We start from the raw sequence: 54,901 nt of genomic DNA, 5'->3' as shown, positions 1-54,901 counted from the left end.
GGTCACCACGCTGATGCAGAGGATGGCGAACGGCACGCTGGTTGCCATGAACGCCAGACTCACGCCTACGGCGAAGGCGTCGATGCTGCACGCCACGGCGAGCGGCAGCATGTGCTTCCAGTCGAATTGCGCGGTCTCCTTGGCGTTCTCCGCGTCCTCCTCGTATGCCTCATGCACCATGTTGCCGCCGATGAACGCCAGCAAACCGAAGATGATCCAATGATCGAATGCGGTTACATACGCGCTGAATGCGGAGGCCGCGTAATGCCCCAGTATGAGGAAGAGGGCCTGGGAGCCGCCGAACCAGAGCGCCGATCTGACGGCATCCCCGGGTCTTACGCGGGAGACGGTGAGCCCCTTGCCGATGGAGACGGCGAACGCATCCATGGCGACGGAGACGGAAATGAGCAGGGTCTGAACGATTATCGCAATCATGATGTGATGGAAGGTTCATCGCCCGAACTCCAGACGATGGGCCTCGACCAGCGTTCCCACACGCCGCCTACGCCTAGCTGAAAAATACATCAGCACTATATCACGCGATGCACGTCGAATCAAAAAGGCGGGAGGCCTCCGGAGAGGTCTCCCGCCGACGATTGGAATCGAATCACTTGCCTTCGTTGGCGAGGCGTTCGCGTGCCGCGATGATTTCCTTTTCGGCGGCGTCAGCACCAGTCCAGTAGTCGCCCGGCAGGACTTCCTTGCCCGGCTCCAGAGCCTTGTACTGTTCGAAGAAGTGCTTGATTTCGGCCTTGTGGTACTCGTTGACGTCGTCGATGTCCTTGATGTCATCGAAACGAACGTCGGCGGGCACGCACAGCACCTTGTCGTCGCCGCCGGCCTCGTCGACCATGTGGTACAGGCCCACGGCGCGGCACTCGACCACGCAGCCCGGGAACACGGAGTTCGGAATCATCACGAGAGCGTCCAGCGGATCGCCGTCCTCGCCCAGGGTGCCGTCGATGTAGCCGTAGTCATCCGGGTAACCCATTGCGGTGAACAGGGTACGGTCCAGGAAGACGCGACCGGTCTCGTGATCGACTTCGTACTTGTTCTTGGAGCCGCGCGGAATTTCCACAACGACGTTGAAGGTTTCTGCCATATCAGTTCTCCTTGAAAATCGACAGTTACGTTATCGTCTCACCACAATACCCTGTTTGCGCCTGCAAAACAGGTGCGGGACTCAAGAAACCGTGCTGAGATTATGCCGACACTATGTCTAAACAGACGAAATCCTCCCGTTGAGGGGAGGATTTCTAGCGGTTTACGCGCACGATATACCCGTGCGCGTAAACCGCATCACTGTTGCATTACCGTTGCAGTACCGCATCACTGCACGGACAGGATGTGAGCCACATCCGCCCAAGGCGCCAGAGACACGTAGTTGTCCCAACCCCACTGGAATTCGCGGCCGGTCAGCTCGTCGCGCACGTTGAGCGGGCGGTCGGTGGGCAGACCTAGCTCGCCGAGTTCCAGGTGAATCATCGACTGGTGTGCGTTGTGTCCATCGAGGTTCACGACCACAATCAGCGTGTCCGCTTGGCCGGTACCGGTCAGTTCGGCCGGCGTGTGGCGTGCGAAAGCCAGAATATTCGGGTCGGACGTAGGCAGCACGGTGAGGTTGTGGTAGCTCAACGCGGCCGGGTGGGCGCGACGAATCTTGTTGAGCGCGGTGAGCATCTCGGCCACGCCGTACTGCTTGGCCTTGCTCCAATCGCGAACCTTGACCTCGTACTTCTCGTTGTCGATCTGCTCTTCGAAGCCGGGGCGCTGCTTGTTCTCGATGAGTTCGTAACCGTTGTAGATACCCCAGGACGGCGAGCCCATGGCTGCCAGCACCGCACGCACGCAGTGGCCGGCTACGCCGTTGTCTCGCATGTAAGCGGTGAGAATATCCGGCGTGGTGGGCCAGAAGGTGTTGTGCTGGTAGTAGCCGTCGTCGCCATTGGTGACCGGCAGATACTCTTCCAGTTCGTCCTTGGTGTTGCGCCACGGGAAGTAGCAGTGGGACTGGGTGAAGCCCACGTAGCTCAGGGCGCGCATCATGCCTGGGCGGGTGAATGCCTCGGCCAGGAACAGGATCTCCGGGTGCTTCTTGGTCACGGCGGCAATCACGTCCTGCCAGAAACGCACCGGCTTGGTGTGCGGATTATCGACCCGGAAGATCGTCACGCCCGCCTTGATCCACAGGTCCATGACGCGCTCGACTTCCTTTTCGATGCCCGCCATGTCGGCGTTGAAGTCGATCGGATATATATCCTGATATTTCTTCGGCGGGTTTTCGGCGAACGCGATGGAGCCGTCCGGCTTGTGCCGGAACCAGTTCGGATGAGCCTTGACCCACGGGTGATCGGGCGAGCACTGCAGGGCGAAATCAAGCGCGATTTCCAGACCCAGTTCATGTGCACGCTGGCACAGGGCCTTGAAATCGTCCATGGTGCCGAGCAGCGGGTCCACGGTGTCGTGGCCGCCCAGCTCGGAGCCGATGCCGAACGGTGAGCCGGGGTCATCCGGTTCGGCGACCAGCGTGTTGTTGCGGCCCTTGCGGTTGGTCACGCCAATCGGGAAGACCGGCGGCAAGTAGACGATGTCGAAGCCCTCGGCAGCGGCGCGTTCGAGACCAGCCATCGAGGTCTTCAGCGTACCCTGAATGATCTTGCCGGTGTTCGGATCGATGGTGGCGCCTTCGGAACGCGGGAAGAACTGGTACCAAGCCGCGAAGCTGGACTTCGGGCGTTCCACCTTGAAACGCTGGGGCTGACTGGGGGAGATACCGTCGCGCAGCGGGTGAGTCTCGTGCAGGGCGGCGATGGTCGGGTTGTCGCCGGCGGCGAGACGATCCTCGGCGCTCAGCGTCTGATCGGCCATGGTCTCAGCAGCCTTCTCCAAGGTCTTGCGATCGCGTGCGGTCAGGCCGGCGTCCGGGGTTGCGGCCCAACGGGCCAGCAGCTCGGCACCGGAATTGAGTGCGTTGTCCACGTCGTCCATCACACGCACCTTGATACGGGTGTCGTGCAGCCAAGAAACGTACGTGTCTTCCCAACCTTCGATGGTCACGGTCCATTCGCCGAGCTGACGCTTGACGGCCGCGTAGCCATCCTCCCAAGGCTTCAGATCGCTGTGCTCGCCGCACTTGACCATCACGGTCCAACGATCGAGGCCGGGATTTATACAGGTCATGGCCTGGCGCATGGTTTCCTTGCCGCGCGGGTTGCGCACGATGGCGGTGGCACCCACCTTGGTGCGACCTTCGATGAACACTTGGGCGGTCATCTCAAACGGTTCGCCGAGTTCCACACGGGCGGGGAAGATGCCACGCTCCTCGGCGGGAGTGATGTCCATGACATTGATGCGGCCGAACTGGCCGGGCTCGTTTGCTTCGATGGACGGTGCGGGGGCTTCGACAGCCAGGCCTTTCAGCGCTGCTGCGGCGCGTGCCGTTTCGGCGCTGACTCTCTTGCGCTTGGTTGCGGGGCTCTTTCGGGCAGAAGTCGCCTTTGACTTCGTCTTCGTGGTGTTGTTATCGGTATTACTAGTGCGCGTGGTCGCGCGATGTTGTACTGCTGCCATAAGGCCCTATTCTAGAGGCTTTTGAACATATGTTGCACATTGTGGATAACTTGCAGGTAAACGTTCGGTCAACCGCATGAGGTGGATAACTCGGCGGAAGAGTTATCCACAACTCGCCGGCAAACGGCAAGCTCGGACCACATAGACCGAAAAACCGGCTGTAGCGAATGAAAATCTGCCATGATCGTGGCCTACCCGCACACAGTGCAGTATGCGGGGAACGTACCAGGAAAGGACGAATGATGATAACGACATGGCGGCAACGGGGCATGGCCATCGTAGCGATGCTGACCGGTCTGATAATAATGGTGGGAGTGGTGTTCGGCTCGGCGAATACGGCGTATGCCGCGACGTTGACGCCCGCCGACGAAAGATATCACGTGACGTTTCCATACAACGATATGGAATATTACGTCGGTGTCGCGGGGCTGGACGCTTCGGGCAACAAATACTACTGCATCGAAGCGGGGAAACTGAGCGACTATGTGATAGGCCCCACCACGGTGCTTGCCTCCGATGAGAACGCCCGGCGTATGGCATGGATCCTTGACCGGTACCGCGACACGGATGCCGCCACCCATGCGGCGATCGGCATCATCGTGCAGGATCACTTCGGGCGCGATCGGGACGAGTGGGCGAGACAGATGGCGGTCATTCAAGGCCGGTATCCCGAGATCGTGGCGAAGGCGGCCCAGATATGGGATCAATCGGCCGGCAAGACGCCTGCGGGCACGACGGTGGAACGCACCGATGCCGAGGCTTTGCGCAGCGGTTCCATCTTGGTGAAAGTGGTGAACCGCGTCGGTGACGCGATCGCGGGAGTGCCGTTCACCGTCACCTTGCAGGGGCCGGCGCGGTTCGTCCAAGGCGGCAACACGTTCTCGGGGGTGTCGACGAGCGCCGGATCCTCGATCGCGTGGGAGGCGACCGGTGCCGGCGAGGTGACGGCGAACACCACATACGAGTATGGGCGGATGCACGTCATGGACAGCACTCAGGACATGCTGGCCTTCGATTCGATGGCTTCCGTCGGCGGTTCGTCGTCGACGTTCCAGGTGCGCAAGGATTTCGTTCCGTCGGTGTCCACGCAGGTGTCCGATAAGGTGCTTGATGCGGCTTCGCCGGTGTTCGATGATGTGACCAGCGGCGTGGGGGACGAGGGCAGTCATTGGGTGCCCGGTCTGAAGCTGCAGGCGCGTGGATACTATTTCGACGGGCTCGGCAAGGACGATCTGGGCAAGGTCATCGCGCCGAACGCACGGGAGAGCGCGGACGCTTTTCTCGCCCGGTTGGCGTCCTCGGGTCATAAGCCGAGTGCTTATGGCAAGGCGTCCTTCACCGGTGTGGGGCAACGGGTTCGTGTGCAGGCCATGACCAAGCCGGACGGTGACGCCGCCTATCTGACTCCGAAGACCGGCGGCTTTGGCACCTGGGTGTGGGTGTTCCGGCGGAGCGAGCAAAGCAAACGGGCGCAGGAATACCTTACCGGCGACTGGGTGAGCCCGTTCATGGAGGCTTCGGAAAGCAACGTGGGGCGCGGGAAGGTCGAAGTCATGTCGACGGTTACCGAACATTCGGCGGATGTCGGCGCCGAACTCAGCGACACCATCACCGTATCGGGGTTCCCGGCGGACCACGGCCAGTTCATGGGCGATGAAACCTATGGTTTCACGGCGGATCAGCCGTATGCGACGGTGAGCGTATGGTGGTCCGGCGATCCCGACAATCCCTCCAACGATGAGGCGTACAAGCCGTCCGGGGGAGAGGTTCCCACGGAAGACGACAACCACCGGTTGCTGGCCACCTGGGAGATTCCCGCGATGAACGGCACGTTCAAAATCGGCGCCGGGGCGTTGGACGCGCATGGCGCTCCCATGCATCTGACCGCCGAACGGCATGGGTGGTACGTGTTCGTCTGGCGGTTCGAGGGGGATGACCGTGTTTCCCCGGCGTCCAGCCGGTATGACGATGCCTGGGAGCGTGTGCGGGTGCTTCCCCCATGCGAGCCGGAGAAACCGTGCGAACCGGAGAAACCCGAGACGCCGCCGGCGCCGGCGGAGGCAATCACGCCCAACCCTCGCCCGTCACTGCCCGTCACGGGTGGCGATGTGTCGCTTGCCTCGGTTCTGGCCGTGTCGGTCCTGGCGATAGGCGCCATACTGTCCATCGTCGTTCGGTGGCGTCGTCGCTATGACCGATTCAACTGATTTTGCCGAGGATTCCCCCGCCTCTTAGCGGAAGCGTGGGCGGGGGATGAATCGGCTTTCCTTTTATGCTATACCGGCATTCAGTCGTACCTATCGGAAGCGAGGTGTTTGCTGTGAAAATCGCATCGAATCATCATTCGGTGTTCCTCATGCATTATCATCTCATACTCGTCGTGAAATACCGGCGCGAAGTGTTCGATGACACCATAAATAACATTATATTGTAGTGCTTACTTTGCAATGATACTATTTCCAAGGAGGTGCTATATGGAAAGAAATTTAATTTTGATTGATTCTATACCAACTGTCGTTTGGGGCAAAGAATCAGGAAAAATATATATTTATGTTCATGGAAAAAACGGGAACAAAGAAGAAGCTCTTTTTTTCGCCAATATTGCTGAAAGAAAAGGTTATCAAACTATTAGTTTTGATTTACCATCTCATGGTGAGAGAAAAAATGAAGATATTGAATGTAATATATGGAATGGAATACATGACTTAGAATGTATCTGGAAATATGTTCAACGTAACTGGGATAAAATTTATTTATATGCTTGCAGCATAGGCGCATATTTCAGTCTGCACGCTTATAAGAACAGGAATATTGAAAAATGTCTTTTTCTTTCGCCGATACTAGATATGGATTATTTAATACATAATATGTTCTCATGGTTTGATGTAAGCGAGAATGAATTAAAGGAAAGACAAAAAATCGAAACACCGATTGAAACTTTATCATGGAAATACTACCAATATGTAAAAGAGAATCCTGTTCAACACTGGGATATACCAACAGCTATTATGTATGGCAGCAAAGATATATTGCAATCAATAGAAATTGTTCGTCATTTTTCAATGAAATTTAATTGCCAATTATACATATCAAAAGAAAGTGAACATTCATTTATGAGTGATTCTGATAGAAAAATTGTAACTGATTGGATAGAGGGAAGTATTTGAATCTCTTATTTTGTATAAATCTAAACCAATCTAATGCAGTCTAAGGTAAATATGGAGCTATCATCATCTATCAAGACAACGCTCGCCGATGGTCTCTGCCGTTCATGCGGTCAGCGCGGTGGCTTGCACGGCGGCCTTGAGCCGGTCCTCGGGCATGGCCTCGGGGGCGCCGCCCAAGGGGAACCGTGCGGCCCCATGGGATCGCGACAGGGAGGCGCGCACGGGGCGGAACATGGTCGAACGCGTCTTCAACCGCATGAAGCACCACCGCAAGGCCGCCACCCGCTACGACGGGCTCAACGAGGCCTTCCGCGCCGACCCCCGGCTCATCCTCATCGTCATCTACCTGAAAAACGCGGCCAAAAACCCAACTAGTGTAAACATAGGGGAGGAGCCTGTCATTTCTCATAGGCAATTCCCTCCATTTCCCGTTGTAGCTGCCGCAGGGTGCGCCGGATATGGTAGCCTGCTGTGGTTCTGAATCGTCCGTAATGTCTGCCGATTTCTTCCTGTGTGTACTTCTTAAAAATACAGGTAAATCATTTCCCGTTTCTTCTCTGGCAACCGGAACATGGCAGCAACAAGGGAAGCGTTACAAAAGGTTACTGTCTGCCCGCAGATTGTGACGGGATATTCCGTGTCCGGTTCCGGGGTATTCATCATCTGTGCTTAAAGGATAGTGCTTTTCATCAATGAAATATTCAAGGGGTATTTCTTTTCCCGTCTTTTGCACCTTTGCCGTCCTGCGTCAATCGCTGCATGGCGTATGACGATCTTACAGTAGGCGTTGAACGTATACTCGATATATTCCCGGTATGCTTCTGTATCGGTCGTGGAAATTCCCTCCCCTTCCTCCTAAAAGGGTGGTACTTGGTTTAAAAGTTTTTGTATGATAGAGAGAGGCGGCAGCACTTTTTGCTGTCGCCCCTTGACTACCCATAAGCGAAAACAGGCGAGACTGTCAACGGCGGCTCGCAGAGCCGTTTATATTGACCGTTGACTGGCTCGACTGGTTTTGCTAACCGTTCGACAAACTGGAAATTATCAAACAGGGGCTGTCAATTCAATATGATTCCCCTCTGAATCAATAAACTCTACTACCCAATTAGTGTTTATTTGCGTCAACGGAAAACATAGTTCTAAATCTTTAATTTTATTTTTAAGAGTTTCTAAATCTGCAACATTGATACTGGGTAAGCAATTATTCCCAAAGCTGTGATTCTCATTCATTTTTTCAAAAGCAAATAAACCGAAACGAAATCCGTTTATATCAAAAACACTATAAATTTCGTTTTTTATAGTCACTTCTTTTCCGAAGAAATTCTCATAAAAACGGATTGCTCTCTCCATGTTCTTAACGCATAGATATAGTGACTTAATATGACAGTCCAATATTTTCTCCTCCCAGAATCCTGATTTGTCTTTTGGTTTCTGGTTTTATTTTATCGCATAAATATTAACTTCTCTATGAATTTTCCCTTATATTTTCGGAATAGAGGGATAGCTGCCTATCAGATTTTAGTGTGTTACTTTACCGCACATGAGCATTGGAATCTGGGTTGTCCGATCCATAGCCCTCCAGCAGATTGACAACGCCCCACACGCCAAGTCCAGCGCCGAGGGCTACAACAAGAGCCTGCGAAGTATCAATAGCGGAAGTGAAAAACTACATAGAGCCTCCTTTTCTCCGGGATATTCCCGGCCATGAAAAAAGCCGCCATTTCTGGCGGCAGGTTACATACTTCGGGTGTGATGTCTTGGGCATAGTTGACGGGTCTCCTGAGGCATGCTTTACATCTGTCGTGGGGCATCGTTGACATCGTTCGCCGGTTTGCGGTATCGGTATTCGCGGGTGGCGTCGAGCGTCTGGCCGGCGAGGATCTCGCCGGTCTCCGGGTCGGCGGCGATGGCCTTGTCGCGCGGGTGCTCGCCGCGTTGCGCTCAGGACGTGGTCTGATTGTCGCCGGCCGTGCCGGACCGCCGCCGTGCATCCATGACGCCGCAACGGCCGCCAACCCCATCGTTGTCAACCATGCCCCGAAACACCTGTCAGCCATGCCCAGGACATGCGTCAACCATCCACTCGAACTAGACACTCCGAAAAGCCTTGTACTTACAGCGTTCCTAATAGGAAACAATCATACGTATTGGGGTGATTTCCATTCGTTGAAGAACGAGGACGCGATGGAATACGAGTGCTTCCAGATGCTGACGATGGGCGCCGGCTGCTCCATCGGGGACCAGCTCCATCCAAGAGGCAGACTATCCGACGCCACCTATGATCTGATCGGACGGGTCTACTCCCAGGTGGAGGCCCTCGAACCGTACACGCTGAACACCGACACGATGGCGGACATAGCGGTCATGACGCCGGAACGCGAATGGAACATGGACAGCGCGCTGTCCGATTCGTTGATCGGCGCCAACCGGATGCTCACGGAACTGGGATGCCAGTTCGACATCATCGATCCGGACATGGACTTCACGCGGTACGGCGACGTCGTTTATTTCTCCCACCCGTTGTTCCGCATCTACAAGGATTTCGCCCCGTCGTGGGTCAAGGCGATATTCGCCGACGTCCTCGATCTGCTGATGCCGAGGCAGCTGGTGCGCAAGGATGACGGGCATACGGTCAGCGGGCTGGAGGTGCAGCTGCGCCGTTCGGGTTCGCGCAATTCGTTGATGCTGCATTGCCTGTACTACCCCTGCAAGAAGTCGGCCGCCAACCTGTACACGATCGACGAGAAGGTTCCGCTGTTCGACCAGCGCGTGCGCGTGTACGCGGGCGACGCCGAGATCGAGTCGGTCCGCGCGGTCCGTCAGGGCGAGGTGATTTCCGAACGGGACTACACCGTGGCCGACGGGTATGTCGAGTTGAACATTCCCAAGATCGACGGGTACGAGATCATCGAGTTGTCGCTGAAATGACGCACTGACTCGAAATCTCACCACGGACTAACGGCCAATACGGGTGTCCGATTGTCTCTGAGCCCTTGTCTCACAAGGGTTCAGAGACATTGAATGTGGCTGCAAGGGTGCGGGAGTTCCCTTGATTCCTTTGCACCATGGAACGCAGGAGGCCGCCAGCCTTGTTGGCTGGCGGCCTCTTGTACGATTCGTAGCGGGGCATGGATTTGAACCATGGACCTCTGGGTTATGAGCCCAGCGAGCTACCGAGCTGCTCCACCCCGCGTCGGCACGTCCTGTATTTGGACAGCTCGCTCAACAATACCCGACTAATCAGGAGTGTCAAGATTCTCGGGCGTGTCGGCCATGGGATGGGGCACGGCTCAGGCGGCCGGCTGGCCGGGCACTGACCTGACGGTGACCGTGCTCAACGCGCTTGGCCTGTTGGTCGGCGCGTTCATCGGCGCGTCCACGGCCAAGGCCAAGCTCACGGCCTGATATGCGAAATATTTCGCCCGGTGGATTCGGTGGAATATTTCGCGCCCCGGACAAACAACCCCCGCCCAAGATCGCGGACCATGCGCATGGCGTGGATGCCGCGACTTGGGCGGGGGTTTCGTCGTTTCAGACTGTCAGAAGCCGTTGTTCCTTCCTGCGTTCGGCGATCTTCTCGGCGAGCCATGTGTTGACCACGGCGTTGCGGCTGACCGCCAGCTCGTCCGCTTCGGCGTCGAGGCTTTCGACCATCCAGTCGGGCAGGGTGAGGTTGACCTTGCGGGTCTTGGTCTTCGCGGGGCGGATGACGCGGGGCTTCGTCATGTCGAAGTACCGGCGCATGTCGTCGCCGCGTTCGAAGGCCTCGTCGATGTCCGAGGCCTTGACTTCCTCAATCGTCCTTGTGCTGCTCATAGGTGTCCTCCTCGTAGTCGCGTGAGTGCCGCACTGAGATGATGCGGACGATGTCCTTGTGTTCTCCCCGGTAGGTGACGATGGCCGTCCAGTGCTTGCCGTCGATGACGCCGAGCTCAAGGTAGCGGGCGTCGTCGCTGCGCGGGTCGGCGTCGAATTCAAGCACGACGTCGTCCCACATGCGTTGGGCTTGCTCGAAGTCGATGCCGTGCTTGGCGAGGTTCTTCGCGCTTTTGGCCGGGTCATACTCGAATTCCACGTCCTACCTCCTACTGAATACCTATCATACACTTAACGAATACCATTGCAATACCTGTGGTGTTCATGAGGTGAGTATGCTCGCTGACACCGTCTTCCCGGGCCTTGAATCGGGCATGGGTGCGGATGCGACTGAGGGACGTCAACTGGCAGCGCCTCGTGCTGATTGTGTTGCGAAAGAGCCCCCGACCGGATGGTCAGGGGCTATGCAAAGTATGGAATTGACGAGGTGAAAACCTCTGGGTCATGAGCCCAGCGAGCTACCGAGCTGCTCCACCCCGTGTCGCGCCGGTGTCCCGTGAACCGCCAGCCGGACGGATGCCTTGAACCGTTATCCCGAATGTTGACATAATGGGAGCATGCCTATCAAGATCCCCAGCGGCCTGCCGGCCAGAGATATCCTCGATTCGGAGCGCATCTTCGCTCTGGAGAAGCCCGAGGCGGAGCGTCAGCGCGTCCGCCCGCTCAAACTGGTGATCCTGAACTTGATGCCTAAGAAAATCGAGACTGAAACGCAGCTGCTGAGACTGATCTCCAAATCGCCGCTGCAGGTCGAGATCGACTTCATGAAGACCTCCACGCATGAGGCCACGCATGTTTCCGCCGACCACCTCGTCAAGTTCTATGAGAACCTCGACGCGCTCAAGGACAACTACTATGACGGTTTCGTGGTCACCGGCGCTCCCGTGGAACACATGCCATTCGAGGATGTGGATTACTGGGACGAGTTCAAGACGATTCTCGACTGGGCCTCCACCCATGTGTTCTCCACCATGTACCTGTGCTGGGGTGCGATGGGCGCACTGTACTACCGCTACGGCATCCACAAGGTGGATTACCCCGAGAAGATTTTCGGCGTATTCCCGCAGTACCTGCAGGACGAATACTGCTTCCTGACCAATGGTTTCGACGAGATTGATCTGCAGCCGCACTCCCGCCTCGCCGGCGTGAACGAAAACGAGGTACGTGCCAACCATGACCTTCAGATCTTGACTTGGGGGCCACAGTCCGGCCCGGGCCTGATCGCCACACGTGACTTCTCCGAAGTGTTCGCGCTCGGCCATTGGGAGTACGGCAAGTACACGCTCGCCGAGGAATACGAGCGCGATATGGCCAAGGGCATGACCAACGTGCCCTTCCCGAAGAACTACTTCCCGCATGACGATTCGAAGCTGGAACCGTTGTTCGCCTGGCGCGCCCACGCCAATCTGCTGTGGCGCAACTGGCTCAACTGGGTGTACCAGACCACGCCGTATGACCTGACCGAGGTGCCGCAGCTCAGGGCTGAGAAGAAGCTCGGTACTGATCGTTCGATTCGGCATGAGCCGGGCGGGCCGCGCCAGGATGATTTCGAGCCGTTCGCCCACGACGGATTCGGAGTGATCAGAGGGTAGCGCAAATGCCGCACATCCTCGTATTGTGACTAATAGCGCACAATGCTTGCGCAACATCCGAAAAACCTTGCGCCGCCGCCGATTCCAGAAGACGCGCCGGTGTAGTATTGACATTGTCTAGACGCAGGCAAATAATCACTCTTCAGTCATTCGGAGCCGAATGCCCAGCGCAGACTCCGTGTCCGCGCCCGGCAGACTCCACACCGAGGAGACGAAAGTAACGAGCACGTCACATTTGCCTGCCCGGTGGGTTTAAACTGACACCTGACATTGAAGAAGCAGGAGGCGTGATATGGTCGGTTCGCTCAGCGCAGGATTGCTGTTGGCTGACGAGGCAGGCGCTCATCTGCCCTCGGTTGATGACTTCCTTCCCCCGGAGATTCTGTTCCAGGGAACTCCGTTTGCCATCAACCGCATTATTCTGATTCGTATCGTGGCAACCATCGTGCTGCTGGTGGTGCTCGGCGTGACTGCGAAACGCGCCAAGCTCATCCCCGGCCGTTGGCAGGGCGTAGTCGAGTACGGTCTCGACTTCGTGCGCGACAAGGTCGTGTATGACGTGATGGGCGAGACCCGCGGCAAACGTTACGTGCCGATGATCACCACCCTGTTCTTCACGATCTTTGTGTTCAACCTGTGCGGCATCATCCCCGGCATGAACATGGCGGCCAACGCCACGGTGGTCATGCCGCTCGTGTTCGCCGTCTGGACACTGATCCAGTACTGGATCGCCGCCATCCGCTCGCAGGGCCTCGGCCACTATCTGCGCCACGAGCTGTTCACCCCCGGTGTGCCGTGGCCGGTCTACATCCTGCTGGCTCCGATCAACCTGCTTGAGTTGTTGATCATCCGCCCGGCCTCTCTGACCATCCGTCTGTTCGCCAACATGGTTTCCGGCCACCTTATGGTCGCCACCTGCCTGGCGTTCGCACAGTTCTGGATGGTTGACGCGGCCAACAAGCTGCAGGGCATCCCGGTGGGTGCGCTGTGGTTCGCCGGTGGTTTCGCCATGACCTGCTTCGAGGCGTTCGTCGCCTTCCTGCAAGCCTACGTCTTCGCGATTCTTTCCACCGTGTACATCAACCTGAGCTTCCCGGAAGAGTGACGGGCGACTAACCCGCCGCTTCCGGTCCCCGGTCTGGGAAAATCGCAGACCGACCAAACCCCAAGATTTATAACGTCGCCAAGTACGTTAGAAAGGAAACACAATGGATATCATCACCCTCGCAGAGGTCGCCGGCAACCTGTCCGTCATCGGTTACGGTATCGGTACTCTTGGCCCTGGCATTGGTCTGGGCATCCTCTTCGGCAAGGCCATGGAATCCACCGCTCGTCAGCCTGAGATGTCCGGCAAGATCCAGACCATCATGTTCATCGGCCTGGCTCTGGTCGAGGTGCTGGCACTGATCGGCTTCGTCGCCGCCCTGATCATCCGCTGATCAACAGACGAAAACCGATTATGTCCATCACTGAAAGGAGGGCTTGATGGCACAAGCAGCAAGCGGGATTGATCTGTTCATTCCCGAGACCTATGACATCGTATGGTCGCTGATCATTCTTGTCATCGTTGCGGTGTTCTTCTACAAGTTCTTCATGCCGAAGTTCAATGCGATCTTCGACGAGCGTGCCGCCAAGATTCAAGGCAACATCGCCAAGGCGGAGCAGGCTAAGAAGGACGCCGACGAGGCCAAGGCCAAGTATGAGGCCCAGCTGAGCACCGCCCGTGTGGACGCCGCCAAGATCCGCGACGACGCCCGTGCCGAAGCGTCTCACATCATCGCCGACGCCCGTTCGCGCGCCGAGTCCGATGCGGCCCAGATCGCCGCATCTGCACAGCGCTCGATCGAATCCCAGCACCAGCAGGCCATCGTCTCGCTCAAGGGCGAGGTCGGTGCGCTTGCCACCGCTCTGGCCGGCAAGATCCTTGGCGCCAAGCTGGAAGACAACGACGTGCAGTCCTCGATGATCGATTCGATGATCGACGATCTGGCCGTCAAGAAGTGACCGTGACCATCCGTAACCAGAAAGGGAGGTGACCATGCGAGGAGAGGCATCACGTATTGCAGACCGCGAGTCGCGTGATTCGCTGGCCCCGAAACTGCGCGACACCCGTGAGGACGCGTGGCGGATCGGCAACGAACTGTTCACGATCACCAAGGTGCTCGACGACAGCATCCAGCTCGAACGCGCGTTGACCGACCCGTCCCGCCCGGTTGCCGACAAGGTGGCCGTGCTGACGGAACTGCTCGGCGACAACGTGCATCCGATGACCATGGAGATCATGACCGATTTGGTCTCCCGTCACTGGAGCCGTGCGCGGGACATCGCCAACGCGGTGGAGGATTTCGGCGTGGACGCCATGATGTACTACGCGGACGCCACCGGTGCCACGCTGCAGGTCTCCGTCGAGCTGTCCGAACTGCATTCCGCGTTGCTGAACCTGCCGGTCGTGCGCGCCAAGCTGTACGACTACCAGGCCACCAGCGAAGCCCGTGTGAAGCTGTTCCACGAGGTGTTCTCCGGCAAGACCCTGAACAAGGTCACCATGAGGCTCGCCGAGCACGCCACCTGCAACCTGCGCCGCCGCCGATACCTGGAAACCATCCAGTGGCTGATCAACAAGCTCTCCCGCCATATGGGCGAATCGATGGTCACCGTGACCACCGCCACCCCGTTGAAGCCGGAACAGATCAAGCGACTGGTCGAGGTCTACTCCGCCAAGGTGGGCCGCCAGGTGCACATCAACTCGGTGGTCGATCCGACCGTGCTGGGTGGTATGCGCATTCAGGTGGGCGACGAAGTCACGGACAACACCGTGGTCGCACAGCTGCAGAACCTTCATCGCAAGGTGCAGACGGAGGCGACTCCGGCCTGACCGGCCGAGCCAATCCGTCCAACACCACACACAAGCAAAGACTTGACTGAACAATAACCAATAGAAGGAGTGATCATGGCAGAACTGACCATCGATCCCGCCTCGATTCGCAAGGCCCTCGACGACTTCGTGTCGTCGTACAAGCCGAGCGACACCCCCACCCAAGAGGTGGGATATGTCGCCACGGCCGGTGACGGCATTGCGCACGTGACGGGATTGCCTGGTTGCATGGCCAATGAGCTGCTGACGTTCGAAGACGGCACGCTCGGCCTGGCGTTCAACCTTGACGCCCGTGAGATCGGCGTGGTGATCCTCGGCGATTTCGCTGGAATCGAGGAAGGCCAGGAAGTGCGCCGCACTGGCGAAGTGCTCTCCGTGCCCGTCGGCGACGGCTACCTCGGTCGCGTCGTGGACCCGCTGGGCAAGCCGATCGACGGCCTCGGCGAGATCCAGGGCATTGAGGGTCGTCGTATCCTCGAAGCCCAGGCCCCCGACGTGATGCACCGTCACCCGGTCGACGAGCCGCTCTCCACCGGCCTCAAGGCCATCGACGCGATGACCCCGATCGGCCGCGGCCAGCGCCAGCTCATCATCGGCGACCGCCAGACCGGTAAGACCGCCATTGCGATCGATACCATCATCAACCAGAAGGCCAACTGGGAATCCGGCGACCCGAAGAAGCAGGTCCGCTGCATCTACGTGGCCATCGGCCAGAAGGGCTCCACCATCGCCTCGGTGAAGCAGAGCCTGGAAGACGCCGGCGCCATGGAGTACACCACCATCGTGGCCTCCCCGGCAGCCGATTCCGCTGGCTTCAAGTACATCGCCCCGTACACCGGCTCGGCCATCGGCCAGCACTGGATGTACAACGGCAAGCATGTGCTCATCGTCTTCGATGACTTGTCCAAGCAGGCAGAGGCCTATCGTTCGATTTCCCTGCTGCTGCGCCGCCCGCCGGGGCGTGAAGCCTACCCGGGTGATGTGTTCTACCTGCACTCCCGCCTGCTCGAACGTTGCGCCAAGGTCTCCGATGATCTCGGCGGCGGTTCGATGACGGGTCTGCCGATCGTTGAGACCAAGGCGAACGATGTGTCCGCCTACATCCCGACCAACGTGATCTCCATCACCGACGGCCAGATCTTCCTGCAGTCCGATCTGTTCAACGCCAACCAGCGCCCCGCCGTGGACGTCGGTATCTCCGTCTCCCGAGTCGGTGGCGCCGCACAGACCAAGGCTCTGAAGAAGGTCTCCGGTACGCTGAAGATCTCCCTGGCACAGTACCGTTCGCTGGAATCCTTCGCCATGTTCGCCTCCGATCTGGATGCGGCATCCAAGGCCCAGCTGACCCGTGGTGCCCACTTGACCGAGCTGTTGAAGCAGCCGCAGTTCCACCCGTACTCGCCGGAACAGGAAGTCGTGTCCGTATGGACCGGTACCCACGGCAAGCTCGACGACCTCGACCTGAAGGACGTCCTTCCGTTCGAGCAGGGACTGCTGGACTACATCGACCACAACACCGATATCCTCAAGACCATTCGCGAGACCGAGGAATTCACCGCCGACACCGAGGCTGCCCTCGATAAGGCCGTGGATGAGTTCCGCTCGACGTTCGTCTCCGGCAGCGGCAAGCCGTTGGAAGAGAAGAAGGTCGAAAGCGTCAAGGCCGCGCCGGTCGATCAGGAAAAGATCGTGGCGGGAGAAAAGTAAGCCATGGGCTCGCAACTCGCATTGAAATCACGCATCCACTCCACCGAGTCGTTGGCGAAGATCTTCAACGCTCAGGAGATGATCGCGTCTTCGCATATCGCCAAGGCCCGTGATGTGGCCCTGAATGCGAAGCCGTACTCCGATGCGATTTTCGATGCCGTGCAAGCGTTGGTGGCCCACACCCATATCACGCATCCGATTGCGGTGAAGGACGAGAACAACCCGCGTGTGGCCGTTCTCGCCCTCACCTCGGATCGTGGCATGGCCGGCCCGTACACCTCTTCGATTATCCGTGAAACGGAGTCGCTGCTGTCCCGCCTTGATGCGGCAGGCAAGCAGCCGGAGCTGTTCGTGTACGGGCGTCGCGGTTCGACGTACTACAAGTACCGCAATCGTGACATCGCGGCGACGTGGGAAGGAAACACCGACCAGCCCGGCGTGGAAATCGCTGAAACGATCTCCGACACCCTGATGGACGCCTACATGAAACCGGCCGAGAAGGGTGGAGTTTCCGAACTCTACATCGTCTACACCGAGTTCATCAACATGGTGGTGCAGAAGGTGCGCGTGCTGCGCATGCTGCCGGTCGAGATCGTGCAGAACGAGACCAAGGTGCCGTCGCCCGATGAAGCGGCCCCGTCCACTGCGGACATCGCCCCGCTGTACACGTTCGAGCCCAGTCTCGAAAAGGTGTTGAACGCGATTCTGCCGAAGTACATCCAGTCCCGAATCCACGAGTGCCTGCTGACCGCAGCCGCGTCGGAAACCGCAAGCCGCCAGAACGCCATGCATACGGCGACCGACAACGCGCGAAACCTGATCGATGACCTTACCCGCAAGCTCAACGCTTCCCGTCAGGCCTCGATCACCCAGGAACTTACCGAAATCATCGGCAGCGCCGACGCGCTGACCAAGAAGGAAGAGTAGGAACGCATATGGCTGACAACCAGACCACTGCGGCCGAGCCTACCAACGGTCGCGTCACCCGCGTCCAGGGCTCGGTTATCGACGTTGAATTCCCGGTGGGTCATCTGCCCGACATCTACAACGCCCTGAAAGTAACGATCGTCAACACCGGCGCCAAGGAAGAAGGCGAGGCGAAGGAGACCGAGATCACCCTCGAGGTCGAACAGCACCTCGGTGATTCCACGGTCCGTTGCGTCGCTCTGAAGCCCACCGACGGCCTGGTCCGTGGTGCCTCCGTCTCCGACACCGGCGTCCCGATCTCCGTGCCTGTCGGCGACGTGACCAAGGGCCACGTCTTCGATGTGTCCGGTAACATCCTCAACAAGAAGCCGGATGAGACCATCACCGTCTCCGAGCGTTGGCCAATCCACCGCAACCCGCCGGCCTTCGATCAGCTGGAGTCCAAGACCCAGATGTTCGAAACGGGCATCAAGGTCATCGACCTGCTGACCCCGTACGTGCAGGGCGGCAAGATCGGTCTGTTCGGTGGTGCAGGTGTGGGCAAGACCGTGCTGATTCAGGAAATGATTCAGCGCGTGGCCCAGAACCACGGTGGTGTGTCCGTGTTCGCTGGCGTCGGCGAGCGTACCCGTGAGGGTAACGATCTGATCGGCGAAATGGCCGAGGCCGGCGTGCTTGAGAAGACCGCACTGGTCTTTGGCCAGATGGATGAGCAGCCGGGTACCCGTCTGCGTGTCCCGCTGACCGCACTGACCATGGCAGAGTACTTCCGTGACGTGCAGAACCAGGACGTGCTGCTGTTCATCGACAACATCTTCCGCTTCACCCAGGCCGGTTCCGAGGTGTCCACCCTGCTGGGTCGTATGCCTTCCGCCGTGGGTTACCAGCCGAACCTGGCCGATGAGATGGGTTCCCTTCAGGAGCGCATCACCTCGACCCGTGGTCACTCGATCACCTCGTTGCAGGCCATTTACGTGCCGGCCGATGATTACACCGACCCGGCCCCGGCCACGACCTTCGCCCACCTGGATGCGACCACCGAGCTTTCCCGTGACATCGCCTCCAAGGGCATCTACCCGGCCGTGGATCCGCTGAGCTCCACTTCGCGAATCCTCGATCCGCGTTACGTGGGCCAGGCCCACTACGACTGCGCCAACCGCGTCAAGGCGATTCTGCAGCGCAATAAGGAACTGCAGGACATCATCGCCCTGATCGGTATCGACGAGCTCAGCGAGGAAGACAAGACCACTGTGAACCGTGCCCGCAAGATCGAGCAGTTCCTCGGCCAGAACTTCTACGTGGCCGAGAAGTTCACCGGTCGCCCCGGCTCCTACGTGCCGGCCGACGAGACCATCGAAGCCTTCACCCGCATCTGCGACGGCGTGTACGACGACGTCCCGGAGCAGGCGTTCTCCGGCATCGGCGGCATCGACGACCTCGAAGAGAAGTGGCACAACATGCAGAAGGAACTGGGTGCGTGATGGCTGCGGAAAAAACCACGATGAAGGTCAACATCGTCGCCGCCGACCACCCTGTGTGGCACGGCGAGGCGACGAGTGTGACCATTCCCGCCTCTGAGGGCGGCATGGGCATCCTGCCCGACCATGAGCCTGTGCTCACAGTGATCAAGCAGGGTACGCTCACCGTGGTTGAGCCCGATGGCGATCGTCACATGTTCGAGGTGACCGACGGATTCATTTCCTTCGACTCGAACAAACTCACCGTGGCGGTCGAGCGCGGCCACGACGTCCAGTACTCCGGCATCGCCGAGTGATCTGAACCAACTCCTTAAGGGGCTCTCTGGTTTTCCAGAGAGCCCCTTTTGCTATGTATGCCATGTGTTGCGCTACAGTGGTGGCCTATGCGAGTTATTGTTGCCGACTGTTCGGCCGAGTATTCGGGCCGCCTCAACGCCTCACTGCCCCTGGCCAAACGTGTATTGCTGATCAAGGCCGATTCCAGCCTGTTGATTTTCTCCGAATTGGGCTCCTACAAGCCGCTGAACTGGATGACCGCGCCCTGCACGATTCGTGAGATCGACCCCGCCGCCAAATCTGCGCAACATTCCCGGGAAAGTGTTGCTGGTGGGGCTGTGGATGGTGATTCCGCGACGCATTCCCCGGAAAGTGTCGCCGCTGGTGAGCCGGAAAAGGTGTTACGTGTCAGCGCCGACAAGGGCTCGGACATTCTTGAAGTGACGCTGCAACACATCTATTCCGACCAAACCTATGATCTGGGCGAAGATCCTGGTCTCATCAAGGATGGCGTGGAAGACCATCTGCAGCGCTATCTGGCCGAGCAGATCGAGCGTATCGGCAAGGGAGCCAAGCTGGTGCGTCGCGAATACCCGACCGCCATTGGCCCAGTGGATATTATGGCCGTGAATGCCGAAGGCGAGCATGTGGCTGTGGAAATCAAACGTCACGGCGGCATTGATGGCGTCGAGCAGCTGACTCGCTACTGCGAACTGCTCAATCGTGATCCGCTGCTGGCCCCGGTGCACGGCATCTTCGCCGCACAAACCATCACGCCGCAAGCCCAGGTCTTGGCCAAGGACCGCGGATTCACCTGCCTCATTCTCGATTACGACGATATGAAAGGCACCGAGGACGACAGTCTCAGGCTGTTCTGATTGTTCTTGGCTTCCCTCTTGAAGGGGAGTTTTCGAACGTACATAGAGAGACTGAGGGGAGGCCTCACGGTATATTCCGTGAGGCCTCCCCTCAGTCAGTTTCGCTGCCAGCTCCCCTCTTGGGGAGAGCCATCGAGATTGTTTAGTACGCGGCGAGAATATCGATTACGAAGACCAACGTGGAGTTGGCGGGAATCGAACCTTGCTCCTTATCTCCATAGGCCTGATCCGGCGGAATCACCAGCAGAACCTGAGAGCCGACGGTCTGGCCGACCAGACCCTTCTGCCAGCCCTCGATAACCTGATGCTGGCCGCTGGAATCGCTGAACAGATCGGCGTCGATTGTGGAATCGCGATCCCAGGACGAATCGAACTGCTTGCCATTCGTAAGCCAACCGGTGTACTTGACCACCACGGTGTTCTTGTCGGTCAGCTTGGCGCCGTTACCCTTGATCAGCGTCTGCGAGATCAGCGAATCAACCGAACCCTGACCGTTCATGTCAATGGACGGCTTGCCATTCTTGGCTCGCGTCACCTTCGGCAGATTGGCCGGCACATCCTTGACTTCCTCGCCAGTGGCCTTCTTCAGGTCCTTGGACTTGGAGACAAACGTCATCGCCAGAATGTAAGAGTATCCGGACGAATCCTGAGCGTTGACGCCAAAGCCGATCGTGGTGTTGATCTTGGCGCCCTTGATCTGGTTGTAGTAGGTCGAGGAGAGGGTCTTGGAATCCACCTTCAGCGAGCAATCCGGCGTGTTCTTGGTCCAGGTGTCCATGAGCTCGGTGCCGTCTTTAACGTTGAGCGCGATGCCTTGGGCACAGACGCGGTCGCCCTCCTCGATCACGTCGCCATCGCCCTTTTGCAGCACCACATAGGAGCCGTCGGACACGGTCATCGGCGTATTAAAGGAGATGGTCGGCTTCTCGCCGAGCTTGCCCTTGGCGGTCACGCCGGCAATTTGGCCCTTCTTGTCAGAAGAGTCGGAAGATGAAGAGGAATCGGAAGAAGAGGATTTCGAGTCCGAGTTCGAACTGGAGCAGGCAGCCAGCGACACGCACATCGCCAGTGAACAGGCAAGAGCAACGGCCTTGCCGAGGGGGGATAACATAGACTTAACAGACTTACGCATGGCACACCACCCTACTGGTAAACCTTGATTTTCTGCGCTCCTAGGTAATAAACAGGTGAAGATTGTAGAATGGTTGAGTTATGAGTGCTGAAGAACAGACTACAAGACCGGATAAGGGCGCCAAGCGTCCATCTCGTCATGCCAAGATCATGCGTGGAGTGGTGACGCCTATCTTCGGCCTATTGGCCGTGGCGGCTGTGGTGTTGGGGTACATGAATGCCACGATATGGAAGCCTTCCACCGAAATCACCGCTTCCGCAACCATGAGCGGCTCCCGGTATGCCGTCACTGATCCGAATGTGCTGACCTTGTTGGACCAGAACGCCACGATAACCGTGGACTCGGGATCCTCTCAGGACGAGGCGTGCGTGGCGTTGGGTCCGGCCAAGGATGTTGCCGGATGGGTCGCGTCCGAGAAATCCTATACCCGCATCACCGGATTGGCGTCATGGAACGAGCTGAGCACCCAGAAGGGAAGCAGCACGAGTCAGGGAGCGCCTACCAGTGCCGATGACGCGGTGTCGTTCAAGGATTCCGATATGTGGACTGACGTGAGATGCGGCACTGGGTCCGTTTCGCTGGAGAGCAAGAAGACCGGCGCCTCGACGGTAGCCATTGTGGATCTGGGCGAAAATGCCACCAACGCCAAGGTGCAGCTGCACTGGGTGCGCTCCGAAGTGCCGGACTTTGCGATGCCGTTCTATCTGTCCGGCGGATTGCTGGCCGTACTGGCCGTACTGTGCGCCTCCGTGTTCGCCATGCCGCCGCATAAGCGCCGCAAGCGCATGGTGGAAGGCACGGCAAGCGCCGTAATTGAGGAAGAGGCGCCCGCCAGCATCGCAGTGTCCGGGAAGCCGGATGGGGCAAGTCGACGTAATCGTCGCCGCCACGCCACGCATCAGCGTTCGGGCCGTGCGTCCTCGCAATCTGAAGCCACCGAAACACCGGTTATCATCGACCCAAGTTCGCGTAACCTGGTCGCCGACCAGCAGACCGGTGCCGAGAGCGGCGCTGAGACCGGCTTCAGCGCCGGCGATAACGAAGCGACTTCGGTAATCACCCCTGACGAACTGCAGGCCTACTTCTCCCGCTTGGCCCAAGAGGTCAATACCGGAGACGACTCGGCCGATGCCGGACAGGAGGAAAGCTGATGAACAAGCGATGGAACAAACTGTGTGTGGCCGCCCTCGCCTGCGTGGCGTTGGTCGTGCCGTTGACCGCCTGTGAAGGCCGGCTGCCGACGCCGGCTGCTGATACCTCCACCAAGGTTGCGCCGGATTTGACCGAGACGCAGGAGAAGAAGATTCGCCTGAAGATTCTCAAGACGATCGATGAAGCCGATCAGGCCAAGAATCCCGATGGATATGCGGCCGTTATGGGCGGGCCCCAGCTGGACATTCGCATCAGCCAGACCACGATCAATCAGCGTGGCGGCGGTATGTCCCAATATGCGACCATTCCCAAGGACATCGCTCAGACGGTGATTCCTACGGACGACGGATGGCCTCGCTCGGTGTTCACCATCACGACCACCACCGAAGATCAGCAGTCCAAGCGTTTGCTGGTCTTCGATCAGGAATCCGCCCAGCAGAATTACAAGCTGATGGCCATGGCTCGACTGTTTGAGGGAGCCAAGCTGCCAAAGTTCGAGATTCCGACTCTTGGCTCGCAGATGGGCACCGCAAAGGATGAGAAGCTGGTGGCCACTCCCGCCGATGCCTTGACCCAATACGCCGATGTGCTGCAGAACGGCTCCAAGAGCCAATACGCTTCCAAGTTCGCAGACGATCTGCTGCGCCAGGAACTGGCCAATACCACGGCCAAGGTGCAGGAAGGTATGCAACGCAACAACGGTACGCAAGAGCAGAAATTCACCGCTGTGCCTGAACAGATGTGGGTGATGCGTGCTGCAGACGGTGCCGGTGATTTGGTGGTTGGCCGTATTAACGGCGAATGGACTCGCAAGGCAGGGGATGGCCGCGAATCGCAGCCGGCTTCCGACGACGAGAAGGCGCTGTTCAATAGCGGCAAGTACACCAGCACCATGAAGGTCACGTATGTGAACGTGGTGGCCTTGTACATTCCGTTGGCAAGCTCCGGTGAGCAAATCACCGCAGTGGGCGCCGACCGTCAGCCGGTAAAGGTCGAAGCGCTGTAATTGTTGCCGCCACCCACCGCGCGGTTAACGCCCCACCACGATGTGATTCGTCCACCACGATGTCGATAAAATCTTACCTTTCGCATAATGATGCCGTTTGGGGTCACATCGTGGTGGGCGTTTTGCTACGTGGTGGGAATTTCACCGCGTAGTGGAAGAATCCCTACGTGGTGGGAATCGGCATTACAATCAATGTCAGCAAATGTGATTGTTGTTGTACGCGAATCGCGTGGAATCGGGAGGCATTATGGCAGAGCAGCAGTTCAATCCGGGAGTCTCATTGGCGGGCGCCGTCGATTTGGAGGCGCTGAAGCATCAGGTCAAGGCCGAGCCCGGCCAAGCGGGCGGCGCACCTGCCGCTGGTGGGTACGTGATCGACACCACCGAAAACACCTTCCAGGCAATGGTGCAGACTTCTGCGACCTTCCCGATTCTGCTGCTCCTGTGGGTGCCGACCGATGACCGCCTGTTCCCGATGGCCCGTGTACTGGGCGACGCGGTGAATGCCCTGAACGGCCAGATTCAGCTCTCCCGTATCGATATCTCGTCCAATCCCTCGATTGCCCAAGCGCTGCAAGTGCAGGGCGCGCCCGCACTGTTTGCGTTGATTGCCGGCCGTCCGATGCCGCTGTTGCATGGCCTTCCGGGTGACGACGAGCTCAAGCAGCTCACCGACGAGGTGATTCCGAAGATCATTCAGGCCGCCGCACAGTCTGGTGTGAACGGTACCGCGCCGTACTCGGGTGATCCTGATTCCGATGCCGCCAAGAGCGCTGGTGCCACCGGTGCCGGCGCGGGTGCTGAGCAGGTGCCGCCGGAGCATGCCGAAGCCCATCGTTTGGCCGAGGAGGGCGATTACGCCGGTGCCGCCGCCGAATACGAGCGCGTGCTCGAATCCGACCCGTCCGATGCACTGGCCGCCCGCGAACGCGCGAAGGCGCTGTTGCTGGCCCGCTCCAGGGCCGCTGATGTACGTGACGTACGTGCCGCTGCCGCCGCAGCGCCGGACGATGTGGAATCGCAGTTGGCCGTGGCTGATATCGACATGATTGGTGGCCAGATTCAAGACGCTTTCGACCGTTTGCTGGACTTTTTGGCCGCCGGGCACAAGGCCGATATCGAGCAGGTTCGCAAGCGTCTGCTCGAATACTTCGCCATCCCCGAACCCACCGACCCGCGTCTGGCCCGCGCCCGCCGTCGCCTAGCCACCCTCATGTACTAAGTGGTTTTGGCTCCCCTCTTTGAGAGGAGCTGTCAGGCGTAGATGACTGAGAGGAGCGCGCGAGCGTACTTGATTGCTTCCCCTAAACCATCCGATTCTTCCCGAAATACTGCTGGAATCTTGGCCCCTCCAGCGCCAGTTCCTCCTCGAAATCATCCGCCCACTTGCAGAACGGACGGTTGGCGAGACCATCGTTATTGAATCGCGCCTGATCGGTGATTTCGGTGATGCAGAATTTCGGAATCGTCAGATTGGTAACCGGCCCGGATCGTTCGGCCTCGGCTACGATCAGCGGCGCGTTCGGCCCGCCGAACACGTCCACGCTCCAGCCGTCTTCCGCAATCCACACGGAATACCGGTTCTTGATGATTACCGAGCCGCCGCGCTTGATGAGTTCGGCGGCGATGCGCGTGTCGATCTCGCGCTCGACCTCGTAGCGCGTGCCACCCACGGACGGACCTTTGACGGTGACATACGCTTCCGAGAACCGGTCGCGGTACTCGTCCAGCACGGCCACCGGATTTACGTCGGACGTCATGTCGACGTGAACCTTGTGCGAGACCAGCCGCACGCGCAAGGCGTAATTGTCGGCATGCACGTAGTAGCTCTGAATAATGAGGGTCGGGGCGTCGCCGTCGTCGTATTCCGCCGGCAGCTCGCGGCAGAAGAAGCGGCGTTCGTATTCGAAGTCATCTGTAGGTTCCGACATAACCCCATTGTAGAGCCGATGATGGCGATTTTCTCGTTATTTTGGCGACGTATGTGCCGTATGCACCGTGATGTGGTGTACAGTAAAGAAGTTGCTCGGGTTTGTAGCTCAGTGGATAGAGCGTCTGTCTCCGGAACAGAAGGTCGTGGGTTCGATCCCCATCAAGCCCACCAGCATGGCTTTCGGCTAGCCGCCGGAAGCCTTTTGCATATTCGGCGCGTGATATTAAGCGCGTGCAAAGCTGGTGCTGGTGCTGGTGCTGGTGCTGGTGCTGGTGCTGGTGCTGGTGCTGGTGTCGGTGTCGGGGTCGGTGATGCCGGCTCGCTTGGGTCGTGGAAAAACCGCCCGGTTTGGCGAGAAAGGTAGCCGAATCGTCTGGAATAGCAAGGAATAGTCTGTTGATGGCCGTATGCCGGGCATCATGCGCGCTAAACGCGACTTCGCTCAGTAGACTGCTACGTAATCGGCATTGCCAATCGTTGCCGATCGTGCGATTGGTCGTAGCCGGTGGTGATGTGTACCGGCGCCGGCCGCAGCAGGTGGGCGCCCCCAAGATGAGAAGGAGCACAATATGAGCGAAAAGATGGAAGCCGTAGCCACTTCCGAGGCGCCGGCCGCGCTGGGCGCATACAGCCAGGCGGTGAAGGCCAATGGCTTCGTGTTCGTATCCGGCCAGCTGGGCATTGATCCGGCCACCGGCGAACTGGCGGGCGAGACCGCTGGAGAGCAGGCTGCACAGGCGCTGAAGAACATCAAGCACATTCTCGACACTGCCGGTACCGGCATTGAGCATGTGTGCCGTGCCACCATCTACCTGAAGAACGTCGAGGACTTCAAGGAAGTGGACGCACGTTACGCTGAGGCGTTCATCGGCTCCGTCAAGCCCGCCCGCGTGGCCTTTGGCAACAACATGATTCCCAAGGGCGCGCTCGTGGAGATTGACGCCATCGCGGTGGAGTGATTCGAATGTTTCCCCGGCGGCCCGTCTGCGCGCATGGTGTGTGCAGACGGGCCGCGGCGTATTGTGCGACGCATTCCCGGGAATGTCGCGCTAGGCGGGGTGTGAGGGGTGGTTCCGCGGCACATTCCCGGGAATGTTGCGCTGGAATCGTTGGGCGGTGGTCCGTGCCACAATAGAGACCATGGCATCCAAAGGAAAACCGTCGCCGCGTTCGGCCGTAAGCCCGCTGAGTGATGAGCAGGTCAAGCGTCTGGCCGCCCGCCACACGCTTGTGGACTCGACACAGTATTACCCGACCGGCCCTCGCACGCCCAATCAGCCGGAAATCGACGCCCAGAATCCCAAGGCCACCAAACGACTGCTAGGAGGGGTGTCCATTGTGTTCCGCGCCAGCTGCAAGACCAAGGCCTGGGGCTTGGAACAGGTGCCGGAAACCGGACCGTTCATCACCGCCGCCAGTCATATCACCATGTTTGATGTGTTCGTGCCGATGATGAGCCTGTTCCACATGGGCCGCCGCCCCCGTTACATGGCCAAGGCCGAGATGGCGAAGTGGCCATTGATCGGCAAGTGGTTCCAGTTGGTCGGCATGCAGCCGGTGCAGCGTCATTCGGGCAAGGCCAAGCAGATCGAGCAGACTTCGATCGACATCCTGACGTCCGGCCGCCCGCTGACGGTCTGGCCGGAAGGCACCGTGACCCGCGACCCGAAAAAGTGGGTGATGAGCATTAAGGAGGGCGTGGGATACATCGCCCTTGAATCCTCGCGCAGACTGGGGCATCAGGTGCCGCTGTACCCGGCGGTGACGTGGGGTGCCGCCTCCATCAACCACTGGTGGCCATGGCCGCGCAAAAACGTGGTGATGTGCTATGACCATGCGCTCGATTACTCCGATCTGCTTGCCGACATGGACTCATGGGGTGAAGAACCGCCTGCCGAGGCCGTGAACGAGCTGATGTGGCGCGTGCTCAAACGCATGAACACAGTACTGGAGGAAATTCGTGGCGAGCAGTTCCCCGCTGAAGGCTACTGGGACTACCGCAGCATGAGTCGCAAGCCTTGGCCTGAAGCCGGCGGCCCGTTCCCGGCTGAGAAGTAGCCGCACCGGTTCCTGTACGGGGAGCCTAGGCGAGTAGCATGGCACAAGATTGTACCGATGAAGTTGCGCGACAAGCGAAGGTAGGAATTTGATATGGGTAAAAATATAACGGTTCTCGGTGCAGGAGCATGGGGTACCGCTTTCGGCCAAGTGCTGGCGGACGCCGGCAACACGGTGACCATGTGGGCCAAGGAGCATCGGATTGTCGAGGACATTCGCGATCGCCACCACAACGCCGTGCGCCTGCCGTCCGTCGAAAAGTTGCCGGACAACATGACCGCCACCGGGGATCGCGCCGAAGCCGTCAAGAACGCGGACATCGTGGTTGTGGCCATCGCCGCGCAGTTCGCGCGAGTGGCACTCGTCGAATTCAAGGGACTGATTCCCGATCACGCCATCGTCGTCAGCCTGATGAAGGGCATCGAGCGTGGCACCAACAAGCGTATGGACGAAGTCGTCCGCGAATCCCTTGACCTGCCGGCCGACCGGTTCGCCGCCATTTCCGGACCGAACCTGTCCAAGGAAATCGCCGATCGTCATCCTGCCGCCACCGTGGTGGCTTGTACGAACCTCGATAATGCCACGAAGGTGGCTGAGGCATGTACCACCTCCTATTTCAAGCCGTTCGTGACCACCGACGTCATCGGCCTGGAAATGTGCGGCAGCCTGAAGAACGTGACCGCGCTGGCCGTGGGCATGGCCCGTGGTGCCGGCTACGGTGAGAACACCGCAGCCATGATTGAAACTCGTGGACTGGCCGAACTGACCGCGCTGGGCGCAGCTGCTGGCGCCGATCCCAAGACCTTCTTCGGCTTGGCCGGTGTGGGTGATCTCATCGCCACCTGTGGCTCTCCGCTGTCTCGTAACTATACGTTCGGCGCGAATCTCGGCAAGGGATTGACGGTCGAGGAGGCCACCAAGGTCAGCAACGGTGTGGCCGAAGGCGTGCCCACCACGGATGCGGTGGTGGCTCTTGGCGAGCAGTTTGATGTGCCGACCCCATTGGCGTATCAGATGAGCCGCGTGCTGAACGAAGGCATTTCCTGCTCGGAGATGCTTGCCGGACTGTTCGGGCACGAAGTTACCGGCGAATAACGAGAGAAGCGACGTATACGTGGCGTATACGTCGTACGTGCAAAGTCGTGTGGCGTATACGTCGTTGACGTGCGCGAGTAGACTGGTGTGTGTCTCTTGTGCGCGGCGGTCCGAGCGCGGTTCAGTCCGGTTGGCGGTGCAAAGCATAGGCTTGAAAACGGTTGTAGTTTCAATAAAAGGATGGTTATGGCCAAGAAGCGTGTTGTGGTGCTCTATGGTGGGCGTGCAGACGAGCATTCGATTTCCTGCATCTCCACTGCCGGTGTGCTGGGGGCCATGGACACTGAACGGTTCGAGCCGATTCCGGTCGGCATCACCAAGGACGGCAAGTGGATCATCAACGGCGAAGATCCTCGTGGCTGGAATCTGGATGGCGGCGAGCTGCCGACCGTAAAGATCACCCCGGAATCGCGCCCGGTGATGCTTGACCCCTCTCGCGGCCAGGACGGTTTCTTCATCGGCGAGTCCAGCCACATCAATTCCGCCGATTCCGGCTTCGGCACCAGCTTCGTCAGCATATCCGACCCGGAAATGCACCATGCGCTGACCTCCCTTGGCCATGTGGACGCGGTACTGCCAGTGCTGCACGGTCCCTATGGCGAGGACGGCACGGTTCAAGGCCTGCTGGAAATGATGGGTGTGCCGTACGTGGGGTGCGGAGTGTTTGCTTCCGCCGCCTGCATGGATAAGCATTACACCAAGGTGGTGCTGGGTGCCGCCGGCATTCCCACCGCGCCGGGTGTGACGGTCGATGCGCGCAACTTCACCGCCGCCGATGTGCTTGCCAAGATCGAGGACGCCGGTCTTACCTATCCGCTGTTCATCAAGCCTTCACGCGCCGGCTCCAGCTTCGGTGTGACCAAGGTCGAGAAAACCGATGACCGCGAGACCCAGCAGGATCGTCTGGCCGCCGCCATCGCCACCGCCGGCGAGCACGATTGGAAGGTGCTCGTTGAGCAGGGGATTGATGGCCGCGAAATCGAATGTGCCGTGCTGTGTCCGAAGGCCGGTGACGAGCCTGAAGCCAGCTGGCCCGGCGAAATCGTGCTCGATCATCAGAACGACGACCAGTTCTACGATTTCGACTCCAAGTACATGGATGCCTCCGCCAGCCACGTGGAAGTGCCTGCCAATCTGCCAGTCAGCGTGCTTGAGGACGTGCGTGACGTGGCCCGGCGTGCGTTCAAGGCCGTGGATGGTGCCGGCTTGAGCCGTGTGGACACCTTCGTGACGCCTGATGGCACGGTGATGGTCAACGAAATCAACACCATGCCCGGCTTCACGCCGATTTCCATGTATCCCAAGGCTTGGGATGCCACCGGAGTGAGCTACACCGAACTCATCACGCGATTGATTGAGGGTGTGCTGAGGTAAGTGTGGTGCGGAATCGGCCGCAGGCCGGTTCCGCTATTGATACATTGCCCATACCTGTCAGTAATTCATGCCAAGTTTTCCTAAGTTCAACAGGCGTACGGCAAATGGCGGACGCAATTCACTTGCACGCCAGTGTCAGGACAGATTAGGCGCATAGTTTCTTTTCTGGATTCACGGGCCGCGCGAATGCCGCGCATACCAAGCCCGACTCCCCAGACTGTCGTCTGGATGATGTTGAGAAAAGGAACAGTATGAACAACCTGCGTAAGATCGCGGCCGGCTCCCTTGCCGCCGTACTCGCGTTCTCGATGGCCGCCTGCGGCTCGAACAACGCCTCCTCCGATGGCACCGGCGAAAGCACCGGCAAGGCCGTCACCGTGAACGAAAAGTCTGCCAAAGCCACCTCCCTTGCCGACTTCGGCACCATGGAGGACCTTGAGAAGGCCGCCAAGGAAGAGGGCGCGCTGAACGTCATCGCCCTTCCGCACGACTGGTCCAACTACGGCGAGGTCATCGAGGGCTTCAAGAAGAAGTACCCGGAGATCAAGGTCACCGAGCTCAACCCGAACGCCTCATCCAAGGAAGAGCTCGACGCCGCTAAGACCAACAAGGGCACCGACGCCGCCCCCGACGTCTTCGATGTCGGCCAGGCCATCGCCGCCACCTCCACCGACTACTTCGCCCCGTACAAGGTGCAGGCCTGGGACAAGATCCCTGATGCTGCCAAGAACGCCGACGGCGCCTACTACGCCGACTACACCGGCATCATGTCCGTGGGCTGGAACGCCGACAAGTACGGCGATGTCACCTCCCTGAACGACCTGCTCGATCCGAAGTTCGCCGGCACCGTGTCCCTGAACGGCAAGCCCACCGAGGCCGGCGCGGCCTTCAACGGCTATCTGATGGTCAACCAGCTCGCCGGCGGCGACATCAACAACCTGCAGCCCGGTCTCGACTTCTTCAAGAAGCTCAAGGAAGCCGGCAACCTGAACACCATCGATGTGACCAACGGCACCATCGACTCTGGCCAGACCGGCGTGGTCTTCGACTGGACCTACAACCAGGCCTCCTACAAGAAGGAACTCAAGTCCAAGGGCGTGAACTGGAAGTACAAGACCTTCCCGAAGGCCCAGGTCGTCAGCTACTACAACCAGGCCATCAACAAGGACGCGCCGCACCCCGCCGCCGCACGCCTGTGGGAGGAATACCTGTACACCGCCGAAACCCAGAACCTGTGGTTCAAGGGCGGCGCCAACCCGGTGCTGCTCGACTCCATGAAGGCCGACGGCACCGTCGACCAGACCACCCTGAAAGACGCCATCACCATCGAAGGCCAGCCGGTCACCTACAGCAACGATGACTCCACCCGCATCACCGAGTGGCTTCAAAACAACTGGGACAAGACGATCGGCAACTGAGGCACAGACCGATGACCGCCGCAATCGCATCCATTGCACCGAACGGACCTGCCGCCGCCAAGGCTGCGGGTCCGTCCGCTACTTCCGCTTCTCCTCTCTCCTCGGCGATGGCCAAGCACCGTCAGGAGCTGGGCACGCTCGCCACCACGCTCCCGTTCTTCGCCTACACCGCCTGCTTCCTGCTGGCACCCACCGTGATCGTGATCATCGGCGCGTTCCAGGATCGCAGCGGCGGTTTCACGCTTGCGAACTTCCACAAGATGTTCGAAGCCAACACCATCGCCGCGTTCGGCACGTCGATCCTGGTGTCCGTGGCCTCATCCCTGATTGGTGCCGTGGTGGGCGCGCTCGCCTCCTACGCGCTGGTGATCGGCGCCAAACCGAACGGCCTGCTGCGTCGTATGGTCGCCGCCATCTCATCGGTGCTTGCTCAGTTCGGCGGCGTGATGCTCGCGTTCGCGTTCATCGCCACCCTCGGCATCAACGGCATCGGCACCATGCTTATCAAAACCCTGACCGGCTATACCGTGAACCCGAACTGGCTCAGCTCCCTGCCGGGGCTGGTGACCGTCTACTGCTACTTCCAGATTCCGCTGATGATCATCATCTTCCTGCCCGCGGTCGATTCCATTCGCCCGCAGTGGCGCGAAGCCTGCGAGTCGCTCGGCGGCAACACCTTCCAATACTGGACGCGCGTGGCCTGCCCGATCCTCGCACCCCGCTTCATCTCGGCGTTCCTGCTGTTGTTCGCCTCCGCGTTCTCCGCCTATGCGACCGCCGCCGCCCTGTTCTCGCAGCGCTCGATTCTGGTGCCGTTGATGATCCAAGGTGCCATGCGCAACGAGATGGACCCCAACCAGCAGGGCTTCGCGCAGGTGCTGGCATTCGCAATGATCATCGTCGTGGCCATCGTCATGCTGCTGAGCCACGCCGTGGAAAAGAGGGCCGGACGTTGGCAATGACCGAAACTTCCGCAACCAAGCCGCCGCAGCTGCGCGCCGCTCGTGCGCGTAAACAGAGCATCATCAAATTCGTGATCCTGTTCGTCACCTTGGCGTTCCTGTTCGTGCCGCTGCTGGCCATGCTCATCTTCACCCTGCGTCACCCGCTGTCCGGCCGCTGGTCGGCCGCGCCGTGGATCGCGATTTTCACCGGCAACGGCGAGTCGCTGGGTGCCGACCTGACCGTGCTGTGGCAGGGCATCGGCACCTCGCTGGCCCTGAGCGCGGTCACCGTGGTGATCATGCTGGTGCTGCTGGTGCCCACCATGGTCATCGTGCATATTCGCTCCAAGGTTTTGGAGCGCGCGATCGAATGGGTGGCCACGCTGCCGCTGACCATCCCGGCCATCGTGCTGGTGGTGGGTTTGGGCCCGATCTACCGCTGGCTGTCCGCCGACGTGCTGAGCACCAACCCAATCTGGCTGTGCTTTGCCTACGTGATTCTCGTGATGCCGTTCGCCTTCCGCGCGATCGCCGTGGGGCTTAACTCCATCGACGTCAAGACGCTGGTCGAGGCATCCCGCTCGCTCGGTGCCTCCTGGCCCAAGGTGTTCTTCAAGGTGATCATCCCGAACCTATGGCAGTCGATTCTCTCGGCATCCTTTATCTCCATCGCCGTGGTGCTGGGCGAATACACCGTCGCCTCGCTGCTCGGCCGTATGAACCTGCAGGTCGCGCTCTACCAGCTCGGCCAGTCCAATTCTCAAATCTCCACCGCCATGTCGCTGCTGGCTCTGCTCTTCGGTGCGGTGCTCCTCGTTGCGCTCGACCTGATCTCCGACGCAATGCGCAAGTCAAGGGAAGGTAAGTAACCTGATGAACAGCAATTCGATTTTCACCCGTCGCCATGCCGGTGCCGATGCCGCGGCTTCTGTTTCGGCACCCGCCACCACGTCCGCTGCCGCCGAGGACGCCTTCAAGAACGATCCCACCGCCACCCTCGAAGGCGTGCGCGGCAAGGACGTGACCAAGGCCGCCAAGGCCCTGCTCAAAGACAGCGTCAAGCGCGGCGGCGGCTCCATCCAGATGCGCGACGTCGTCAAGATCTACCCCGGCTCCACCGTTCACGCGCTCGACGACTTCAACCTGGACATCAAGCCCGGCGAAATGGTCGTGCTGCTCGGCGGCTCCGGCTGCGGCAAGTCCACCGCGCTGCGCTCGCTCGCCGGCCTCGAAGACATCCAGGGCGGCCGCATCATGGTCGGCGGCCAAGACGTCACCGGCGTGCCGGTCAACAAGCGCGAGATGGCCATGGTGTTCCAGGCCTACTCGCTTTTCCCGCACATGACCGCCCTGGAGAACGTGGAATTCGGCCTCGAAGTGCGCGGCATGGGCAAGGCAGAACGCCGCAAGATCGCCATGGAACAGCTGGAGCTCGTGGGACTTGCCGATCAGGCCAAGAAGTACACGCAGCAGATGTCCGGCGGCCAGCAACAGCGCGTGGCCCTGGCCCGCGCGCTGGCCGTCAAGCCGCGCGTGCTACTGCTCGACGAGCCGCTCTCCGCCCTCGACGCCAAGGTGCGCGTCCAGCTGCGCGACCAGATTCGCCGCATCCAACTCACCACCGGCACCACCACCGTCTTCGTGACCCACGATCAGGAAGAGGCGCTGGCCGTGGCCGACCGCATCGGTGTGATGAACAAGGGCAAGATCGAGCAGATCGCCGCCCCGCAGAACCTGTACCAGCGCCCCGCCACCGAGTACGTGGCCACGTTCATTGGACTCACCAACCGCCTGCCCGGCGCATCCAATGGCGACGAGGCCGTGGTCTTCGGCCAGCGCGTGCCGCTGCTCGCCGGCTCCGCCAAGGGCGATTCCGTGGCCGTGCTCGTGCGCCCGGAGAACCTGACGCTGGCCTTGGCCGGCAGCAGCGATTCGCACGTCGGCGAACGCGCCCGCGTGGAGGTCATTCACTTCCTTGGCTCCTTGGTGCGCGTGGATACGGTCATCACCTCCGGCGAATACCAGCGCTGGAACAAGGGCGAACAGCTCAAGGCCACCGTGCAGCTGCCCGCCAGCGAGCTGCCGGCCGGTCTGGCGGTGGGCGATGACGTGATTGTCACCCCGCGTCCGGTCGCCGCGCTCGCCTGCTGAATGGCGTTGCGATGATCGTGCGGTTCTGTTCTGTTTTTGTGACTGTACGATCGTCGAATGGCTTATCGGCAATGATGTGTGTGGGACGGCGGCGATTTTTGGGCGATTATCGCGTGCCGTCCCACAGCAATCTTGCAGAGTAGGGGACTTTCTCGGCATTGGGAATGATTGACGTTGATCATTCCTTGCCCATTGATGATTTCCTCCCCCATTCCCAATGCAATCGAAACGCCGTGCCGTATTCTTGAAGAGTATTGCACGTGTGATCGGTCCGTTTGCGGCCAGTAACTATGGGGGATAAGTATGAGCGAACCAATGCCGCCGGCGCAGCAGCCGCAGGCACCTCAGCAATCGCAGCAGCCGCAACAATCTCCACGCGATTGGTGGTTCACGGCCCATCGCCGGTTTTCGACAATCGGCTCGGCGCTCGCCATTATGATGGTGTTCTGGATCGGACTGAATATTCTGGCCACTGAAGCACTACGAACGCTGCTTGGCACCGATGTGCCCGCTTGGGCTGTGCTGCTCGCCTCCTCCGGACCGCTGTATGTGGTGGCCATGCCGCTGAGTATGTTGGCCTTCACTCGCGTACCGGTTATTCGCACCCGGCAGTACCCCATGAAGGCGGGGGAGTTCATTCAGATTTTCGTCATGTGCATTCCGGTAATGTTCTTGGGCAATATGATTGGCAATATATTGTCTGCCGGAGCCACTGATGGTCAGGCCACCAATCGCATCAACGACGTGATTCTTGGCAGCGACTGGCGGGTGAACGCATTGTTCATAGGCCTGTTGGCACCGGTTTGCGAAGAATGGATTTTTCGCAAGGAGATTATCTCCCGCCTGCGCCGGTACGGAGAGAAGACCGCAATCATATTCTCCGCATTGGCATTCGCGCTATTCCATATGAACGTGTTCCAGTTCTTCTACGCCTTTGGCCTAGGACTGATGTTCGGATATGTATACACGCGCACCTCCCGACTGCGGTATTCGGTGGCTATGCACATGCTGATCAACCTGAACGGGTCAGTACTCGCCCCATTGGTGATACAACAGATCGATCCCCGCATCCTCGACGGCACGGTCAGCGAGGCCGAAATCATGCGTATGGCTGAAGCCGGCAACATGGGCGACATGGGCATCATGATGTTGTACGGCACAGTGATGTTGGGCCTCTGCATTGCCGGTATCGTGCTGCTTATCACCAAGCGCAAGAGCTGGGAGTTCTATCTTGCGCCAGAGGAGTTGCCTGCGGGGCTTAAAATACGCACCGCCTATGCCAATCCCGGCGTTATCGCGTACCTACTGTTGACTGTGATGCTTACCGGTTGGATGCTGTTCGCATGACTGTCATAGCCGGACCCAGAGAGGCGAGCCGGGAGATATCACAGATTGCCTGACGAGCCGCCATCTTCAACAAGGTATTCGGTGCCCGAACCGGCGATGGCTCGTGCCGCCATATCTTTGATGGTGGAAGGCAGCACACCCTCGCGCGCGAACACAAGCACTTGGCCGGTCATGCCGTAAGGGGAGAAGCCGGTGAACTTGACCAATGGCGGCTGACCCTCCAGCGCCACGTCGGCGGTGGCTTTGGTTACGCGGTCGAGAATATCCTGACTGATCGCAGACGGGTCGCCGGAGGCCTTGGCCGTGAACTCAAGCGTGGCCATGCCTTCGCTGACCGGCGTGAGCTTGGTCAGGGCGGCCGTATTGAGTACCGAATTGGGGATGACCATCATGTCTCCGGAACGGGTGCGCACCACGGTCTGACGCCAGGTGATGTCGTGCACGGTGCCTGTGACGCCTTGAATGGTCACCAGATCGCCGGGTTGGATTACGCGGCCCAGCATCAGGCCGAAGCCGCCGATGATGTTGGCGATTGTATCCTTCAGACCCAGCGAGATCGCCACACCTCCAACACCAAGGGCGGTGATAAGTGTGGTCGGATTGATGCCGAATACGGGCTGCAGTACCATCGCTGCGCCGGTGACCCAGATGGTCACGCGCGTGAGGTTCACGAAAATCGAGGCGCTGGGAATCTGAGAATTGTCCAGAATCTTGCGCAACACGCGGCTGATGACGCGGTCGGCCACAAATACGATGGCCAATACAATGGTCAGCCAGATGAGTTTGCCGGCGTTCACCTGAAACCAGCGTGCGATGTCTTCTGCATATTCAGTCATACGCCTACTGTATCGGTCGTTTCTGGTGAAGTCGTGGAGACGGGGTGGCAGAAAGCGGAATCGGCCTACGGTCGATTCCGCTACTCCTGGCGTTCGCGGCAGGTCTGGCCGAGGCCGCGGGCCAGTCGAATCGGATCGAGAATCTCGTCCAACTGCTCGGCGGGCAGGTCGGTGCGTTCGCCGGCCACCTCGCGCACGGTACGGCCGGTATGTACGGCTTCGGCGGCGATGTCGGCCGCGTGCTCGTAGCCGATGTAGTGGTTGAGCGCGGCGGAAATCGACGGTGAGGACTGGGCGTATGAACGCCCCAGGTCAGCATTGATTTCGATGCCTTCCACGCAGTTGACGCGGAACGTCTCCATGGCGTGCGTCAGCAACGCCATGCCGGTCAGCAGCTCATGCACCATCACCGGGTCGAAGGCGTTCAGCTGCAACTGTCCCTCGGCCACAGCCCAGTTCACAGTCACGTCCATGCCGAAAATCGTGAAGCAGCACTGGTTGACGCATTCGGGGATCACAGGGTTCACTTTGGCCGGCATGATCGACGATCCGGCCTGGCGAGCCGGCACGTTGAGATCGTTGAAACCGCAGCGCGGCCCGGAATTGAGCAGTCGCAAATCGTCGGCGGCCTTCTTCAGGTGCACGGCGAGGCTCTTGATGGCAGCCGACGTGGCCACGTACGCGCCCATATCCGTCATGGCGGCCACCGGATCGGGCGCGGCGGTGACCGGCAGCCCGGTGATTTGCGCCAGATGCTTGATAGCGGACTTGCGGAATCGCAGATCCGCGCAAATGCCGGTACCGATGGCGGTGGCACCGAGGTTGAGCTGGGCCAGCAGCGGCACCACGCGATCGAATGCAGCCAAATCAGACTTCAACAGCGTGGCAAACGCATGAAATTCCTGACCATAGGTCATTGGTACGGCGTCCTGCAGCTGCGTGCGGCCAATCGTCACGTCATTGATATGTTTGTCGGCCAGATCGTGGAAGGCCTTGGCGAGTTTCTTGGTGGACTCGGCGAGCGGCCCGATCGCGTCGATAAGCGCGAGTTTGCAGGCGGCCGGGTAGGTGTCGTTCGTGGACTGCGACTTGTTGACGTCGTCGTTCGGATGGATGTATGTGTAATCGCCGCGCTGGCGGCCGGCGATTTCCAACGCACGGTTGGCGATCACCTCGTTCATGTTCATGTTCGACGAGGTGCCGGCACCGCCCTGCATCACATCGACCGGGAACTGATCGGCCAGTTTGCCGGCCTCAATTTCTAGGCAGGCGGCGCGAATGGCCTCGGCCTTGGCTGGGTCGATCAGGCCTAATTCCTCATTGGCGATGGCGCAGGCGCGCTTGACCGTGGCATAGGCGCGAATCAGCTCGGGATGTTGGCTATCGGTGATGCCGGAGACCGGGAAGTTGCCGATAGCGCGCTGGGTGTGAATACCCCAGTAGACGTTCGCCGGCACCTCCATCTGGCCGATGCAGTCATGTTCCAGACGGGTCTTGTTCGATGTTTCGCTCATGCTTCCATCTTCCTGTGCGTGGGTTGGAAACGCCAGCATGAGAGGCTGATTGCGCCTTGTGAGAAACCTCACGCGAGGTTCGTGCGGCGGAAACAATCCAGACTCGCTGGTTTTCGGTCAAGCGGTGTACCCGGGGAATCCTGCGGGGCCGTTCGACGATGAGATGGTGGATGGCGCGGCATGCGTGGCGGCGACCGGCATGCCGGGGGCGGTCGAATCCTGCGCATTGTGCACGAAGATGCGATTCCAGTAATTAAGCATGTCCTTTTGGCTCATGGCCAGGTATATGCCCATGGCCAGCACGGCCACATCTTCTTTAAGCAGGTCTTTGATTTCGATGGTGCCGCTCAATTCGGGCCAACGTTGCAGCACGGCGAGCATGCCGCCCACGGTGAACTCGACCATGAGATCGGTTTTCAGGTCAAGGTTCTTGGGGTCGCGTTGCAATGTGCTGAGCATTTGCAGACGGCAGAAGTCGCGCAGCGATTCGGTCAGTTCAAGCGTGCTGTGCGGGCCTGCCAACAGGGCCAGGTGGTCGAGGCGCTGACGCTGCTCTGGATCGGAGAGCGTGGCGGTGACGCGGTCTCGCCATTGTTCCTCGGGATTGCCGTTCGGATCGGGGGTGCGGTTGATCGGAATCGATTCGACCTGATGCAGGATGGCTGAATCGGCCAATTCGGGCAGGCTGGAGAAGTGATAGTAGAACGAATTACGGTTCACGCCAGCCTCACGCACCACGTCGGTAACGGTGATCTTGCGATAGTCGCGGTCGGCGAGCAATTCCCAGAAAGCGTTCTCGAGGCGTTCTTTGGCGGGCAGCACCTCGGAATCATGGCGTGGACGTGGCATCTCTTCCTCCTGATGCACCAGCGTGATATGGTCACGCTGTCTAATAACTTATTGGGCAGTATAACTATTATTTGTGGACATGTCTATGAGCTAATCGGCGATTTCAGTTGTGTCCTCCGCTGATGGCGAAGCTGTGGTGCCGGCATCGGCATCAGTATCGGCTCTGGCCGGAGCTGCGCTATCTGCTCCTGCTGCAGTTTCTGCTGGGATCTCGGCTGTTGCTTTGGAGGTCGCAGAACTTGGTGCGGAAGCCGGGGCGGGCGTCGGCTTGCGTTTGGCCGTGGACGCCTTGAACAGTATCGCCAGGGCCTCAACCAAATGACGCCGGTCTGCGGGGGTCAGCCCAACGTACGCGCCAAGCATCGCCGGAATCGAAGCGGGGAAGTTGCTCATCACCTCGCTGAAACTGGTGGCGCCGTTGGCGTGCAGCACGGTGAACAGCGCGTCCACCGCACGCTCGCGCTGTTCGGGCGTAAGCGTGGCGATCCAATGGTTCAGCTCCTCGTTAAACAACTGCGAGCTGGAACTCAAATCCGGCTCGGTGATGAACTGGTCGCCATCCAATAGCCAGGTGAAGGCGGAATGCTGCATGATGCCATCCGAATCGGAAGAGACCACGCGGCAAGGCTCCGGGGTCTCGAAAATCATGCCCACAATCGACGAACTTGGCACGATTTTCGTCACCTTCGGCTGGATGGTGCGGTAGGCGGGGCTGGTCACAATCTCCGGCGGGAAACCGGGGCCGTCCAGTGAATAGACATGCTGAATGCGCTTGCGCACCTTGGGGTCGGCGTTCATGGCCGCGTAAATCGCCAGATTGCCTCCCTTGGAATGGCCGACCAGAATAATCGGACCCTCCCACAGTCGCGCCACCGTATCCAGATAGGCGCTGGCTGAACGTTGCGCCGGCACCGGATACTGGAAAGCCATATTGAAATCTTCCTTCCATCCGATGAGCGAATCATCGGTACCGCGGAAGGAAATAACCAACGTGCCTTTGTAGGTCGGCTTCCGGCGCTTGTGGCCGTCGGGCAGTTGGAAGGTGGCGGCGGCGAATTGGGTTTGCTCGCCCTGATTGATGTGCTCGACCACCGCGCCCAGGCGAACGTTGGCGTAGCGGGGGTTCTCGCCTGCGGCCTGGAACAGGTCGTGGGTCAGGTCCGGATTGACCACTGAAACCATTTGGGCTTCGTGCGGCTTGTCGTCGGCATGCGTTTCCGGCGAACGATGCAGCTCGCGGTTGGCCTCGTCAAGGCTTACCGATTCAAGCTCGGGATGCCAGATACCCTTCAGCCAGATCAGTGGATGCTTGGGCTCGAAAGCGCGAATGCGTGCGGCGAACGAGCCTGACCGCGTCTCATCCAGCATCAACGTCGGACAGACACTGGCCACATCCTCATAGATGAGCGTGGAGATGATCAAGGCGTCGATTTCGTTGAACGGCAAGTCGGCGAAGGAGCGCGTTTCGGTGTGCGCGTAATCGATAATGCCGGTCATACGCACCTCCTGCTTCCGTTGATATTGCGTATCCCCTTGGGCCATGTGGTCTTGCGATCGCGTGCGGCCGTGCGGCTGCGCGCAGCAATTAACCATATGCATTCCATTGTAGGGATTGTACGGTTTTGGCCGGCGCGATCGAGCAAGACTGCACCGACGGCGAACAATTCGTGGAAGGATTCCCGTCAGCTTGTCGAAAATTGTCGGGTAGCAGGGTTGCGATGCCAGCCAGCCGACCACCCTCCGGCGTTACGCGCCATCTCCCGCCAGCGGGAGGGGTAACCACTCAATCCTTTTGACGAGGCGGACCGTTGGGGCCGTCAAAGGTTCGGCAGATTGAAGCGGGCCAGATCCACGCCTTCGTGGTCGAGCAGTTTGGCCTTGATGTCGAGTCGGCCGCCGTAGCCGCCAAACGCGCGGCCCGAGCCGACTACGCGGTGACAGGGCACGATGATGGTAACCGGATTGCGCTTCACTGCGCCTCCGACCGCCTGCGCGGCCATGCGGCCGCCACCGCGTCGTTCGGCCAATTCGGCGGCGAGTTCGCCGTAACTTACCGTCATGCCATAGGGAATTTCGGCCACCAGATTCCACACTTCATGTTGGAACGGCGTGCCGGCGGGATGCAACGGCGGCGTCTGATCTAGGCCGGGGCGCTCGCCGGCGAAATAGGCGGTCAGCCATACGCGGGTCATACGGAACACATCGGGTTCACGATCGGATTCGCGATTCGAATCGAGAACGGCTTGGTGATCGGTGGCCCACCACCAGTCTTCAAGACAGAGCTCGGTCAGGCCCTCGCCGTCCGAGGCCATCATCATCCGGCCGATGGGCGTTTCGACTGTGGCCCGCATCAGTTGTCGTTGCGTCATACCGCCATTATCGCGCGTTGAGGGATGAAGCCCATACCGTGCCTGATTCCATGAAGGACGGGTCGTGCTGTACCGTCAGTATTGCGTGCTGGGCAGCGATATCTGACATAGTGGGGGTTCTTGGGCCGGCGTGAGTGTTCTTTCCGACATCCCAACCGTCTAACTCCGTTTCGAGGGGCTGATTTGGGTTATTCCGGAGGTCTATCTCCGTTTCGAGGGGCTCCTCATCCGGGAAACCGCAAGTATAAACGGCTTCGGGCTAACGTCATTACGCCGTTTTTGGCCCGTGTCTACTCAGCCACCAGCCCCTTGAAACGGGAGTAGACCTCCGGAGAAGGCCAAATCAGCCCCTTGAAACGCAGCGACCCCTCTGATTGGAGTCAATCAGAGGGGTTCGGCACATTGCTGATGCAGCTGGTCCGCCGTCCGCCTTGAGGCGGAACGTAACCAAGATTCAGGCGGGATTACTCCGCAACGAGCGCCAGGAAGGCGGCGGCCACGGCGGCTGTCGGGTTCGGGAATTCCTCGTCCTGGTTGAAGAACGGCACGTCGGCGTAGTTCAGGAACTTCGCTTCGGCACGGTCGCCGATCAAGGCCTTGGCCTCTTCGGCCAGCTGATCGGTTATCGTCATGCGTTCCTGATTTCCACGGCCATGGCCGTGCAATGTGCCCATCGCTTGGTTCTACCCGCTGTTTATGCTGGCCATGCCCATCGCTTGGCTGCTGTATACGGTCACCGCGAGTTATGTGCACGGCGGCACCCGATAATCGTTGGAAAACCGGTGGGACACGCGGGGGCTTGGCTTTTTCCTGAGATTGGCGTATCTTTATCACCTGTTGCCCGTGAAGGTAACACATGCGGACATAGCTTAGTTGGTAAAGCGCAACCTTGCCAAGGTTGAGACCGCGGGTTCGAGTCCCGTTGTCCGCTCTCGGATGGTTGATTCATACTGATTGATTCGACCGGAGGATGACCCGGGCGGTTGGCGCAGTGGTAGCGCACTTCCCTGACACGGAAGGGGTCACAAGTTCGAATCTTGTATCGCCCACTCGATGAATCGCCGGCAGAATGTTGCCGGTTTTTTCATCACAAGCTCGGGCGATTGGCGCAGCGGCTAGCGCACTTCGTTCACACCGAAGGGGTCGTAGGTTCGATTCCTACATCGCCCACCCGATATCACGCTCGTCAGCCTATGATGGCGGGCATTTTCTATATCTGCCGTGCCACGGCTCCTTATATGGCGTCCGGCCTCGGGTGGCATTTGGCTGTGAGCGGTTTCCGATTATGAGTGGCGTCCGGCCGTCGTGCAATCCCGCTGCGCGCGGTGCCGTTTGGGCTGTAATACGGGTGCTTTGAACCGGCCATAACTTCTTCATATGTCCCGGGGCTTGTGTCGTGTGCCGCGGCGTGCTTCCATAGTGGATATGGCGGTGCGGAAGGGGAGCCGCCATACTTACTTACACAAGGACGTCTTGGTCAGCCAGGGCAACGGCATGGAAAGGGGTTTGCGATGGTGTGCACCACGCTGAATTTCGCGGAGAAATACCTGCTGAAAACCGAAGTCAGGTCCGTTGCCGGTATGTCCGGCGGTACTTCCGATGCTGGTACTGATTTCGATGTCGATCTCGGTGGCGAGGGCGACCTCGGAAGCGATCATGCCACCGGTTTCAATCGCTCGCTATCGGCCGACGATTATTGGGCTGCAGCCGGATATGCCGATGAGTCATTGTATTGATGGACGTGATGACGCGGTAAGGGCGCGTCGATAAGTGCGGCTGGTGTCGCGGCTGATGCCGCATCTGGTGCTCGTTCGGTGGTCGCGGCTGATGTTCCGTACGGACCGCCTGCAATGGTTTTGCATCGGTGGTGCGTCAAAATCCGGACCGTCGCCGACGCTGTTGACGTCTGGCGGCGTTGGAGGGACAGATAATGGATTGTCAACGCCGCTGAGAACGATTGGCGACGGTGGTGGGACAGCGGATGCCCCACCACCGTCGCCAAGAGTGGTACTTGTGTCGGTGGCGTCCAAAACATGGCCCGGCACCGACATCAGATACTCTGAACGTCGGCGGATTCCCGTTCTGTGTCCCAGCGCCGACGTTTGATTCCTGCTTATGCGAGCTGGCGTCGGTAAAAAGGCAGAACTTGGTTCACCGGCGATGTCTCAGCACGTTTGCGCGCGTCGGATCCTTCTGGAGCAGCAGGAAAACGAGCGCCACAACGAGCAGGACGGCGATGGACAGCACGCCGAACGAAGCGTTGCCGGTCAGGGAGGTGGTGGCCACCAGGAAAGTGCCGATGATCGAGGCCGTTTTAGGGAAGAAACAATAGTGAGACCGGGGAACCCTTGAAATCATTGGGGAATCATGGTGGCGATGCATGCGATTAACACATGTTGTTAACACAGATGTGGAATGAGGAGGCGCGTGAGGCTCGTGGTCTGCGACGCATGAGTGTGACCGTGAGCTCCCCAGCTGATGAGCGCAAAGGCAGAGATTGGTTTCACGCGGGACTTGTCTACCGAAGAGCGGCGATTGATGCAGGGTCTGTGCGATGCTCTGCAGCAGTTGCTGAACAAGCAGTACCAGCGGCACATGTGGGACTGTTCGATAGCCTGAAAAATTTTGCCGCAGACAATCTAGGCAATGTGCTTGGCGGGGATTTCAATCTCGGTTCGATTGGTGATTTGCCGGCGGTAATCGGTGAGCATTTCAATGCCGATCAGTTGGGTGAAATCAACAGGTCGTTGGCGACCATTTGAACGCCGACCGACTTGACGAGCTGCAGGCGCTGGCGGAGGAAAACATCTCCGCCGACCAGATCAGTCAGGTCGCTGGTGCAATTCAGGAGCAGGGTGCCAATCTGGACCTCGGATCCATTGCCGAACAAGCAGGACTGCCCGCTGACATCATCAGCCAGATTTCCGGACTATTGGGCAAGTAGTCGCCTTAAGCTTTAACGCTGACGGTGTTGTCTCGGCTATTGCGTGTTTTGCGGTCGCTCAGCAAATCATATGGGTCGTAGGTAACCGATTGCGAGCGCTGCTGTACACAGATGTGTACGTGGGTCGAAGCGGATTCGTGGTGGCAGGTGAGACAAGCTGCCCTCGCATGGCTGGAAAAGCTTCGGTCTCGTGGAGTGCGATGTTAAAGCTGCTCAGGTCAACGGAATGGCGGAATTCCGCCGATGCAACTTGTGGTTGCGCTCGAATAACCGGCGATTGCAACCCAAAGATGGTGGCGGGTGATATGGACGGCATGCCATAGTGAGCCCATCGGCCGAACATGACATGATAAAGATTACGTATGAAGGGACATTCCAATGAGTTTTCGCGCTAACCTGCAGTACCTACGTGCGCAACGCAACCTGACCCAGGAACGATTGGCCATGTTGCTTGGCGTCTCGCGTCAGGCCATTTCGAAATGGGAATCCGAAAAGGCCTATCCCGAGATGGACAAGCTGCTTATGATCTGCGACCTGTTCGGCTGCACGCTTGATGATCTGGTACTTGGCGATGTGAGTCGGCCTGCCGCGTCGGCTTCTGCGGCCGGTTCGTCGAATGTTGACTCCTCGGCTGAGACGGCATCGCCTTTAGCCGCTTCTTCCAAAACGGCGGGCATAATCGCTCCTATCGCGGAGCTTGCGCAGGATATCACTGGCTACGATGAACATCGCCGCCGATTCGCTCTGCTGATTGCCGGCGGTGTTGCTGCGATTGTCGCCGGGGTTGGCATCGGCAACCTGTTCGATTCCAGCAATTCCATTCTCGGAGCGACGCCGCTCAACGATTTTCTGACGTTTCTGTGCGTCTGCGTGGGTGTGATTGCGGGGCTGGCGATGCTGATTCCAGGAGGTCTGTCGCGTATTGACTTCAAACGGCGTCACCCATACGTAGAAGATTTCTACACCGGGGAGGACCGCAGCCGAGAATTGCGGCTGCTGGTAATCGGCATCGTCGGTGGCATCTCGGCTATTCTGATTGGCATTGCGGTGACGGTGTATGCCGATGACATGCTCGGCGTCTCCGATGGCTGGCCCAACGCAATTTTTCTGCTGCTCTGTGCGTCCGGTGTTTTCGGGTTTGTCTACTGCGGCATGAGATACAGTCTGCTCAATATCAACGCATACAACAAAGCGGCCGAGGACGACCGCAAGGAGCATGCGGGCGAGCAGGATTTCTACGCCAAACTGACCGGCGCGGTATGCGGCATCATCATGATGATAGCCACGCTGATTGGCCTGTGCTTGCTGTTCCTGAGCCCAGCTGCTCTGCGCGGTGATTGGTCGACCGCCGGTACAGGCATGTTCTGGGTCGCATGGCCTATCGGCGGCGTGCTGTGCGGAATCGCGGCCATCGCCATCCAACTGTTCAAGGATTATCGCGAGCGCTGATTGCGCGTCGCAAATTAGTTAGTTTCGCGTCGGGTCTTTCTGCAGCAGCAGGAAAACGAGCGCCGCGACGAGCAGGACGGCGATGGACAGCACGCCGAACGAGGCGTCGCCGGTCAGGGACGTGGTGGTGGCTACCAGGACGGTGCCGATGATTGAGGCCGTTTTAGGGAAGAAACAATAGTGAGACCGGGGAACCCTTGAAATCATTGGGGAATCATGGTGGCGATGCATGCGATTAACACATGTTGTTAACACAGATGTGGAATGAGGAGGCGCGTGAGGCTCGTGGTCTGCGACGCATGAGTGTGATCGTGAGCTCCCCAGCTGATGAGCGCAAAGGCAGAGATTGGTTTCACGCGGGATTGTCCCGATGTCAAGGTCATGATGCAAAAGCGTTAAGCATCCTACGGATTATATTGAGAAAAGAAGTCATTAGTAATACAATTGGCTTTGGAAAGGATTCATTATGAGCACTACCACTGTTCGCATGGATGATGATCTCAAAGCTGAAGTGAACGCCATTCTTGATTCCATGGGATTGAATTTCAATACGTTCGTGAATATGGCCAGCGTGCAGTTGGTGTCGCAGCGTCGTATTCCGTTCGAGGTGAAGGCGCCTGAACCCGTGCTGCCTCGCGCGGGACGTGTTGCCGCCAATGGAGTTACGTACCGTGGGGTCGACGAACAGGGATATCCGGTGGTCGAAGTGCCGAACGCCATGGTGTTGAATCCAAGCCGGGGCGCCGATGGTGTTGCCGTACTGCCCAAGGCGTGGCGCGATGGCGAATAATCATGATATTCCGGAATTGATGCCGGTTCCGGAGCGATTGCATGTCTTCGACGTGTATCGCATGCAGGTGCGGTTCCTCCGGTCGGATCTACAGGGATTCACCGGTAGATTGAGTCGGAATGATGCCATACGTGTGGCCAATGCGGTCGGCGAGGTAAAGCCTGAAGAACAGGTGTGGCTGTAATTCTGTTCTGCCGTCTAACTGGTTCGGGGTGCTCACTGTGAACCAGTGCACAATTGCGATGGTCGGATGTCTTTCTACAGTCCGCTTATATGTGAAGGTTTTGTGGTCGACGTTGCGTCGTATGTTGCTTGTGACGTTGCGTAATGCGGCATATTGCTTGGTGAAAGGAGGTTAGGCCATGTCGATGGACGATGAAACGGACAGCCGATACACCACAGGGGACATCGCCAAACTCACTGGTGTGAGTGTGCGAACCGTGCAGTACTACGACGCCAAAGGTCTGTTGATTCCCAATGAGATCAGCGACGGCGGCCGAAGGCTGTATGGGGCTGCAGAGGTCGAGCGGATGCGGGTCATCCTTTTTCTCAAAGGACTCGGCTTCAAGCTGGAGCAGATTCGCTCGATTCTGTCGGACGAGCGGCCGGAACGGGTGCTGGTTGATTTGCTGGATCAGCAGACGGCATCCTTGCAGTCGGGTATCGCCGAGCAGAAGCAACGTCTTGATGACTGCTTGCAGCTGCGCAAAGCACTGACGGTCTCGGCGTCTGACTTCGTATCGTCAACATTAACCGACATAGCAACCGTTATGAACACCACAACCACTCATTCCCTGCGCACCACATATTTGGTCATGTTGGCAATCGCATTGCCCGCGACTTTGTTGCAAATTGCATGCCTCGTCATCGGTGTGATGACAGACGTATGGTGGCCGCTGCCGGTCGCCGTTCTGCTGGCGATTGCGCTCACTGTTGCGGCGATGAAGTACTATCGCTCCCGCGTGCAGTACCTATGTCCGGCTTGCCATGAGACTTTCCAGCCGGGTATGCGAGAGTTCGTATTCGCCGCACACACGCCCAAGACACGCAAGCTTACCTGCCCGCATTGCGGTCACAGGGGGTACTGCATGGAACTCAGCATCTGAAAGTTTCTGATTATAGCGTTCGATTTACCAACGGTAGTTGTCGCAGAAGTTGCGACAACTACCGCCCTGTCAAAATATGTGCGTTGTGCAGGGCTAAATTGTTTCAGATCGCGGCTCGGGCGGTAGGGTCTGCCGTTTTATCGCTGCTTCGGCGTTCCTGTTGCTGATTGATGGGTGATATTACGCTTGCGTTGGGTCCTTCTGCAGGAGCAGGAAGATGAGCGCGACGATCAGCAGGATTGCGATCGACAGCACGCCGAACGAGGCGTTGCCGGTCAGGGACGTGGTGGTGGCTACCAGGAAGGTGCCGATGATTGAGGCGGTCTTGCCGAAGATATCGTAGAAGCCGTAGTACTCGTTGGCGTGGTCCTTGGGGATGATCTTGCCGTAGTACGAGCGGGACAGCGCCTGAATGCCGCCTTGGAACATGCCGACCAGAATCGCCAGAATCCAGAACTCCACGGCCGATTTCATGAAGAACGCGGCGAAGAGCACGATGCACATGTATGCCACGACCGCCGCCGTGATCATCACTTTGCAGCCGAACCGGCCGGCCAGACGGCCGTAGAGAATCGCGCAGGGGAAGGCCACGAACTGCGTGACGAGCAGTGCCACCACCAGCTGGGTGGAGTCGATGCCAAGCTCGGCACCGTAGGAGGTACTCATCGAAATCACCGTGTTCACGGCATCGATGTAGAAGAAGAACGCGATCATGAACATCCACAACGGCTTGTTCTTCACGATCTTGCCGAACGTGCCCGCCAGTTCGCTGAACGTGCCGCGCATGGCCGAGCCCAGCTGGTCACGGGTGGCGCGATAGTGCACTTGGCGGTAGCTGGTAAGCAGCGGGATGGTGAATGCCACCCACCAGATGGCGGTGATGATGAACGATGCGCGAGTGCAGGCCGCCGTTGACCAGCCGAAGAGCGACGGGCCGCCGAAGATCAGCGCGATGCAGGCGATGAACGGCACGGTGGAGCCGATGTAGCCCCAGCCGTAGCCGTGCGAGGAGACCTTGTCCATGCGCTCGTTCGAGGTGGTGTCGATGAGCATCGAATCGTAGAACGTCAGCGAGCCGTTGAGGCCGATGGTCGCCAGAATGTAGACGACTAGGAACGGCAGCCAGGTCAGGGGCAAGGCCATTGCGCAGCAGGTGACCACGCCGGTGCCGAAGAAGCCCAGGAAGAACTTGATTTTCATGCCTTGCACGTCGGCGATGGAGCCGAGCAACGGCATGAGCAGCGCTATGACCAAGGAGGCAATGGTTTGCGCGTAACCCCAGGCGGACACGATGTTGCCGTCCGCCGGCATCAGTGATTTGGCGTAGATGGGGATGACGGCGGTGGACAGCAGCACGAATGCCGAGTTGCCGACGTCGTAGATGATCCACTTCTTTTCGCGGGCGGTCAGTTTGGCGCTTTGCGGCACCGGTTCGTGGACATTCGTGGGATCAGTCATATGCACTCCTCGACGGTATTCAACTCAATCTATCGTAGAAGCGCGGACTAGGGTAGGGGGACCATTCCGGTTGAACGGCGGGTGAATAATGCCGGGGCCCCTTTCTAAGGGGAGCCAGGGCAGAAAAATAGCTCCCCTCGCTGAGGGGAGCTGGCCGCGAAGCGGACTGAAGGGAGCCGATCGTGGATTCCCCCAGATGAGGAAATCCACTCAATCGTCCGGAAACTATTCGCCGATCAGCGCGATGGCCTCGTCGTAATCGGGGCATTGCGGCACGCCGTTGAGGCTGCGCTGGATGGCGATGGATGCCGCCGCGTTGGCGATCTTTACCGATTCGGCCAGACTATGGCCCTTTGCCAGCATCGCGCACATCACGCCGGTGTGGCAACCGCCCGCCGAACGGGTGTGTACGGCCTTGGTCGGGTATCCCTCGATATGAATCGTCTCGCCACCTGGCTCACGAATCCAAGCGCCGCGGGCGCCGACACGCACCACCAGCGGCGCGCGCAGTGTAGTGCCCAAGCCGTCACACAACTGGTGCATAAAGTCGTCGAGTCCACCGCCGATGGTGACCTTGCTGTCGTCGATCGGCGCGCCCAGGCGCTCGGCCAGCGTCATGGCCTCCTGACGGTTGCAGGACCAGACCGGGCGTGCGAGCACCAGGTCCTCAAGCATATGGTCGTTGACCAGACGCAACGTATTGGTGGGATTGATCACCAGCGTGTAGTCGCGTGCAGCCGGGTCGGTACCGGCCTTGAGTAGGAATCCGTCCACGCCGGTGGCCGTATGGTCCATCAGTGTGTTGCCGCTGATGTGCACCACGTCTTTGGGCTGCGGCTCCAGCGTGTTGAACGTGTCCGCGTCGCCATGAGCCTCGGCGCCATAGGAAGCGATGAACGTCTTCTTCGGCGCGCCGGAGCTCAGCACCACGCGGAAACCGGAATCCTCATCAAGACGATCCTGGCCGATATGCGTAATGCCGTTGTCTTGGAATGACTGGCGGATGAAATGCGCCCACAGGCCGTTGCCCAGAATGCCGGCGTGCTCGGTCGGCACGCCCATGCGGCTGGCCGCCTGCAGCACGCGATAGCTGCCGCCAATGGAAGGCTTCGGATGATCGGCCACGGCGAATCCGCCCTGTGCCGGCACCTCGTCCACATTGAGCATAATGTCCACCCAGACTTGCCCCAGTGAAATCACGCTGGGCTCGTGAGTGCCGATACCTCGCCTGAGATTCAACATGACAGCCTCCTTCGTCGTAAGTTGCACGAGGACCCCTTCGTCCCCTGCCATCTCTTATACCGAGATTATATGAGAGTTTGCTGGATGCGGAATAGGCAGGCCGGCGTGTTTTATCAGGTAAACGCTACGATTTGCGGCGTAATTCGCCGATGGCGAACCAATGCCGAGCCGCTCGCGAACCGCTGATGGCCCACTCGCAAGTTACGCTCGAACCGCGCGTGAACCGCCGAAGTTCGCCCATGATACACGCAAGAGTTGCGGTTGTCGGTATTGGGCTATATATTTGTGAAGTTGTGTGTTCGGCATGTCGGGTGAAACCGGCGGTCGAATGCGCGAAAGACTTGACACATCAAGGTTAAGGGAGTCCATCATGGCAGCTCGTTGCGCAGTGTGCGGCAAGGGACCGCAGACCGGTTTCACCGTTTCCCATTCGCACCGTCGTACCAAGCGTAGCTTCCGCCCGAACCTGCAGTCTGTGCGCACCACGATTGATGGCGAGAACACTCGCCTGCGCGTGTGCGTCAAGTGCCTCAAGGCCGGCAAGGTTCAGCGCGTGGCCGCGTGAATCGCGTACTAACGTGGAGCAAAACCCGTTTGAGCTTCGGCTCAGCGGGTTTTGTTGTTTCTGCGGCCTAAAGGGGCCGTGCGAATAGAATAGGCCAATATGAGCATCACTATGGACACCACTCTCGCTTCGCTGGTCACCAACAAGCGTCGCGTGTCCGCGCTCAAATCGCTGGGAATCGTCACTGTCGGCGACGCCCTGACCTACTATCCCTTCCGTGTCACCGAACCGGTGCCGCTTCGCGCCATCCGCGAGGCCGCACCCGGCCAGCAGATGGCATTTGCCGCCGTGATACGAGACATGCGCGTGGTGCCGATGAACGCTCGCCGCGGCTACCGACTCGAGGCGACGGTCGATGACGCCGACTTCGCCCGGTCTCGTCGCGTACCCGGCAGCACGGCTCGGCTCACGTTCTTTTCGTATCGTAAATCGTATGTGGATTGGGTCAGCATGCGGCTGCGCGCCGGCACGTCTGTGGTGGTCTCCGGTATGCCCAGCGAATACATGGGGCAGCTGCAATTCACGCACCCCGAAATCCTCACTGTCGCGCCCGGGTCGGCCGGAACAGGAGCGGGGCTTGAGGGTTACGCTCGGGGCGCGGCATCCGGCAATGGCGCGTTTGCGGGAAGTACCGATCCGTATGCCAGTGCGCAGTCCGCGTATCCGCCGGCCGCGGCTGCCCCTTCCGGGGCCGCGCTGAAATACGACGCCGATACCGTGCAAGAGGCGCTTACCCGCGTCTGCCGGCCCCGCCCGGTATATCACGCCAGTTCGCGTATTTCATCCGAACATATTCATGAGACGATTCTGGGATTGCTGTGGATGATGGGGGCCCGCACGTCATCCACGCCTGACGGGAAACACGCTGGCGCTGGGTCAGCCGACATCGTGGCTCCCACGACCGACACCATCGCCGTCCAAAACGGGGAAGAGAAGTCCGGCACGACCGCCGAATCCGGTGCTGAGGCGCTCTCCCAATCCATCCCAGATGTGCTGCCCGAATCGGTGCGCAAGGCCAAGAACCTCATGCATCGGGCTGAGGCGTTCCTGGCCATTCATGATCCGGCCTCCACGGCCCGGTTCAAGGAAGCCATCGAAACCCTGCGCTATGAGGAGGCTTTCGTTTCGCAGACCTCGCTGCTTAAAGCCAGGTCGCACGCCCATAAATCCGCGGCTCACTCTTGCCCGTTGGTAACCGACAGTCTGCGCGATCAGTTCATCGCATCCCTGCCGTTCTCCCTCACTGCAGGGCAGCAGCAGGTTATTCATGATATTGCCGCCGATTTGGCTCATGACTGGCCAATGCAGCGTCTGCTGCAAGGCGAGGTGGGCTCCGGCAAAACCGTAGTGGCGCTCGCTGCCATGCTCCAAGCCGTAGACGCCGGCTATCAGGCCGTGCTTGTTGCCCCGACTCAGGTGCTGGCCGAGCAGCATGCCGAAACCATTGGCCGGATGGTGGAGCAACTCAAGCCAGCGATTCCAGTCACGTTGTTGACGGGCGGCATGAAGCTTGCTGCGCGACGTAAAGCACTTGCTGCGGCGTCCAGTGGCGAGCCGGGCATTATCGTGGCCACGCACGCGGCATTTTCCAAGACCTTCCAAGCCCCGCACTTGGCCTTGGTGGTAATCGACGAGCAGCACCGGTTCGGTGTGGAACAGCGCGAAAGTCTCAACGCCAAAACCGACGACGGCACCACGCCGCATCTACTGGTGATGACCGCCACGCCCATCCCGCGCACTGCCGCCATGACTTGGTTCGGTGATCTCGATATTTCCTGGCTCACCGAATTGCCCGGCGGCCGCAAACCGATTCGCACCGTGGTGGTCAATGAGGCCGACGCCGCCACCATGGGGCGTATGTTCGCGCACATTCGCGCGCGAGTCGACGCGGGGGAGCGGGCCTATATCGTGTGCCCGCGCATTGATGCGGATGATGAGGAGAACGAAGGCGGTTCCGGCGTTTCGTCAGCAGCCGGTTCTGCCCGCGGACGCGCCGCAGCATCTGGTTCCAGCGCCCGCACAGCTGCGGGCGGCCGTGCAACGCGCGCGGCGGTCGACGCCATCGGCATCGACGATCCCTACGAAACCTTCGACGAGAACGGCGAAACCGTGGCTCGCCCGCCATTGCATGCGGTGGCCGAAATCGCCGACCGGTTGCAGAAACTCCCGCAATTCCAAGGCATTCGGTTTGCGACTCTGACCGGCCGCGACAAGGATGACGTCAAAACCCAGGTCATGGCCGATTTTGCCGGCGGCGAGACTCCGATCCTGGTGTCCACCACGGTGATCGAAGTCGGCGTGGACGTCAAGCGGGCCAGCTGCATCGTCATCTTTGATGCCGACCGATACGGCCTCTCTCAGTTGCATCAGCTGCGCGGCCGCGTGGGACGTGGCGGCACCAACTCGTGGGCGTTCCTTATTTCCCGTGCGGAACCCGGCTCCCCGGCCGAGCAACGGCTCGAAGTGATTCACCACTCGCTCGACGGTGCCGAAATCGCCCAAGCCGACTTGGAATTCCGCGGTGCCGGCGATGTGCTCGGCGACGCCCAATCCGGCGGCAAGTCCAGCCTGAAGCTCCTGCGCGTGGTCAAGGACGCCGACATGATCGCCGACGCCCGCACCCGTGCCGAGCAGCTTCTGGCCGCCGACCCCGAACTGGCAGACGAGGTCCAACTCGCCGGTGCCGTCCTCGACTTCACCCGAGGCAACGAAACCTTCCTGACCTCCAGCTGAGGCTAGGGCTGCGCCCCCCCGTAATCGCACGATATTGTATTTTCATCTGGTAAACAGAAGTAAATGCTTGTGCCAGAGACGGATTGCATATGCATGGGTGCTTCGTGGAAGCTGATTCTGTGTTCCGTTGCTGAGTTACGGACGTGCTGGCGATACGCAGCTTTCGCGTTCGACAAGCTGCGTGGGAAAAATGAAGTAATTCTGTTCCACCTTTCCTTCCCGCGCTTCGAGAATCAGGTTGATGCATTGTCTGGCGATGAGGTCGAATGGCTGCCTGATGGTCGTCAGGGATGGACACATGCTTGCCGCAGGATAGACATCGTCGAAACCGATGATCGATAATTGTTCGGGCAGACTGATGCCGTGCTGTCGGGCGGCGCGATAGACGTTGATCGCGACGAGATCGTTGAACGCGAAGATGGCGGTCGGTCGGTCCTGCTCCCTCATTTCCAGGAGATTGCATGCCGCCTTGTATGCCTTGTCGGATACGTAGTCGCCGACCTTGATGAGATGCGGATCCGCGCTGATGCCGCTTTTCTGCAGCGTCGCCATGTATCCGCTCAGCCGCGCTTGTGAGGATTGTGAATTAGTAGGGCCAGTGATGACGGCGATTCGTCGATGCCCCAATGATATGAGATATTGTGTGGCGATCATTCCCCCGGTCCAGTTATCAATGCCTACCCCCGGCTCTTCTCTTTTCGTATGCGACGCTGCAAAAAGCGTTACATATAGAGTAGAGAAATTTTCGCTACTCTAGAACAGCTTTTCTATCGGCGTGTTGCTGCCTATATAGCGGAGATGGATGCTGCAGCCATGGATTGGCTGCTGTTTCTTCGATGGGTGCGATTTGTGCATATCGTTGCAATAAAGCCCTTCTAAGGCGGGAAAACAAGATAACGAAAATTTCGCCACGCGCGATGAAGTTTTATTTGCTTTTTTTTTTAAAGCCTTGTACATTGAAGGACGTACCGATGGATGAAACGGCAATGGCGACGATGTTGTTGGCAGGCTCATTCAGACGGGTTAGGAGAAAAACTATGACAAATGCAACGGCGCAACCGGATACTTCCGTGATGCGCAAGCCGAAGCG

The 54,901-nt window shown here is 59.2% G+C and carries 57 protein-coding genes, 5 tRNA genes and 2 pseudogenes (1 of these 64 cut by a window edge); 42 read left to right on the top strand and 22 right to left on the bottom strand.

Features of this window, described 5'->3' with window-relative positions:
* The 3 genes from FYJ31_RS08135 to FYJ31_RS08125 all read right to left on the bottom strand — a co-directional run.
* On the bottom strand, window positions 1–435 hold the 5' portion of the coding sequence (locus tag FYJ31_RS08135; protein ID WP_012576717.1) for a manganese efflux pump MntP. Its footprint begins 144 nt before the window's first position; the window shows 435 of its 579 coding nt (coding positions 1–435); its start codon is at window positions 433–435; its stop codon lies beyond the left edge, outside the window.
* Between the two features lie 172 nt (window positions 436–607).
* Complete coding sequence (locus tag FYJ31_RS08130) at window positions 608–1,102, bottom strand: inorganic diphosphatase (protein ID WP_003828172.1); 495 nt, start codon at window positions 1,100–1,102, stop codon at window positions 608–610.
* A gap of 227 nt (window positions 1,103–1,329) precedes the next feature.
* Complete coding sequence (locus tag FYJ31_RS08125; RefSeq protein ID WP_154536444.1) at window positions 1,330–3,570, bottom strand: alpha-1,4-glucan--maltose-1-phosphate maltosyltransferase; 2,241 nt, start codon at window positions 3,568–3,570, stop codon at window positions 1,330–1,332.
* Between the two features lie 242 nt (window positions 3,571–3,812).
* On the opposite strand from FYJ31_RS08125, the gene FYJ31_RS08120 reads away from it, so the two are divergent.
* From FYJ31_RS08120 to FYJ31_RS08115, 3 genes and pseudogenes are all read left to right on the top strand, one after another.
* On the top strand, window positions 3,813–5,777 hold the full coding sequence (locus tag FYJ31_RS08120; RefSeq protein WP_144099629.1) for a cell surface protein: 1,965 nt from the start codon (window positions 3,813–3,815) through the stop codon (window positions 5,775–5,777).
* A gap of 113 nt (window positions 5,778–5,890) precedes the next feature.
* Window positions 5,891–5,992: pseudogene (locus FYJ31_RS13210) on the top strand (transposase); the annotation flags it as partial.
* Between the two features lie 52 nt (window positions 5,993–6,044).
* Window positions 6,045–6,737 (top strand): alpha/beta hydrolase, encoded by a 693-nt coding sequence (locus tag FYJ31_RS08115; protein ID WP_154536443.1) that lies wholly within the window; start codon window positions 6,045–6,047, stop codon window positions 6,735–6,737.
* Between the two features lie 102 nt (window positions 6,738–6,839).
* Here the strand turns inward: FYJ31_RS08115 and FYJ31_RS12855 are convergent, their stop codons facing one another.
* Window positions 6,840–6,995: a hypothetical protein gene (locus FYJ31_RS12855; protein WP_229773972.1), complete on the bottom strand. Its 156-nt coding sequence runs from the start codon at window positions 6,993–6,995 to the stop codon at window positions 6,840–6,842.
* Here FYJ31_RS12855 and FYJ31_RS12850 point away from each other — a divergent pair.
* Window positions 6,970–7,218 carry a hypothetical protein gene (locus tag FYJ31_RS12850; RefSeq protein WP_229773971.1) on the top strand — a complete coding sequence of 83 codons (249 nt, stop codon included), beginning with the start codon at window positions 6,970–6,972 and terminating at the stop codon, window positions 7,216–7,218. The two genes, FYJ31_RS12855 and FYJ31_RS12850, sit on opposite strands and share 26 nt — an antisense overlap.
* 563 nt (window positions 7,219–7,781) lie before the next feature.
* Here FYJ31_RS12850 and FYJ31_RS08100 read toward each other — a convergent pair.
* Both FYJ31_RS08100 and FYJ31_RS08095 read right to left on the bottom strand, forming a co-directional pair.
* Window positions 7,782–8,129 carry a VOC family protein gene (locus FYJ31_RS08100; RefSeq protein WP_144099613.1) on the bottom strand — a complete coding sequence of 116 codons (348 nt, stop codon included), beginning with the start codon at window positions 8,127–8,129 and terminating at the stop codon, window positions 7,782–7,784.
* 139 nt (window positions 8,130–8,268) lie between these two features.
* Window positions 8,269–8,391, bottom strand: a pseudogene (locus tag FYJ31_RS08095) (Maff2 family mobile element protein); the annotation flags it as partial.
* 113 nt (window positions 8,392–8,504) lie between these two features.
* Here FYJ31_RS08095 and FYJ31_RS08090 point away from each other — a divergent pair.
* Entirely contained in the window at window positions 8,505–9,665 is a 1,161-nt protein-coding gene (locus FYJ31_RS08090; RefSeq protein WP_229773967.1) for a hypothetical protein, read from the top strand.
* 191 nt (window positions 9,666–9,856) lie between these two features.
* Here the strand turns inward: FYJ31_RS08090 and FYJ31_RS08085 are convergent.
* Window positions 9,857–9,930 (bottom strand) — tRNA-Met (locus FYJ31_RS08085).
* An 80-nt stretch (window positions 9,931–10,010) separates the two neighbouring features.
* Here FYJ31_RS08085 and FYJ31_RS13055 point away from each other — a divergent pair.
* Entirely contained in the window at window positions 10,011–10,142 is a 132-nt protein-coding gene (locus FYJ31_RS13055; protein WP_256755832.1) for a hypothetical protein, read from the top strand.
* 126 nt (window positions 10,143–10,268) lie between these two features.
* On the opposite strand, the gene brnA is transcribed toward FYJ31_RS13055, so the two are convergent.
* A complete protein-coding gene (brnA, locus tag FYJ31_RS08080; protein WP_012576735.1) occupies window positions 10,269–10,553 on the bottom strand; it encodes a type II toxin-antitoxin system BrnA family antitoxin in 285 nt (94 codons plus the stop codon).
* Window positions 10,531–10,812 (bottom strand): BrnT family toxin, encoded by a 282-nt coding sequence (locus FYJ31_RS08075; RefSeq protein ID WP_060620517.1) that lies wholly within the window; start codon window positions 10,810–10,812, stop codon window positions 10,531–10,533. Before FYJ31_RS08075 ends, brnA begins: the two co-directional genes overlap by 23 nt.
* 358 nt (window positions 10,813–11,170) lie before the next feature.
* On the opposite strand from FYJ31_RS08075, the gene FYJ31_RS08070 reads away from it, so the two are divergent.
* The 10 genes from FYJ31_RS08070 to nucS all read left to right on the top strand — a co-directional run bounded on the left by FYJ31_RS08070 (window position 11,171) and on the right by nucS (window position 20,346).
* A complete protein-coding gene (locus FYJ31_RS08070) occupies window positions 11,171–12,205 on the top strand; it encodes a homoserine O-succinyltransferase (RefSeq protein ID WP_065472719.1) in 1,035 nt (344 codons plus the stop codon).
* A 292-nt stretch (window positions 12,206–12,497) separates the two neighbouring features.
* Window positions 12,498–13,310: a F0F1 ATP synthase subunit A gene (atpB, locus tag FYJ31_RS08065; protein WP_012576738.1), complete on the top strand. Its 813-nt coding sequence runs from the start codon at window positions 12,498–12,500 to the stop codon at window positions 13,308–13,310.
* A gap of 103 nt (window positions 13,311–13,413) precedes the next feature.
* Window positions 13,414–13,644, top strand: coding sequence for an ATP synthase F0 subunit C (gene atpE / locus FYJ31_RS08060; protein WP_012576739.1), 231 nt, complete (start codon window positions 13,414–13,416; stop codon window positions 13,642–13,644).
* A 46-nt stretch (window positions 13,645–13,690) separates the two neighbouring features.
* Complete coding sequence (locus FYJ31_RS08055) at window positions 13,691–14,209, top strand: F0F1 ATP synthase subunit B (protein ID WP_195839479.1); 519 nt, start codon at window positions 13,691–13,693, stop codon at window positions 14,207–14,209.
* A gap of 34 nt (window positions 14,210–14,243) precedes the next feature.
* Complete coding sequence (locus FYJ31_RS08050) at window positions 14,244–15,080, top strand: F0F1 ATP synthase subunit delta (protein WP_032744575.1); 837 nt, start codon at window positions 14,244–14,246, stop codon at window positions 15,078–15,080.
* A 75-nt stretch (window positions 15,081–15,155) separates the two neighbouring features.
* The gene (gene atpA / locus FYJ31_RS08045) at window positions 15,156–16,787 is read left to right on the top strand and encodes a F0F1 ATP synthase subunit alpha (RefSeq protein WP_065472716.1); all 1,632 of its coding nucleotides are present in this window, start codon (window positions 15,156–15,158) and stop codon (window positions 16,785–16,787) included.
* A gap of 3 nt (window positions 16,788–16,790) precedes the next feature.
* Complete coding sequence (locus FYJ31_RS08040) at window positions 16,791–17,714, top strand: F0F1 ATP synthase subunit gamma (RefSeq protein WP_136500938.1); 924 nt, start codon at window positions 16,791–16,793, stop codon at window positions 17,712–17,714.
* 8 nt (window positions 17,715–17,722) lie between these two features.
* Window positions 17,723–19,195, top strand: a complete 1,473-nt coding sequence (gene atpD / locus FYJ31_RS08035; RefSeq protein ID WP_012576744.1) for a F0F1 ATP synthase subunit beta — start codon at window positions 17,723–17,725, stop codon at window positions 19,193–19,195.
* Window positions 19,195–19,488 carry a F0F1 ATP synthase subunit epsilon gene (locus FYJ31_RS08030; protein WP_012576745.1) on the top strand — a complete coding sequence of 98 codons (294 nt, stop codon included), beginning with the start codon at window positions 19,195–19,197 and terminating at the stop codon, window positions 19,486–19,488. Before atpD ends, FYJ31_RS08030 begins: the two co-directional genes overlap by 1 nt.
* Before the next feature lie 87 nt (window positions 19,489–19,575).
* The gene (nucS, locus tag FYJ31_RS08025) at window positions 19,576–20,346 is read left to right on the top strand and encodes an endonuclease NucS (protein WP_007051476.1); all 771 of its coding nucleotides are present in this window, start codon (window positions 19,576–19,578) and stop codon (window positions 20,344–20,346) included.
* Between the two features lie 142 nt (window positions 20,347–20,488).
* Here nucS and FYJ31_RS08020 read toward each other — a convergent pair whose 3' ends face one another.
* Complete coding sequence (locus FYJ31_RS08020) at window positions 20,489–21,478, bottom strand: FKBP-type peptidyl-prolyl cis-trans isomerase (protein WP_154536440.1); 990 nt, start codon at window positions 21,476–21,478, stop codon at window positions 20,489–20,491.
* An 80-nt stretch (window positions 21,479–21,558) separates the two neighbouring features.
* Here FYJ31_RS08020 and FYJ31_RS08015 point away from each other — a divergent pair, with 80 nt between their 5' ends.
* From FYJ31_RS08015 to FYJ31_RS08005, 3 genes are all read left to right on the top strand, one after another.
* Window positions 21,559–22,629, top strand: coding sequence for a hypothetical protein (locus tag FYJ31_RS08015; RefSeq protein ID WP_187324331.1), 1,071 nt, complete (start codon window positions 21,559–21,561; stop codon window positions 22,627–22,629).
* A complete protein-coding gene (locus FYJ31_RS08010; RefSeq protein WP_154536439.1) occupies window positions 22,629–23,636 on the top strand; it encodes a hypothetical protein in 1,008 nt (335 codons plus the stop codon). Before FYJ31_RS08015 ends, FYJ31_RS08010 begins: the two co-directional genes overlap by 1 nt.
* 247 nt (window positions 23,637–23,883) lie before the next feature.
* Window positions 23,884–24,858, top strand: coding sequence for a tetratricopeptide repeat protein (locus tag FYJ31_RS08005; protein ID WP_195839478.1), 975 nt, complete (start codon window positions 23,884–23,886; stop codon window positions 24,856–24,858).
* Window positions 24,859–24,940: 82 nt separating this feature from the next.
* On the opposite strand, the gene FYJ31_RS08000 is transcribed toward FYJ31_RS08005, so the two are convergent.
* Entirely contained in the window at window positions 24,941–25,567 is a 627-nt protein-coding gene (locus FYJ31_RS08000; RefSeq protein WP_032744580.1) for a CYTH domain-containing protein, read from the bottom strand.
* 97 nt (window positions 25,568–25,664) lie between these two features.
* On the opposite strand from FYJ31_RS08000, the gene FYJ31_RS07995 reads away from it, so the two are divergent.
* The 11 genes from FYJ31_RS07995 (at window position 25,665) to FYJ31_RS07945 (ending at window position 35,956) form a co-directional block, all read left to right on the top strand.
* Window positions 25,665–25,740 (top strand) — tRNA-Arg (locus FYJ31_RS07995).
* A gap of 71 nt (window positions 25,741–25,811) precedes the next feature.
* A complete protein-coding gene (locus tag FYJ31_RS07990; protein WP_154536437.1) occupies window positions 25,812–25,961 on the top strand; it encodes a hypothetical protein in 150 nt (49 codons plus the stop codon).
* 177 nt (window positions 25,962–26,138) lie between these two features.
* Complete coding sequence (locus FYJ31_RS07985) at window positions 26,139–26,528, top strand: Rid family detoxifying hydrolase (protein WP_007054771.1); 390 nt, start codon at window positions 26,139–26,141, stop codon at window positions 26,526–26,528.
* Between the two features lie 181 nt (window positions 26,529–26,709).
* Window positions 26,710–27,627 carry a lysophospholipid acyltransferase family protein gene (locus FYJ31_RS07980; RefSeq protein ID WP_229773965.1) on the top strand — a complete coding sequence of 306 codons (918 nt, stop codon included), beginning with the start codon at window positions 26,710–26,712 and terminating at the stop codon, window positions 27,625–27,627.
* A gap of 93 nt (window positions 27,628–27,720) precedes the next feature.
* The gene (locus tag FYJ31_RS07975) at window positions 27,721–28,722 is read left to right on the top strand and encodes an NAD(P)H-dependent glycerol-3-phosphate dehydrogenase (RefSeq protein ID WP_065472695.1); all 1,002 of its coding nucleotides are present in this window, start codon (window positions 27,721–27,723) and stop codon (window positions 28,720–28,722) included.
* Between the two features lie 186 nt (window positions 28,723–28,908).
* Window positions 28,909–30,096 (top strand): D-alanine--D-alanine ligase family protein, encoded by a 1,188-nt coding sequence (locus FYJ31_RS07970; protein ID WP_065472694.1) that lies wholly within the window; start codon window positions 28,909–28,911, stop codon window positions 30,094–30,096.
* Between the two features lie 251 nt (window positions 30,097–30,347).
* The gene (locus FYJ31_RS07965; RefSeq protein WP_154536435.1) at window positions 30,348–31,514 is read left to right on the top strand and encodes an ABC transporter substrate-binding protein; all 1,167 of its coding nucleotides are present in this window, start codon (window positions 30,348–30,350) and stop codon (window positions 31,512–31,514) included.
* Between the two features lie 11 nt (window positions 31,515–31,525).
* On the top strand, window positions 31,526–32,476 hold the full coding sequence (locus FYJ31_RS07960; RefSeq protein ID WP_065472690.1) for an ABC transporter permease: 951 nt from the start codon (window positions 31,526–31,528) through the stop codon (window positions 32,474–32,476).
* Entirely contained in the window at window positions 32,473–33,327 is an 855-nt protein-coding gene (locus tag FYJ31_RS07955; protein ID WP_007051464.1) for an ABC transporter permease, read from the top strand. The genes FYJ31_RS07960 and FYJ31_RS07955 overlap by 4 nt, the downstream gene beginning before the upstream one ends.
* A 4-nt stretch (window positions 33,328–33,331) precedes the next feature.
* The gene (locus FYJ31_RS07950) at window positions 33,332–34,609 is read left to right on the top strand and encodes an ABC transporter ATP-binding protein (RefSeq protein WP_007054774.1); all 1,278 of its coding nucleotides are present in this window, start codon (window positions 33,332–33,334) and stop codon (window positions 34,607–34,609) included.
* Window positions 34,610–34,912: 303 nt separating this feature from the next.
* Window positions 34,913–35,956: a CPBP family intramembrane glutamic endopeptidase gene (locus FYJ31_RS07945; protein ID WP_007051462.1), complete on the top strand. Its 1,044-nt coding sequence runs from the start codon at window positions 34,913–34,915 to the stop codon at window positions 35,954–35,956.
* 38 nt (window positions 35,957–35,994) lie between these two features.
* Here FYJ31_RS07945 and FYJ31_RS07940 read toward each other — a convergent pair whose 3' ends face one another.
* The 6 genes from FYJ31_RS07940 to FYJ31_RS07915 all read right to left on the bottom strand — a co-directional run bounded on the left by FYJ31_RS07940 (window position 35,995) and on the right by FYJ31_RS07915 (window position 42,156).
* Complete coding sequence (locus FYJ31_RS07940; protein WP_007051461.1) at window positions 35,995–36,792, bottom strand: mechanosensitive ion channel family protein; 798 nt, start codon at window positions 36,790–36,792, stop codon at window positions 35,995–35,997.
* Between the two features lie 80 nt (window positions 36,793–36,872).
* Window positions 36,873–38,306: an aspartate ammonia-lyase gene (locus FYJ31_RS07935; RefSeq protein ID WP_007051460.1), complete on the bottom strand. Its 1,434-nt coding sequence runs from the start codon at window positions 38,304–38,306 to the stop codon at window positions 36,873–36,875.
* Between the two features lie 117 nt (window positions 38,307–38,423).
* The gene (locus tag FYJ31_RS07930; RefSeq protein WP_154536434.1) at window positions 38,424–39,155 is read right to left on the bottom strand and encodes a TetR/AcrR family transcriptional regulator; all 732 of its coding nucleotides are present in this window, start codon (window positions 39,153–39,155) and stop codon (window positions 38,424–38,426) included.
* Between the two features lie 90 nt (window positions 39,156–39,245).
* Window positions 39,246–40,652: a DUF2974 domain-containing protein gene (locus FYJ31_RS07925; RefSeq protein ID WP_195839477.1), complete on the bottom strand. Its 1,407-nt coding sequence runs from the start codon at window positions 40,650–40,652 to the stop codon at window positions 39,246–39,248.
* Window positions 40,653–40,972: 320 nt separating this feature from the next.
* Window positions 40,973–41,524, bottom strand: a complete 552-nt coding sequence (locus FYJ31_RS07920; protein ID WP_195839476.1) for a methylated-DNA--[protein]-cysteine S-methyltransferase — start codon at window positions 41,522–41,524, stop codon at window positions 40,973–40,975.
* Window positions 41,525–41,988: 464 nt separating this feature from the next.
* Window positions 41,989–42,156: a flavoprotein gene (locus FYJ31_RS07915; RefSeq protein ID WP_229773963.1), complete on the bottom strand. Its 168-nt coding sequence runs from the start codon at window positions 42,154–42,156 to the stop codon at window positions 41,989–41,991.
* Between the two features lie 226 nt (window positions 42,157–42,382).
* Here FYJ31_RS07915 and FYJ31_RS07910 point away from each other — a divergent pair.
* The 4 genes from FYJ31_RS07910 to FYJ31_RS07895 all read left to right on the top strand — a co-directional run bounded on the left by FYJ31_RS07910 (window position 42,383) and on the right by FYJ31_RS07895 (window position 43,260).
* Window positions 42,383–42,455 (top strand) — tRNA-Gly (locus FYJ31_RS07910).
* Window positions 42,456–42,501: 46 nt separating this feature from the next.
* Window positions 42,502–42,573 (top strand) — tRNA-Val (locus tag FYJ31_RS07905).
* Between the two features lie 48 nt (window positions 42,574–42,621).
* Window positions 42,622–42,694, top strand: a tRNA-Val gene (locus FYJ31_RS07900).
* A 341-nt stretch (window positions 42,695–43,035) separates the two neighbouring features.
* Complete coding sequence (locus FYJ31_RS07895) at window positions 43,036–43,260, top strand: hypothetical protein (RefSeq protein ID WP_008782837.1); 225 nt, start codon at window positions 43,036–43,038, stop codon at window positions 43,258–43,260.
* A 415-nt stretch (window positions 43,261–43,675) separates the two neighbouring features.
* Here the strand turns inward: FYJ31_RS07895 and FYJ31_RS07890 are convergent, their stop codons facing one another.
* On the bottom strand, window positions 43,676–43,882 hold the full coding sequence (locus tag FYJ31_RS07890; RefSeq protein ID WP_154536432.1) for a Vacuole effluxer Atg22 like protein: 207 nt from the start codon (window positions 43,880–43,882) through the stop codon (window positions 43,676–43,678).
* Window positions 43,883–43,974: 92 nt separating this feature from the next.
* Here FYJ31_RS07890 and FYJ31_RS12845 point away from each other — a divergent pair, with 92 nt between their 5' ends.
* From FYJ31_RS12845 to FYJ31_RS07875, 3 genes are all read left to right on the top strand, one after another.
* On the top strand, window positions 43,975–44,286 hold the full coding sequence (locus FYJ31_RS12845; RefSeq protein WP_229773962.1) for a hypothetical protein: 312 nt from the start codon (window positions 43,975–43,977) through the stop codon (window positions 44,284–44,286).
* Complete coding sequence (locus tag FYJ31_RS07880; protein ID WP_007054784.1) at window positions 44,283–44,468, top strand: hypothetical protein; 186 nt, start codon at window positions 44,283–44,285, stop codon at window positions 44,466–44,468. The genes FYJ31_RS12845 and FYJ31_RS07880 overlap by 4 nt, the downstream gene beginning before the upstream one ends.
* A gap of 378 nt (window positions 44,469–44,846) precedes the next feature.
* A complete protein-coding gene (locus FYJ31_RS07875) occupies window positions 44,847–45,917 on the top strand; it encodes a helix-turn-helix transcriptional regulator (RefSeq protein ID WP_060868031.1) in 1,071 nt (356 codons plus the stop codon).
* Between the two features lie 18 nt (window positions 45,918–45,935).
* Here FYJ31_RS07875 and FYJ31_RS07870 read toward each other — a convergent pair whose 3' ends face one another.
* Window positions 45,936–46,124: a Vacuole effluxer Atg22 like protein gene (locus FYJ31_RS07870; RefSeq protein ID WP_154536431.1), complete on the bottom strand. Its 189-nt coding sequence runs from the start codon at window positions 46,122–46,124 to the stop codon at window positions 45,936–45,938.
* A gap of 259 nt (window positions 46,125–46,383) precedes the next feature.
* On the opposite strand from FYJ31_RS07870, the gene FYJ31_RS07865 reads away from it, so the two are divergent.
* The 3 genes from FYJ31_RS07865 to FYJ31_RS07855 all read left to right on the top strand — a co-directional run bounded on the left by FYJ31_RS07865 (window position 46,384) and on the right by FYJ31_RS07855 (window position 47,813).
* The gene (locus tag FYJ31_RS07865; RefSeq protein ID WP_025341912.1) at window positions 46,384–46,707 is read left to right on the top strand and encodes a type II toxin-antitoxin system RelB/DinJ family antitoxin; all 324 of its coding nucleotides are present in this window, start codon (window positions 46,384–46,386) and stop codon (window positions 46,705–46,707) included.
* Entirely contained in the window at window positions 46,697–46,891 is a 195-nt protein-coding gene (locus FYJ31_RS07860; protein ID WP_154536430.1) for a hypothetical protein, read from the top strand. Before FYJ31_RS07865 ends, FYJ31_RS07860 begins: the two co-directional genes overlap by 11 nt.
* 178 nt (window positions 46,892–47,069) lie before the next feature.
* A complete protein-coding gene (locus tag FYJ31_RS07855) occupies window positions 47,070–47,813 on the top strand; it encodes a MerR family transcriptional regulator (protein ID WP_154536429.1) in 744 nt (247 codons plus the stop codon).
* 180 nt (window positions 47,814–47,993) lie between these two features.
* Here the strand turns inward: FYJ31_RS07855 and FYJ31_RS07850 are convergent, their stop codons facing one another.
* Together FYJ31_RS07850 and FYJ31_RS07845 are read right to left on the bottom strand one after the other, a co-directional pair.
* Complete coding sequence (locus FYJ31_RS07850; RefSeq protein ID WP_154536428.1) at window positions 47,994–49,271, bottom strand: MFS transporter; 1,278 nt, start codon at window positions 49,269–49,271, stop codon at window positions 47,994–47,996.
* A 225-nt stretch (window positions 49,272–49,496) separates the two neighbouring features.
* A complete protein-coding gene (locus FYJ31_RS07845; protein WP_012576769.1) occupies window positions 49,497–50,513 on the bottom strand; it encodes a carbohydrate kinase family protein in 1,017 nt (338 codons plus the stop codon).
* A 370-nt stretch (window positions 50,514–50,883) separates the two neighbouring features.
* Here FYJ31_RS07845 and rpmB point away from each other — a divergent pair, with 370 nt between their 5' ends.
* Window positions 50,884–51,078, top strand: a complete 195-nt coding sequence (gene rpmB, locus FYJ31_RS07840; RefSeq protein WP_007051452.1) for a 50S ribosomal protein L28 — start codon at window positions 50,884–50,886, stop codon at window positions 51,076–51,078.
* 99 nt (window positions 51,079–51,177) lie between these two features.
* Complete coding sequence (locus FYJ31_RS07835; RefSeq protein WP_154536427.1) at window positions 51,178–53,811, top strand: ATP-dependent DNA helicase RecG; 2,634 nt, start codon at window positions 51,178–51,180, stop codon at window positions 53,809–53,811.
* A 135-nt stretch (window positions 53,812–53,946) separates the two neighbouring features.
* Here the strand turns inward: FYJ31_RS07835 and FYJ31_RS07830 are convergent, their stop codons facing one another.
* Complete coding sequence (locus tag FYJ31_RS07830) at window positions 53,947–54,486, bottom strand: substrate-binding domain-containing protein (RefSeq protein WP_256756172.1); 540 nt, start codon at window positions 54,484–54,486, stop codon at window positions 53,947–53,949.
* Window positions 54,487–54,901: the final 415 nt, after the last annotated feature.

The organism is Bifidobacterium sp. WCA-178-WT-4B (assembly GCF_009696495.1).
GTDB classification, from domain to species: Bacteria; Actinomycetota; Actinomycetes; order Actinomycetales; family Bifidobacteriaceae; genus Bifidobacterium; species Bifidobacterium infantis.
The sequence above is the reverse complement of the archived record's forward strand: the minus strand, read 5'-3'. Positions and strand labels throughout refer to the sequence as shown.

Coding starts and splice junctions, on each gene's coding strand:
- FYJ31_RS08130 (WP_003828172.1), bottom strand. CDS start 1,102: ATGGCAGAAACCTTCAACGTCGTTGTGGAAATTCCGCGCGGCTCCAAG.
- FYJ31_RS08125 (WP_154536444.1), bottom strand. CDS start 3,570: ATGGCAGCAGTACAACATCGCGCGACCACGCGCACTAGTAATACCGAT.
- FYJ31_RS08120 (WP_144099629.1), top strand. CDS start 3,813: ATGATAACGACATGGCGGCAACGGGGCATGGCCATCGTAGCGATGCTG.
- FYJ31_RS08115 (WP_154536443.1), top strand. CDS start 6,045: ATGGAAAGAAATTTAATTTTGATTGATTCTATACCAACTGTCGTTTGG.
- FYJ31_RS12850 (WP_229773971.1), top strand. CDS start 6,970: ATGGTCGAACGCGTCTTCAACCGCATGAAGCACCACCGCAAGGCCGCC.
- FYJ31_RS12855 (WP_229773972.1), bottom strand. CDS start 6,995: ATGCGGTTGAAGACGCGTTCGACCATGTTCCGCCCCGTGCGCGCCTCC.
- FYJ31_RS13055 (WP_256755832.1), top strand. CDS start 10,011: ATGGGATGGGGCACGGCTCAGGCGGCCGGCTGGCCGGGCACTGACCTG.
- brnA (WP_012576735.1), bottom strand. CDS start 10,553: ATGAGCAGCACAAGGACGATTGAGGAAGTCAAGGCCTCGGACATCGAC.
- FYJ31_RS08070 (WP_065472719.1), top strand. CDS start 11,171: ATGCCTATCAAGATCCCCAGCGGCCTGCCGGCCAGAGATATCCTCGAT.
- atpB (WP_012576738.1), top strand. CDS start 12,498: ATGGTCGGTTCGCTCAGCGCAGGATTGCTGTTGGCTGACGAGGCAGGC.
- atpE (WP_012576739.1), top strand. CDS start 13,414: ATGGATATCATCACCCTCGCAGAGGTCGCCGGCAACCTGTCCGTCATC.
- FYJ31_RS08055 (WP_195839479.1), top strand. CDS start 13,691: ATGGCACAAGCAGCAAGCGGGATTGATCTGTTCATTCCCGAGACCTAT.
- FYJ31_RS08050 (WP_032744575.1), top strand. CDS start 14,244: ATGCGAGGAGAGGCATCACGTATTGCAGACCGCGAGTCGCGTGATTCG.
- atpA (WP_065472716.1), top strand. CDS start 15,156: ATGGCAGAACTGACCATCGATCCCGCCTCGATTCGCAAGGCCCTCGAC.
- FYJ31_RS08040 (WP_136500938.1), top strand. CDS start 16,791: ATGGGCTCGCAACTCGCATTGAAATCACGCATCCACTCCACCGAGTCG.
- atpD (WP_012576744.1), top strand. CDS start 17,723: ATGGCTGACAACCAGACCACTGCGGCCGAGCCTACCAACGGTCGCGTC.
- FYJ31_RS08030 (WP_012576745.1), top strand. CDS start 19,195: ATGGCTGCGGAAAAAACCACGATGAAGGTCAACATCGTCGCCGCCGAC.
- nucS (WP_007051476.1), top strand. CDS start 19,576: ATGCGAGTTATTGTTGCCGACTGTTCGGCCGAGTATTCGGGCCGCCTC.
- FYJ31_RS08020 (WP_154536440.1), bottom strand. CDS start 21,478: ATGCGTAAGTCTGTTAAGTCTATGTTATCCCCCCTCGGCAAGGCCGTT.
- FYJ31_RS08015 (WP_187324331.1), top strand. CDS start 21,559: ATGAGTGCTGAAGAACAGACTACAAGACCGGATAAGGGCGCCAAGCGT.
- FYJ31_RS08010 (WP_154536439.1), top strand. CDS start 22,629: ATGAACAAGCGATGGAACAAACTGTGTGTGGCCGCCCTCGCCTGCGTG.
- FYJ31_RS08005 (WP_195839478.1), top strand. CDS start 23,884: ATGGCAGAGCAGCAGTTCAATCCGGGAGTCTCATTGGCGGGCGCCGTC.
- FYJ31_RS08000 (WP_032744580.1), bottom strand. CDS start 25,567: ATGTCGGAACCTACAGATGACTTCGAATACGAACGCCGCTTCTTCTGC.
- FYJ31_RS07985 (WP_007054771.1), top strand. CDS start 26,139: ATGAGCGAAAAGATGGAAGCCGTAGCCACTTCCGAGGCGCCGGCCGCG.
- FYJ31_RS07980 (WP_229773965.1), top strand. CDS start 26,710: ATGGCATCCAAAGGAAAACCGTCGCCGCGTTCGGCCGTAAGCCCGCTG.
- FYJ31_RS07975 (WP_065472695.1), top strand. CDS start 27,721: ATGGGTAAAAATATAACGGTTCTCGGTGCAGGAGCATGGGGTACCGCT.
- FYJ31_RS07970 (WP_065472694.1), top strand. CDS start 28,909: ATGGCCAAGAAGCGTGTTGTGGTGCTCTATGGTGGGCGTGCAGACGAG.
- FYJ31_RS07965 (WP_154536435.1), top strand. CDS start 30,348: ATGAACAACCTGCGTAAGATCGCGGCCGGCTCCCTTGCCGCCGTACTC.
- FYJ31_RS07960 (WP_065472690.1), top strand. CDS start 31,526: ATGACCGCCGCAATCGCATCCATTGCACCGAACGGACCTGCCGCCGCC.
- FYJ31_RS07955 (WP_007051464.1), top strand. CDS start 32,473: ATGACCGAAACTTCCGCAACCAAGCCGCCGCAGCTGCGCGCCGCTCGT.
- FYJ31_RS07950 (WP_007054774.1), top strand. CDS start 33,332: ATGAACAGCAATTCGATTTTCACCCGTCGCCATGCCGGTGCCGATGCC.
- FYJ31_RS07945 (WP_007051462.1), top strand. CDS start 34,913: ATGAGCGAACCAATGCCGCCGGCGCAGCAGCCGCAGGCACCTCAGCAA.
- FYJ31_RS07940 (WP_007051461.1), bottom strand. CDS start 36,792: ATGACTGAATATGCAGAAGACATCGCACGCTGGTTTCAGGTGAACGCC.
- FYJ31_RS07935 (WP_007051460.1), bottom strand. CDS start 38,306: ATGAGCGAAACATCGAACAAGACCCGTCTGGAACATGACTGCATCGGC.
- FYJ31_RS07930 (WP_154536434.1), bottom strand. CDS start 39,155: ATGCCACGTCCACGCCATGATTCCGAGGTGCTGCCCGCCAAAGAACGC.
- FYJ31_RS07925 (WP_195839477.1), bottom strand. CDS start 40,652: ATGACCGGCATTATCGATTACGCGCACACCGAAACGCGCTCCTTCGCC.
- FYJ31_RS07920 (WP_195839476.1), bottom strand. CDS start 41,524: ATGACGCAACGACAACTGATGCGGGCCACAGTCGAAACGCCCATCGGC.
- FYJ31_RS07915 (WP_229773963.1), bottom strand. CDS start 42,156: ATGACGATAACCGATCAGCTGGCCGAAGAGGCCAAGGCCTTGATCGGC.
- FYJ31_RS07895 (WP_008782837.1), top strand. CDS start 43,036: ATGGTGTGCACCACGCTGAATTTCGCGGAGAAATACCTGCTGAAAACC.
- FYJ31_RS07890 (WP_154536432.1), bottom strand. CDS start 43,882: ATGATTTCAAGGGTTCCCCGGTCTCACTATTGTTTCTTCCCTAAAACG.
- FYJ31_RS12845 (WP_229773962.1), top strand. CDS start 43,975: ATGAGTGTGACCGTGAGCTCCCCAGCTGATGAGCGCAAAGGCAGAGAT.
- FYJ31_RS07875 (WP_060868031.1), top strand. CDS start 44,847: ATGAGTTTTCGCGCTAACCTGCAGTACCTACGTGCGCAACGCAACCTG.
- FYJ31_RS07870 (WP_154536431.1), bottom strand. CDS start 46,124: ATGATTTCAAGGGTTCCCCGGTCTCACTATTGTTTCTTCCCTAAAACG.
- FYJ31_RS07865 (WP_025341912.1), top strand. CDS start 46,384: ATGAGCACTACCACTGTTCGCATGGATGATGATCTCAAAGCTGAAGTG.
- FYJ31_RS07860 (WP_154536430.1), top strand. CDS start 46,697: ATGGCGAATAATCATGATATTCCGGAATTGATGCCGGTTCCGGAGCGA.
- FYJ31_RS07855 (WP_154536429.1), top strand. CDS start 47,070: ATGTCGATGGACGATGAAACGGACAGCCGATACACCACAGGGGACATC.
- FYJ31_RS07850 (WP_154536428.1), bottom strand. CDS start 49,271: ATGACTGATCCCACGAATGTCCACGAACCGGTGCCGCAAAGCGCCAAA.
- FYJ31_RS07845 (WP_012576769.1), bottom strand. CDS start 50,513: ATGTTGAATCTCAGGCGAGGTATCGGCACTCACGAGCCCAGCGTGATT.
- rpmB (WP_007051452.1), top strand. CDS start 50,884: ATGGCAGCTCGTTGCGCAGTGTGCGGCAAGGGACCGCAGACCGGTTTC.
- FYJ31_RS07835 (WP_154536427.1), top strand. CDS start 51,178: ATGAGCATCACTATGGACACCACTCTCGCTTCGCTGGTCACCAACAAG.